Below are 56,566 nucleotides of genomic sequence, written 5' to 3'. Positions count from 1 at the left end.
GAGCACCGCCAGGCCCGACTCCAGGGAACGCCGCTCGCGCTGGATCTGCTGGCGCAGGGCGCGTTCGAGACGGTCCTGGTGGTTGATCGACTGGGCCAGGTCGGGCTGGCCGTTGTCCTGCACCTGGATCGCGGCGAAGCCGGCCTGGGCCACGCGGGCGCCGGCGCCCTGCTTGTCCTGCGCCTGCTCGCCGGCGGAGTCGAGGCTGGTGGCGCTCCAGAACTGCTTCTGGAACTGGCGGTCCTGGCGCTTCTGCCGGGCGAACTGCACGCCCTTGACCAGGGCCAGGCCCCAGGTGACCACGGAAAAGCCGACCAGCAGCCAGATGACGGCGCCTTCGACGGATTCGAGCGGGGTGGTTAACAGACTCATGACGGATGCTCCTTGTGACGCTGCAGATTCAGTTCAACTTGAAATCGATCGGTACGCTGACCCAGCCGTCCTCGGCCTTGTCGCCGCGCTTGGCGGGAACGAAGGACCAGCGCTTGACCGCTTTCACCGCGGCCTGGTCGAGGGCTTCGCGTCCGCTCGACTTCTGCACCTGGATCTCGCTCGGGCTGCCGCTGGCGAGGACATGCACCCGCAACAGCACGGTGCCCTCCCAGCCGCGGCGCATGGCCAGGGCGGGGTATTCCGGCGCCGGGTTGTGCAGGTAGCCGGCGTTCGCCGACGGCGGCGTCAGCGGCGCCGGGGCGGCGGCCGGCGCCGGCGGGGCGGGTGGCGCGGCGGGTTGCGGCGGCGCGGGCGGAGCCGGCTCGACGGCCTTCGGCGCCGGCTTGGGCCGGGGTTGCGGCTTGGGCTTGGGTTTCGGCTTGGGCACCGGCTTCGGCGGCGGCGGCTTCACCGCGTTCTCGTCGACCACCGGTGGTGGCGGTTCCTCGACCACCGGCGGCAACGGCTCGGGCGGCGGCGGTTCCACCACCGGCGGCGCCGGGGCGGTGAACTCGATGGTCATCGGCGGCACCTGTGGCGGCACCTCGGGCAGCGCCGGGGTTCTCTGCTGGCTCAGCCAATGGATCACCGCTCCGTGCAGGGTCAGGGCGAACAGGACCAGCAGGATCGTCTCGCGCCGGCTGAGCACCCGACCCTGTGCCGGGTTGTGGCGAACCAGGTGCAACGCCTGGCGAACCGGCCGACCGAGCGCCACCAGGTCGCCGCCGGGCGTCTCGCGCCAGGGCTGCGTGCGGGCATCGACGGGCTGGGGTGTTGCCATGAAAAGCTCCTTGCACTGACGAACTCGATGGCCGCTCAGGTCCGTGCTGGAGTCCTAGCGGCGCAGGGAGTTGCATGATTGGCAAGGAGGCTTAGCGCCTGAAGTAATTATTTTTGTTATGGAAATAACTTCTGGAGCTATGGGTTTCGCCCCTGTCGCCACAGGCCGCGTGGTTGGCGGGCTACAGCGATCCGACGAAAAACCCATGCCTTGCGGGCATGAAAAATATTCCTGAAAGGCTGGTGTTTTCGCCGTTGGAAGCGGCGGAGAACGCTGCGCGGACAACCCGCGAAAACGAAAAACCCCGGCCTGGGCCGGGGTTCTGGTGGACTCAGCGGGGAATCACTCCACCGCCTTGACCATGTCTTCGATGACTTTCTTGGCGTCGCCGAACACCATCATGGTCTTGTCCAGGTAGAACAGCTCGTTGTCCAGGCCGGCGTAGCCGCTGGCCATGGAGCGCTTGTTGACGATCACGGTCTTGGCCTTGTAGGCCTCGAGGATCGGCATGCCGGCGATGGGCGACTTCGGATCGTTCTTCGCCGCCGGGTTGACCACGTCGTTGGCACCGAGCACCAGGACCACGTCGGTCTGGCCGAACTCGGAGTTGATGTCCTCCATCTCGAACACCTGCTCGTAGGGCACCTCGGCCTCGGCCAGCAGCACGTTCATGTGCCCCGGCATGCGCCCGGCGACCGGGTGGATGGCGAACTTCACGGTGACCCCGCGATGGGTCAGCTTCTCCGCCAGTTCCATCAGCGCGTGCTGGGCACGGGCCACCGCCAGGCCGTAGCCGGGGACGATGATCACGCTGTCGGCGTTGGTCAGCAGGAACGAGGCATCGTCGGCCGAACCGGACTTCACCGGACGCTGCTCCTTGGAGCCCGCCGGGCCGCCGGCGTCGGCTTCGGCGCCGAAGCCGCCGAGGATGACGTTGAAGAACGAGCGGTTCATCGCCTTGCACATGATGTAGGAGAGGATCGCGCCCGAGGAGCCGACCAGCGAGCCGGCGATGATCAGCATCGAGTTGTTCAGCGAGAAGCCGATACCCGCCGCGGCCCAGCCGGAATAGGAGTTGAGCATCGACACCACCACCGGCATGTCGGCGCCGCCGATGGGGATGATGATCAGCACGCCGAGGACGAAGGCCAGCGCCAGCATCACGGCGAAGGCGGTGAGGTTGCCGGTGAACATGAACACCAGGCCCAGGCCGAGGGTTGCCAGGCCGAGCACCAGGTTCAGCAGGTGCTGCCCGGAGAACTGCACCGGGGTGCCCTGGAACAGGCGAAACTTGTACTTGCCGGAGAGCTTGCCGAAGGCGATCACCGAACCGGAGAAGGTGATGGCGCCGATGGCCGCGCCGAGGAACAGCTCCAGGCGGTTGCCGGTGGGAATGGTGTCGCCCAGGTGCGCGACGATCCCCAGCGACTGCGGCTCGACCACCGCGGCGATGGCGATGAACACCGCGGCCAGGCCGATCATGCTGTGCATGAAGGCGACCAGCTCGGGCATCTTGGTCATCTCGACGCGCTTGGCCATGATCGAGCCGGCGGTGCCGCCGACCAGCAGGCCGACGACGATGTAGCCGACGCCGGTGGTGGCGATCTCCGCGCCCAGCTTGAACACCAGGCCGACGGTGGTGGCCACGGCGATGGCCATGCCGACCATGCCGAAGAGGTTGCCGCGGCGCGAGGTGGTCGGGTGCGACAGGCCTTTCAGGGCCTGGATGAAGCAGACCGAGGCGATGAGGTACAGGAGGGTGACCAGGTTCATGCTCATCAGTGGCCCCCCGCCTTCGGCGCTTTCTTCTTGAACATTTCCAGCATGCGCCGGGTGACCAGGAAGCCACCGAACACATTGACCGCGGCCAGGGCCACGGCGAGGGTGCCCATGGCCTTGCCCAGCGGGGTCACGGTCAGGGCGGCGGCGAGCATGGCGCCGACGATGACGATCGCGGAAATCGCGTTGGTCACCGCCATCAGCGGGGTGTGCAAGGCAGGGGTGACGTTCCATACCACGTGGTAGCCGACGTACACGGCCAGCACGAAGATGATCAGGTTGTAGATCCCGTCAGAAATGATATCCATCGTTTTCACCGGTCTTCAGGGCGCAGGCGCGAGGCGTGCGCATTTATCGTTATCGAAGCTTCCCGACGCAGCGGCTCAGCCGTTCTTGCGCACCGCCTGGCCGTCGCGGCACATCAGGCAGGCGGCGACGATGTCGTCCTCGAGGTTCACGCTGAAGCCTTCGGCGTTCAGGGTGAGCTTGAGGAAATCGAGGATGTTGCGCGCGTATAGCGCCGAGGCGTCCGCCGGTACCAGCGCGGCCAGGTTGCTGTGGCCGACGATGGTCACGCCGTGCCGGACCACGACCTGGTCGGCCTCGGTCAGCGGGCAGTTGCCGCCCTGGGCGGCGGCCAGGTCGATGACCACCGAGCCCGGCTTCATCTCCGCCACGGTCGCCTCGTGCAGCAGCGTCGGCGCCTTGCGGCCGGGGATCAGCGCGGTGGTGATGACGATGTCCGACTGCTTGGCGCGCTCGTGCACGGCCTTGGCCTGGCGCTCCATCCACGAGGCCGGCATCGGCCGCGCGTAGCCGCCGACGCCTTCGGCGCACTCGCGCTCTTCGTCGGTCTCGTAGGGCACGTCGACGAACTTGGCGCCGAGCGACTCGATCTGCTCCTTCACCGCCGGACGCACGTCGGAAGCCTCGATCACCGCGCCCAGGCGCTTGGCCGTGGCGATCGCCTGCAGGCCGGCGACGCCGGCGCCGAGGATCAGCACGCGGGCGGCCTTCACGGTGCCGGCGGCGGTCATCAGCATCGGCATGAAGCGCGGGTAGTGGTTGGCGGCGAGCATCACCGCCTTGTAGCCGGCGATGTTGGCCTGCGAGGAGAGCACGTCCAGGCTCTGCGCCCGCGAGGTACGCGGCGCGGCCTCGAGGGCGAAGGCGGTGATGCCGCGCTCGGCCATGCGGGCGATGTTCTCGTTGTCGAAGGGGTTGAGCATGCCGACCAGCACGGCACCGCTTTTCATCTGGGCCAGCTCGGCGGCGCTGGGCGCGACCACCTTCAGCACCAGGTCGGCGCCGAAGGCCTCGGCGGCGCTGCCGATCGTCGCGCCGGCGGCTTCATAGGCACTGTCCGGCTGGCTGGCGCTGACGCCGGCGCCGCTCTGGACGATCACCTGGTGGCCTTGGCCGATCAGCTTCTTGACGGTTTCCGGGGTGGCGGAAACCCGCGTCTCACCGGCATGGGTCTCGAGGGGGACACCGATCTGCACTCACGAATCTCCTGCGTGATTGTCGAGTAGTCCGGGGCACTGCGGATGGCGCACCGGCTGCGGAGGTCTAGCTCACATACCGCGATTCGCGAACGAACCTTGGCGCGGCATTGTGCAATCGAGCCGAAAAGCCTTCAACAAGTTCTGAAGGCATACGACAGAGAAACTACAAGTCATAAATCGACCAACAATTCCCGCCCATCGCCGCCGGGCGCGTCCTGACTGGCGTGCAGCCTATCCGGGGAAGCCCGCGCGAGAATATGACATCCCTGCCGTGAATGACCGGCTATCAGGTCAAGCCGCTACGGCTTCGACGGGAAAATATCCTGCCAGCGCCGCGGAATGCCGGGGTAATTAATGTTTTTAATACGCTGTATCAGCAATCCCTGATGCCTGGCCAAAGTAGCAAAGCAAAACTTTGACTACAAAGTCAGAATCGCCTTTCCATGGGCGCTGCAGGCCAGCTCGTTAGACCAAAGGCGAATTGCCCTATGGGCAGGATAGACGCGGAGAAATGGCAGAACTGCGACAGCATGTCGCAGTTCTGCTAGCTATTCGCCGGAACGGAAGGGGCTCGCCAGAGCGGCGCGCAGCGACCTACGCCGGTCGGCAACGGAGGAGCCGGCGCACGCTGGGGGATGCCGGCTCAGAACGGACGGCTGCCCGCCAGGCTGATGCGCTTCAGGCGCCGCCGCTCGCTGGCCGGGAAGGCGTTGCGCGCATGCAGCACGGCCTGGTTGTCCCACCAGACGATGTCGCCCACCGACCAGGCGTGGCTGTAGCTCAGTTCCGGGCGCGCCAGATGTTCGCGCAGGCGACCGATCAGCGCCTGGCCCCGCGCGGGGTCGTAGCCGGGAATCTCCACCTCGGTGTGGGCGCTGAGGAACAGTACGCGCCGGCCGCTTTCCGGGTGGGTGCGTACCAGCGGGTGCTCGCTGCCCTGGATCGGTTCGATGTCCGGCGTGCGGTAGGTGGCGAAACCGCCGCCGTAGCCGCCCTCGCGCAGGCGGATGAAGGGGTTGTAGTTGATCAGGCGCAGGCCATCGATCTCGCGCCGGGTCGCCTCGTCGAGGCTCTCGTAGGCGCGCGCCAGGTTGGTGAAGCGCGTCTCGCCGCCACTGGACGGCACCTCCAGTGCGTAGAGGAACGAGCCGGAGGACGGCACCGGCGTCCATTGGTGGTCGATGTGTGCCGGCAGGGCGAAGTTGCCCAGTTCGCCGTCGCCGGTGTTGGCCACCTTGACGATGTCCGGCACCTTGCCGTCGCCACCCGAGGACAGCACCGGGATGTCCGCCGGCGGCTGGAACACCGAGCCGAACAGGGTGGCGAAGCGCAAGTACTGCTCATCGTCGAGGTGCTGCTGGCGGAACACCAGGATGTGGTGCTCGCGCAGCGCCTGCTTGAGCGCCAGGACCTGCTCCGGCGCCAGCGGCCGGCGCGCGTCGAGGCCACGGACTTCGGCGCCCAGCGGCGCCTCCAGGGGGGTGATGCGGAATGCCTCGGCGACCTCGGGTTCGGGTTGCCGGGCGGTGGCGGATTGGCTCATGTAAGGGGTCCTCGCGGGTTCGTTCTGCCTGTGGTCGCCCTCCCCGGCGAGGAGAGGGCCGGGTCCGTCATGCCTTCCGGATCGTCCGGCTGCGTTGCCCGTCGATGCCTACCGGCACGTCGCCGCCGAGGGTCACCCGGCGCACCACGCGCGGCTGGTCGCCGTAGTCGTCGATCGCGTAGTGCTGGGTCGCGCGGTTGTCCCAGATCGCCACGTCGCCGGCCTGCCAGCGCCAGCGCACGGTGTTCTCCAGGCGCGTGACGTGCCCCTGCAGCACCGCGAAGAGGTGCGCCGAGTCATGCTGCGAAAGACCCTTCAGGCGTTTCACGAAGTGGCCGAGGAGCAGCGTCCGCTCGCCGCTTTGCGGATGCACGCGGACCACCGGGTGCTCGGTCTCGTAGACGGTCGAGGTGAACACCTTGCGGTAGTTCTCCAACTGCTCCACCGAGGCGCTGGGCTTGACCCCGGCGTAGTCGTACTCGTTGCTGTGCACCGCCCAGAGCCGGTCGGCCAGCTCGCGCAGCTCCGCCGGCAGGTCGGCGTAGGCGCTCGCCGTGTTGGCCCAGACGGTGTCGCCGCCGGACTCCGGGGCCACCACGCTGCGCAGGATCGAGGCCTTCGGGTAGGCCTCGACGAAGGTCACGTCGGTATGCCAGGAGTTGGCCCGGCGGCCTTCGGCGCCATCCAGCTCGAGGAGGAAGCGGGTGCCTTCGCGGGACGGCACGGTGGGGTGGGCGACCGGTTCGCCGAGCAAGTGGGCGAAGGCCTCCTGGGTCTGGTCGTCGAGATGGCTCTGGTCCCGGAAGAAGATCACCTTGTGGCGTACCAGGGCGGCCTGGATCGCCTCGACGGTGGCGGCGTCCAGTTCGCCGGACAGGGTCACGCCGCGAATCTCCGCGCCGATCCGTCCGGCGACCGGCCGGATGTCGAGCCGTACCGGCGTGGCGAGGGCTTGTGCTGCATTGCTCATGTCATGTTCCTCATGCGTGGGGTACTGCGTGGGTGAAGGCTCAGAAGTCGTAGCGCAGCGATACGCCGAGCGTGCGCGGCTGTCCCACCGATGCGGTGTAGGAGCCGTTGATGCTGGCGAAGGCGCTCAGGTAGTAGTCCTTGTCGAAGGCGTTCTTCAGCCATACCGAGGTGTCCAGTTGGCCGTCGCCGAGATCGCTGCGCAGACCGGCGGCGAGGTTCACCAGGGCGTAGCCGTCGATCTTCGAAAGGTCGGAGTTGTCCAGCGTGCCCTCGGCGGCGGAGCGGTAGGCGTAGCTGGCGCTGACGTAGGGTTGGAAGCGGTCGTCGAGGCGCCACTGGTATTCGCCATTGAGATTGGCGATCCATTTCGAGGCGCCGACCACGCGCTGCCCGGTGAGGTCGCAACTGCTCGGCGCGCCGGGCCGGGTGCTGACTTCCGCAGGGCACGGGGCATCCTTGAACGACAGGTAGGTGACGTCGTTATAGGAGCCGTTGAAGTTCAGGGTCAGGCCGCGCAACGGCAGCGCGGTGGCCTCGAACTCCAGACCACGCGAGCGCACGCTGCCGGCGTTGGCCAGCACCTGCACCAACTGGGTCGAGCCCGGCGCCTGGTACAGGGTGGTGGCCTGGTAGCCGTGGATGCCGGTCCAGAACAGGTTGGCGTTGAGCAGCAGGCGCCGGTCGAAGAGCGTGCTCTTCAGGCCCAGCTCGGCGTCGTTGGCGCGCTCCGGTCCGACCAGCAGCGAATCGGCGCCGGCGCTCGGTGCGCTGCCCACCGCCAGGTTGACCCCGCCGGACTTCTCGCCGTGGGACAGGCTGGCGTAGCCGAGCAGGTCGTCGCTGAACTGGTAGCTGAGGCTGAGCAACGCCGAAGGGGCGAAGTTGTACTGGCTGAGATCGCCGGAATCGTAGGCGCCGAGCTGGCCGTTGCGCACCGCCGCGCCGACCCCGCCGACCGCCGCGCCGCCCAGCGGAGCGAAGCGCTCGACCTTGGCGTTCTTCTCCTCGTAGGTACCACGCAGGCCGGCGGTGAAGTCCAGGCGTTCGGTGAGGTGCCAGGTGCCCTGGGCGAACAGCGCGAAGCTGTCGGTCTCGATCTTGCCGTTGGCCTTCGAGTAGGTGTCGTTCAGCGCGCCGAGATTGGCGCCGAGCAGGTACAGGTCGGCCAACGGTCCGTAGGAGGTGAAGGTCTTGTTGCCGAGGTTCTGCCTGAACGCGTAGGCGCCCACCACGTAGTCGAAGGCACCGCCGGTGGGCGAGGCCAGGCGGATCTCCTGGGAGAACTGCCGGTCGTGCACTTCCACCCCGGTGTCGTTGATCGCCGAGACGTTCAGTTGCTCGTCGTTGGCCGGGGTGAAGTGCCAGTAGCGGTAGGCGCTGATGGAGGTCAGGCGGTAGCCGCCGGCGAGGTTCCAGTTGGCCTCCAGCGAGCTGCCGCCCTGGTGCACGCTGACGTGCTGGCGGCCGTTGATGTTGACCTTCCTGCGCTGCGGATCGCGCAACGGCGAAGCGCCGACCAGCGCGGCGCGCTGCCAGAAACGCTCGGCGCCGCCGTAGACCACCATGCTGCCGTTGCTCGAATCCTCCTCGTTGTAGTCGGCGATCCAGCGCAGGCTGAAGTCCTCGTTCGGCTCGAACAGCAATTGCCCGCGCGCGCCCTGGCGCTCGCCGCCGTTGAGATAGTTGTCGTCGTGGATGTTCTTGATGTAGCCGTCGTCGCGGGTGCGATAGGCCGAGAGGCGTCCGGCGAGGGTTTCGCCGAGCGGCCCGGAAACCGTGCCGCGGCCCTGGAAGTAGCCATCCTGCCCGCCGGAGACCTCGACGGTACGCTCGGCAGTGAAGGTCGGCGCGCGGGTGCTGATGTTCAGCACCCCGGCGGTGGTGTTCTTGCCGAACAGGGTGCCCTGCGGACCGCGCAGCAGCTCCAGTTGCTCGATGTCCAGCAGGTCGAACACGGCCATTCCCGGACGTCCCAGGTAGACGTTGTCGAGGTAGATCCCGGCGCTGCCTTCCAGGCCGTCGCTGGCGGGGTTGTTGCCGATGCCGCGCACGGCGACGCTCGACTGCCGCGCATGGATGTAGGCGACATTGACGCTGGGCAGCACCTGCTGCAGGTCCTGCACCCGGGAGATGCGCTGGGCCTCGAGAGTCTCGCCGCCGAGCACGGTGATCGGCGTCGGTACCTTCTGCGAATCCTCCTCGCGGCGACGCGCGGTGACAGTGACCTTACCCAGGGCCGTATCGGCCTTGTCCGGGACGCTGCTGGCCAGCGGCGGCGCTTCCTCGGCGGGCGCGGGAGCATCGGCGGCACTGGCCGGCAACGCACCGCCGAGGGCGAGCAGCAGGGCCAGGGCGTAGTCGGAGCCGCCGGGCGGCGTTCGGCGGAGCGGCAAGCGGTAGTGGTGCTTCATCGTGAATGTCCTCGGTTCCGGCGCAGCCGGACGCAGGCAGCAGGCGGCCATGCCGCGCAAGGCAGCGATCTGGCGAAAGGTTCGAAGGGGGCCGGCGGACGGCTCAGCCCCGGGCGACTGTCAGGGGCGACAGCCGCCGGCGACGCGGAAGGGCATTCGGAACGGCGGAGGTGGGGCGGCAAAGGCACGGTGGACCATGTTCAGCTCCTGGGGTCTATCTATGCTTATTACTAAATCGCATATTTTTCTAATTTGTTCTTTGTTGACGGAATAAGAGCTTGCATTTAAAACCAGCACATCCCGAACGGCAAATGCCTTTGTCCAATATTTCCAATGCCGGTAAAGCATCATGGATCTGCGCCAACTGCGTTACTTCATCGCCCTCGCCGAACACCGCAGTTTCGTCCGCGCGGCGGACGCCATGGGCATCACCCAGCCGGCCTTCAGCCGCAGCATCCAGGGCCTGGAGCAGGAGCTTGGCTGTCAGTTGGTGGACCGTGGCAGCAAGGACCTGCGCCCGACGCCGGAAGGCCAGGTGGTGCTGCAACACGCGCTGAGCCTGGTGCAGGGGTCGGCCAACCTGATCCACGAGATCGCCCAGTTGAACAAGCTGGATGCCGGCGAGCTGCGCTTCGGCAGCGGGCCGGCGCCGGCCCAGCAACTGGTGCCGGACGCGGTGGCCGACTTCATCAACCGCCACCCGCGGGTGCAGATCAGCCTGGACGTGGACAACTGGGAAAAGCTCAGCCGCGCCCTGCTCCGCGAAGAGATCGAATTCTTCGTCGCCGACATCCGCGACTTCGAGGCCGACCCGAACTTCCAGACGCGCCCGCTGACCCCGCGCCGCGGCCAGTTCTTCTGCCGTCCGCAACATCCGCTGCTGGGCAAGGACAGCCTGTCCACCAACGACCTGTTCAACTACCCGCTGGCCTCGACCCTGATTCCCCCGGGCATCCGCAAGCTGCTGGCGAACCTCAGCGGCAAGATCGACTTCGCCGCCAACATCCGCTGCGAGAACATGCACGCGCTGATCCGTATCGTCCGCCAGACCGACGCCATCGGCATCGCCAGCGACGAGACCCTGCGCCCCTACCTGCAGCGCGGCGAACTGCAACCGCTACAGTGGCGCAACCTGCCGCAGAACCTGGATAGCCTCAGCGCCCGCTGCGGCATCATCAGCCGCAGCGGCTACCGGCTTTCGGCAGCGGCGAAGGCGATGATCGAGACGCTGGTGGAACTGGACCAGGCGCAACACGCGGCGGCCTGAGCCGCCGCGCGCTTTCCCTTCCTCTACTGGAGTTTCGGCAACCCCAGCGCGCCGCGCAGCTCCTCGCGCACCGCGGCGAAGTCGGCGGCCACCGCCGGATCGGCCAGCAGGCTCGCCACCAGCGCCGCGGCGGCGGTCTGCCCGCCTTCCAGGTCGCTGGGGAAGTGCACGCCGGCCAGCACCCGGCTCTGCGCATGCTCCTCGGCGCGGGCGAAGAACGCATCGTGATGCTCCGGCACCAGCATGCTCAGCAGCGAGGCCTTGAAGTAGCTGTCCATGGTGTGGCCGCTGGGATAGGACTCCCCCTCCGGCGGCGGCAGCACCGGCTTCACCTTCGGTGTCACTTCGTAGGGACGCGGGCGGGCGAAGTGCTTCTTCGCCGGCATCAGCACCTCGACCAGGTTTTCCTGGGCGCGGTTGAAGAAGCTCCGGGTCAGCGGCAGGCGTTCCTTGTCGAACGAGGCGCCCAGCAGGTCGCCGGCGAAGGGGAAGACGTTGTCCTCCCACTGGTCGTGGGCGCGTACCCGGCGTACCTGTTCGGGCGTGCGCAGGCGTTGCGCCTCCAGCACCGCGCCGAGATCGGCGACGGCCGCAGCCGAGTCCGCCGCCGGCGGCGGCGGAAGGTAGTCGGCCAGGCGCGGTGGGTGGGCCAGCGGATAGGGCGCGGCGGCGGTCTCCCCGAGACAAGACAGCGGCGCGAGCAGCGAAAGGCAGAGCAAGAGCGAAGGGCATAGGGTCTTGTTGTTCATGAAGCGTATTCCCTGAGGCGAGGTTGCATCGGGAGCCGAGGCTCCCACCCACGGCCGTTGCGGATGACGGCCGACGCCACACTCTCCGTCGGTGACTTCCGAAATGCTTGACCCGGCCTGCCGTTGCACATGCCAGTCCCTGCCAATGGCAGGCCCCGTCAAAAGCCGAGGCAGGGAAACACAAGCGGCCTGCGGAGCGACTTCCGAGACTGCGCCCACCTGGCACTCAGGTGGGAGAAAACAATAAATGCAAAATCTCAGACGCGCTGTATTCGCCGGCCTGGTCGCCGGCACGCTTTCCGAAGGGGCGGCCGCGACGGCCGGGGATGGGGGCTTCGTCGAGGACAGCGAACTGCAGTTCCTCGCTCGCACCTACTACTTCAACCGCGACTACCGCGACAGCCCGAACAACGCCGGGCGCAACCGCTTCAAGCCCAGGAGCGAGCGCAACGGCTACCGCGAGGAAGCCACCCAGGGCCTGCGCCTCCAGTTCGCCTCCGGCTACACGCCGGGCAGCCTCGGCTTCGGCCTCGACGCCCATGCCATGCTCGGCCTGCAACTGGACAGCGGCGGCGGCCGCACCGGCACCGGCAACCTGCCGGTCGGCGCCGACGGCCATCCCGACCATCGCTACGGCAAGGTCGGTGGCGCCCTCAGGCTACGCCACGGCGAAACCCGCCTGAAGTACGGCCAGACCACCACCAGCGCGCCGGTGTTCGCCGCCAGCAGCAACCGCACGCTGGCCGGCATGGCCTACGGCCTGCTGCTGGAGGACCGCTCGTTCGACGGGCTGCTGCTCGAGGGTGGGCGCTTCACCGCCGCCTCCGGCCCCGGCGAATCCAAGGTCCGCGGCGACATCAGCACCGTCTACGGACGCCTCGGCGCCTATCCGGTGCGCCTCGACGCGGTCGGCTTCCTCGGCGGTCAATGGCAGGCCACGGAGCGGCTGCAACTGTCGCTCTACGCCTCGCGCTTCGACGACATCTGGCAGCAGGCCTATTTCGGCGCCAGCCATCGCCAGCCGCTGGGCGGGGAGCGCGCGCTGCGGGTCGACCTCGACGCCTACCGCACCCGCGACAGCGGCCAGAGCCGCTTCGGCCGCATCGACACCCTGGCCAGCTCCCTGGCCCTGGGCTACGAACAGGGGCCGCAGCGCATCACCCTGGCCTACCAGCGTGTCCATGGCGAGCAGCCGTTCGACTACATGGCCTTCGGCGACGGGCGCTCCAGCGCGTCCATGGTACTGGCCAACTCGGTGGGCTACTCCGACTTCAACGGACCGGGCGAGCGTTCCTGGCAATTACGCTATGACCTGGACCTCGGCGCGCTCGGCCTGCCTGGGCTCAGCCTGCATGCGCTGCATGCCCGCGGCCGTGCCGGGGCCAGCGCCAGCAGTGCCGCCGAGAGCATCTACGCCGGACTCTACGGGCGTGACGGGCGGCACCGGGAAAGCGACCTCGGCTTCGCCTATCGGGTCAAGGCGGGCCCCCTCGCCGGCCTCGCGCTGCGCGCCTCGCAGGCCTGGCACCGGGGCAACGCGAGCTATCTCGACGGCGACATCGACGAAACCCGGCTGGTCGTCGATTACTCCCGCTCGATCTGGTGACGCCCCGGGCCGCCCCGCGGGGCGGCCCGGATCGTCTTCACGCGCGCGGCAGCAACTGGATGAACAAAGGCGTGGAGAGCAGCACCAGCAGCGTGGTGATCAGCACCATGCCTGCCACTTCGTTCACCGGTCCGTCGTAACGCTTGGCCAACAGGTAGGTGAGCACCGCGGTCGGCATCCCGCACTGGATGGCGAAGGTGCCCGCCGCCACCGCCTCCATGCCCAGGCCGGCAGCGATCCCATAGCCGACCGCGAAACCGCCCCAGACCCGCACCAGAGACAGCAGCAACGGCCGCCAGGTCTCGTGCAGGCGCAGACCGGCCAGCGACAGGCCGAGCATCACCAGCATCAGCGGCACGGTAATCCCGCCCAGCAGGCGGGTCACATCGCGCAACGGCGGCGGCAGGCTCCAGCCCAGGGCGATCAGGCCCAGCGCCACGGCCAGGGCATAGATCATCGGGTTGCGCAGGATGCTCGCCGGGGTGATATCGCCCGAAGCGAACCAGACGCCGAGCGTCGCGTGGCCCACCTGGATCAGGGTGGAGAACGCCACCGCATACACCAGCGCCTCCTCGCCGAAGGCCAGGTAGGCGATGGGGATGCCCATGTTCCCGGAGTTCGGCAGCATGATCGACGGCAGGTAGCGCCGCACCGGCATCCGCAGCAGGCGCAGGGCGACCAGGCCCAGCAGGGCGAACGCCAGCACCGCCAGCGCGGTGGCGAGGAACACCCCGGCCACCATGCCAATGGACAGGCCGGGGCGGTCCAGCGACGACAGCAGCAGGCAGGGAAAGCCGACGTTGGCCACCAGGAACACCAGCGCGCGGGTATCCACCGGCCCGGCGGAACGGCTCCAGGCGAAACCGATCCCGGTGCAGATCAGGATCGGCAGCACCACCGCGACGAACTGTGCGATCACAACCCCACCTTGAAGCCCAGTTCCAGCTCCGCCCGCAGGCGGCCGTGGCCGTCGAAGTTGAGCCGGCGCATCTCGCGCAGTTCGTTGGCGCAGAAGGCAGTGCGCCCGTGCAACACCGCGGTGTTGTCGAGCACCAGGATTTCCCCCGGCTCGAGCTTGATCCGCAGTTGGCAGGCCGGATCCTCGAGCGCCGCCACCAGTTCGGCGAAGGCCTCCACCGCCACAGGATGCTCGACCACCTCGGCCGCCCCGTCGTTCTGCCGGAACTTGATGCCCAGCGCCTCGCCGTTCAGGCGGAACACCGGCTGGGTGCTGCTCTGGTGCTTGCGCACGATGGTCAGGGCGTCGCCGCGCAGCAGGCCGAGATGCTTGGTCGGCATGCGCCGGCGCAGGCGCTCGAAGGCCAGTCCGGCGCTGGCCAGCAGGGTCTCCCCGCCCTCCCGGGCGTTGCGCACGCATTGCAGGCTGCACAATTGCTCCGGGGTGTCGAGGAAAGCGCCGTCGGTGTGCAGCTTGTGCTCCAGCGGCGTGGAGCCGAGGTAGCCGCTGACATACCGCGCATTGCTGATCGGCACGATGCCGTCGGCGTCGGCGCGCGGGTGGGGGGCGGCGCGGCCGAACAACTCCTTGAGCGCGAGAAGTTCCTGCCTGTCTTCGCCCTGTTCGCTGCGCAACAGCAGGAAACCAAACTCGTTGAGGGTCCGGATGATCGCCGATTGTTCCTGGCGGGATAACTTCACCAGCGTTCTCACCGAAACTTTCACGCGTTCGAGATCGAGTGTCGCGTCGAACAATTTGCTATCGAGATTCATATGACCGCTCTCCTCCGAAAGAAAATCAGGAATGCCGCCGACGCGCAGGGCGAGGCCCGGCGCTGGCGCCGCGCTGTCGTAGTGATGGGCAGGCTAGATGCGGGACGCGGCGGTTCGCCGCGAGATACTTGGAGTTGTTTCCGGGGAGGGTCGGGAGAATTGTCGGAAGGGAAAACTGGAAGAATTGGCAGTGCCGATTTTGTATCTGAATATATGGGGCGATTAACGAACGAAATGATCGCGGAATAACCTGCGGATTACCCGCGTGAAACTTTCATGACGCGATATACGCAGAATCCCCGACCAACGGCTGGATACTTCGCTCGATCCAGTCATTGGTTGGGTCGGTGCAAGAATCTCGAAACATATTACAAATTGCTACGAAACGGCGCCGCCTCGGCCGTCCCCGGCTCGGCGTCACTCCGCCGCCTGCGCCACGGCCTTGGCCTTCGCCAGCTTGCCGGCCGCCTCCAGCAGTTCCGGCGCGGCCCACTGCTCGGCGCTGAATTCGCGACGGATCAGGCCGAAACGCTTGGCCGCCTGGATCGAAGCATCCAGCCGGCCAAGGAAATCGGCGTCCAGGCGCGGCGACAGGGCGTCGCCCAGCTTGCGGCCACGGTACTCGCTCTGCAGGATCACCACCGGGTAGCTGGCCTGCTTCGACACCAGTTCGATGTAGGCGTCGCGGTTCTCCTCGCGGGCCAGCCAGTCCTGGGCCTGCAACTGCACCTTGAGCAGCCGCTCGGTGATGTCCGGATGGGCATCGACGAAGGCTCCGGAGCCGACCAGCAGCGCCTGCAGGGTGCCGGCGCCGTTCAGGTCGCGGGTGCTCAGCGGAATTTCCGCGAGCCCGCGGTCGCGCAGGGCGAACAGTCCGGCCAGGCCCCAGGTGGCATCGATCTGCCTGGCTGCGAGGGCGGACAGGGCGGCGCTGAAATCGAGGTTGATCACCTTCAGGTCCTTCTCGCTGAGACCGACGCTGGCCAGGGCATTGTCGAACGACAACTGGCTGGCGGTGCCACGAAAGATGCCTACGCGCTTGCCCTTGAGATCCTCCAGGGTCTTGATCCCGGAGCCCGGCTGCACGCCGAGATAGTGGTTGACCCCTCGCGCGGTAGCGGCCAGCAGGCGGCTGTCCAGGCCTCCGGACTTGCCGATGATCGCCGCCAGGTCGCCGAGGTAGGCGAAGTCCACCTGGCCGTTGGCGAACGCTTCGTTGACCACCGGGCCGGCGCCCTTGAAGAAGCTCCATTTCACCGCGATGCCGTCGTTGGCGAACTCCTTCTCCAGCAACTGGCGGGTGTAGAGCACGTCGACCACGCCGCCGCCCGAGTGCGAACTGCCGGCGCTGACGTCCGGCACCGCGATGCGGATTTCCTTCGGCGGAGCGGCGCTCGCCAGCGGCACGTAGGCACCGAGCAGGCCGGCGAGCACAGGCGCGGCGAACAGACCGAGCAGGGAAGACGTAAGCGCTTTCATGGGGCGGCTCCTTGGAACGGGAAGAGAGGGATTCCCGCCGGGAGCGGGTGTGCGGCTAGCTATGCACAGCGGCGTCTCGAAAATAAATAATAAAAATTCATTTTTTTATAACCAAAAGCAGTATGACAGGCCGCACGGGCCTCTCCGCGTCATATGCAGCCAGAGCATGGAAAATATTCTCCAAATGCATTTGCCGCTGCCTGGTGCCTTTCTTTAAATGGCCCTTCTTAGCGAAAAAATGCATTGATTCGGCGATTTATATTCCCATGAAGAATATCGATAAAACCCTTTCGCCCGCCTGGAGCCGGCCCCTGCCGCGCCTGGCGCCGCCGCCCTCCGCGGCTTTCGCCCGGCGCCTGGGGGACGGCCTGCTGCCCTGGTTGCTGCCGCTCGGGCTGGCGCTGCTGTGGTGGGTCGCCAGCCATCGCCACTGGATGTCGGCCCAGGTGCTGCCAACTCCCGAGCTGGTCTGGCAGAGCGCCCGCGAGTTGCTCGCCGGCGAACTCTGGAGCGAATTGGCGATCAGCCTGCGGCGCCTGGCCTGGGGCCTGCTCGCCGGGGTCGCCAGCGGCGCCGCGCTAGGCGCCTGGCTAGGCTTCAGTCCGCGTGCCGAGCGCCTGGTCTTCCCCACCTTCAGCGCCCTCGCGCAAATCCCCACGCTGGCCTGGATCCCGCTGTTCATGCTGTTCTTCGGCATCGGCGAACTGCTCAAGCTGGTGGTGCTGGTGAAAGCGGTCGTGGTGCCGGTGACCATCCATACCCTGGTCGGCGTGCGCGACGCCCAGCCCAAGCTGCGCGAAGCCGCCGCAGTACTGCGCCTGCCGCCACGCCTGCTGGTCTGGCGGCTGATCCTGCCGGCGGCGCTGCCGGCCTTCCTCACCGGGCTGCGCCTGGCCCTGGCGCAGGGCTGGACCTCGCTGCTGGCGGTCGAGTTGCTGGCTTCCAGCGAGGGTATCGGCTACCTGATGGTGCAGGGCCGGCAACTGTTCATGCTCGACATCGTGTTCGTCTGCATCCTCATCATCGGCCTGGTCGGGGTGGGCATGGACCGCGCCATCCAGTGGCTCGACCGCCGCCTGCTGCACTGGCCGCAAGCCGCCACCGGCGAATTCCGCCGGCGCCCGCCGGGACGCGGCTGGCAGCGCCTGCAGGTGTGGCTGCCGCCGCTGGCGCTGCTGCTCCTGTGGCAGTCGGCGAGCAGCGCCGAATGGGTCGATCCGGCGATCCTCGCCAGCCCTCTGGAAGTGGCGCGGGCGACCTGGAGCGGAGCGCTCGACGGCAGCCTCCCAGGCGCCCTGTTCGACAGCCTGAAGCGCACGCTCGGCGGGCTCCTGCTGGGCGGCGGCCTGGGTTTCCTCGGCGGCCTGCTGCTCGGCCTGTGGCGCCCGGCGGAACGCTTCTTCGGCCCCACTTTCGCGGCACTGCGGCAGGTGGCGATCTTCGCCTGGGTACCGCTGCTCACCGCCTGGTTCGGCCTGGGCGAACCGGCCAAGCTGACGTTCGTCGCAATCGCCGCCTTCTTCCCGCTGCTGCTGGCCACCCAGCGCGGCATCGCCAGCCTGCCGCCGAGCCTCGGCGAGGCGGCCCGGGTGCTGCGCCTGGGTCCCTGGCGACGGCTGCTCCGGCTGGTCCTGCCGGGTGCCGCCCCGTCGGTGTTCGCCGGCCTGCGCCTGGCGCTGATCTACGCCTGGCTGGGAACCATCGGCGCCGAGTACTTCATGCCCTCCGACGGCGGCATCGGCAGCCTGATGATCGGCGCCCAGCAATTGTTCCGCATGAACCTGATCGGCGCCGGCATGCTCCTGGTCGGCCTCACCGGCGCCCTGCTCAATGCCCTCGGCCAACGCATCGAAGCGCGCGCCACGCGCTGGAGACACGCATGAACGCATTCACCGCGCCCGCCACGGGCACCCCGCTGGTCAGCTTCCGCCAGGTGCGCAAGCACTTCGCCGTGGACGGCCGGCGACTGGAAGCGATCCAGCAGTTCGACCTGGAGATCGGCGAGGGCGAGTTCATCGCCATCGTCGGCGCCAGTGGCTGCGGCAAGTCGACCCTGCTGCGCCTGCTGATCGGCCTGGACCGCGACTACGACGGCGAGATCCGCGTCGACGGCCGGCCAATCGCCGGCATCGGCGGCGAACGCGGCATCGTGTTCCAGGAGCACCGCCTGTTCCCCTGGCTGACGGTGCAGCAGAACGTCGCCCTCGGCCTGGTTAACGAAGCCCTTGGCGAAACCGACAAGGCGGCGCGGATCGACGAATACATCCGCCTGGTCGGCCTGCACGGCTTCGAGCGTGCCTACCCGCACCAGTTGTCCGGCGGCATGGCCCAGCGCGTGGCGATCGCCCGTGGCCTGGTGGCCAGCCCGCGCCTGCTGCTGCTCGACGAGCCGTTCAGCGCCCTCGATGCACTGACCCGCCAGCAGTTGCAGGAAGAGTTGCTGGCGATCCGCCGGCGTACCCGTATCACCACCCTGCTGGTCACCCACGACGTCGAGGAGGCGCTCTACCTGGCCGACCGGGTGGTGGTGATGGAGCCGCGTCCGGGGCGGATCAGGCGGGTGGTCGAGGTGGGCCTGGCGCATCCGCGCGAGCGCGGTGGCTTCGACTTCCTGCGCCAGCGCGAAGCGCTGCTGCACGAACTGACCGCCGACGGCGAGTACGTCGCGCCGCCGCCGCGACGGGTGGAAAACCTGCCCTTCGAATTCCTCGCTTGCTGAAAAGCCCCTTGCCCTGGCCCTTTCCCCCTGCGGGAAGGGCGGGGGCGAGGGCCCCACCTTCTCCTCCCATCCAGACGAGACCCGCGCATGAGCAAACGCCCCAACTTCCTGGTGATCGTCGCCGACGACCTGGGCTTCTCCGATATCGGCGCCTTCGGCGGCGAGATCGCCACGCCGAACCTCGACGCCCTGGCCATCGCCGGCCTGCGCCTGACCGACTTCCACACCGCCTCGACCTGCTCGCCGACCCGCTCGATGCTGCTCACCGGCACCGACCACCACATCGCCGGGATCGGCACCATGGCCGAGGCGCTGACCCCGGAACTGGAAGGCAAGCCGGGTTACGAAGGGCATCTCAACGAGCGCGTGGTGGCGCTGCCGGAGCTGCTCCGCGAGGCCGGCTACCAGACCCTCATGGCCGGCAAGTGGCACCTCGGTCTGAAGCCGGAACAGACGCCCCATGCACGCGGTTTCGAGCGTTCCTTCTCGCTGCTGCCGGGCGCCGCCAACCACTATGGTTTCGAGCCGCCCTACGACGAAAGCACTCCGCGCATCCTCAAGGGTACGCCAGCGCTCTACGTGGAAGACGAGCGCTACCTCGACACGCTGCCGGAGGGCTTCTATTCCTCCGACGCCTTCGGCGACAAGCTGCTGCAATACCTCAAGGAGCGCGACCAGAGCCGGCCGTTCTTCGCCTACCTGCCGTTCTCCGCGCCGCACTGGCCGCTGCAAGCGCCGCGGGAGATCGTCGAGAAGTACCGCGGTCGCTACGACGCCGGTCCAGAAGCGCTGCGCCAGGAACGCCTGGCCCGGCTCAAGGAGCTGGGCCTGGTGGAAGCGGACGTCGAAGCCCATCCGGTGCTCGCCCTGACCCGCGAGTGGGAGGCCCTGGAGGACGAGGAACGGGCTAAGTCGGCGCGGGCGATGGAGGTCTATGCGGCGATGGTCGAGCGCATGGACTGGAACATCGGCAGGGTTGTGAACTACCTGCGCCGGCAGGGCGAGCTGGACAACACCGTCGTCCTGTTCATGTCCGACAACGGCGCCGAAGGCGCCCTGCTGGAGGCGTTCCCGAAATTCGGCCCGGACCTGCTGGGCTTTCTCGACCGGCACTACGACAACAGCCTGGAAAACATCGGCCGCGCCAATTCCTACGTCTGGTATGGCCCGCGCTGGGCCCAGGCGGCCACCGCACCATCGCGCCTGTACAAGGCGTTCACAACCCAGGGCGGGATTCGCGTGCCAGCGCTGGTGCGCTACCCGCGGCTAAGCCGGCAGGGTGCGATCAGCCATGCCTTCGCCACGGTGATGGACGTCACCCCGACCCTCCTCGACCTCGCCGGTGTCCGCCACCCAGGCAAGCGCTGGCGCGGCCGCGAGATCGCCGAGCCGCGCGGCAGGTCTTGGCTGGGTTGGCTTTCCGGCGAGACCGAGGCGGCCCACGACGAGAACACCGTGACCGGCTGGGAGCTGTTCGGCATGCGTGCGATCCGCCAGGGCGACTGGAAGGCGGTGTACCTGCCGGCCCCGGTGGGCCCGGCCACCTGGCAGCTCTACGACCTGGCCCGCGACCCGGGCGAGATCCACGACCTCGCTGACAGCCAGCCGGGCAAGCTGGCGGAGCTGATCGAGCATTGGAAGCGATACGTCAGCGAGACCGGTGTCGTAGAGGGGGCTTCGCCTTTCCTGGTGCGATAAGCGGAACCTCTCCCCTCGCCCTCTCCCTTCAGGAGGGAACGTCTGGCCAGAAGGTCGGGGAGAGGGGCTACTTCGCCGGGTGGAACGAGGCGACCCGGGTCAGGCCGAGAAACCGCCATCGATGGTCAGGCTGGCCCCGGTGATGTAGGCCGCTTCCGGCCCGGCCAGGTAGGCGACGAAGCTGGCGATTTCCTCGCTGCGGGCGTAGCGCGGCAGCGCCATCAGGCCCTTGAGGACCTCGGCGAAGTCGCCGTCGTCCGGGTTCATGTCGGTATCCACCGGACCCGGCTGCACGTTGTTCACCGTGATCCCGCGCGGGCCGAGGTCGCGGGCCAGGCCCTTGGTCAGGCCGACCAGCGCCGACTTGCTCATCGCGTAGGTGGCGCCGCCGGCGAACGGCATGCGTTCGGCATTGGTGCTGCCGATGCTGATCACCCGCCCGCCGTCGCCCATGTGCTTGACCGCCGCCTGGGTGGCGACGAAGACGCTGCGCACGTTGATCGCCAGGGTCCGCTCGAAGTCGGCCAGCGGCAGCTCTTCCACCGAACCGAGGGCGAGGACGGCGGCATTGTTGACCAGGATGTCGATGCGTCCGAAGCGAGCCGCCGCTTCGTCGACGGCGGCGACGAGCGCCGCCGCGTCGGCGCTATCGGCATGCAGGGCCAGGATGCTGGCTCCGGCGCCTTCGAGTTCGGCCGCCAGGGCCCGGGACTTGTCCGCCGAGCTGACGTAGGTGAAGGCGACGCTGGCGCCTTCGGCGGCCAGCCGACGAACGATGGCGGCGCCGATGCCGCGGGAACCGCCCTGGACGAAGGCGACTTTGCCGGCGAGGGATGCAGAGGATACGGACATGGAAATCTCCATCGGAGTGGATAGACAGGCCCCGAGTTTCCGTCGTCCATTGCAGACCTGGTAGCGGGTAATCGCTATATTCAGCCGATACCAATGGTTTATGCGGGCCCTTTCCCATGGAAACCCTCAGCAACATCCAGTGCTTCGTCCGCAGCGCCGAGGCCGGTAGCTTCGCCGAGGCCGCCAGGCGCCTGGGCCTGACGCCGGCCGGGGTGGGCAAGAACGTCGCCCGCCTGGAAAGCAACCTCGGCGTGCGCCTGTTCCAGCGCAGCACCCGGCGCCTGACCCTGACCGAAGCCGGGGAGCGTTTCCTGCAAGAGGTCGGCGGCAGCCTGGAGGGTATCCAGACCGCTCTCGCCAACGTCTCCAGCGTCGGCAACCAACCCAGCGGCACGTTGAAGGTCAGCATGGGGCTGGCCTTCGGCCGCGACTACATCCTGCCGCTGCTCGGCGAGTTCCTCGAACGCTATCCCGACATCGTGCCCGACTGGCATTTCGACAATCGCCAGGTCGACCTCATCGGCGAAGGCTTCGACGCCGCCATCGGCGGTGGTTTCGAACTGCCGCCCGGGGTGGTGGCGCGCAACCTGACGCCGGGCCACCTGATCCTCCTCGCCTCGCCCGCCTACCTCCGCGACAAGCCGCCAATCCGCCATCCAGGCGACCTGGGCGGCTTCGACGGGATCCGCATCCGCTCGCCGCAGACCGGCCGCGTGCGCTCCTGGCCGCTGCGCCGGCGCAACGGCGAGGAGGCGCCGATCGAGCTGCGCGAACGCATGACCATGAGCGACCCGGAAGCCACCTGCGAGGTCGCCGCCATGGGCCTGGGCATCACCCTGGTATGCATGCAGCACGCCTATGCCTACCTGGAGTCCGGCGCCCTGGTGCGGGTCCTGCCGGACTGGTACGTCGACGCCGGCAACACCAGCCTCTACTACGCGGCGAACAAGCTGCTACCGGCCAAGACCCGGGTCTTCGTCGACTTCGTCGTCGACTACTTCCGCCGCCAGGACCTGGCCCGGCGCTTCTCCGCCTTCCCAACCGGCTAGCGCCAGCCATCCGTCGCCTCGGCAAACGGGAAAAGGCCCTGGCACCGGCCTCGCCGGAAAAACGGCAGTTTGACATTACCGATTGGGACTCTAGTTTTAGAAAACGCCGCCGACGAGCTTGGAAGGCGTCTTCCGCACGGTCCCGAGGGACCGCCTGGAAGCCCTGCTCCGATCCGGCACATGGAGTGCAGCATGCGCGAGTCCCTCGGTGTTTCGTTACCATCCCGGCCCCTGCTGCTGAAGCTGGGCCTGCTTTCCCTACCCTGGGCGTTGTGCGCCGGGCTGCATGCCGTCGGCCTCGGCGTCTGGCTGGTCCTGGCGCTCGGTTGGTTCGCCAGCCTGGCCATGCTCGTCCTCCTCCTGCGCGCCCCTCGGCAAGCGGTAGCGAATGCCAACCCGCAGGCGGATGCCGCTTCGCCGGCCTGGAGCGCGGCGCAACGGGCGCTCGCCGACGAAACCGCGCAACTGGACGGTCACGCCCGGCAGATCGACGAACTGCTGCATTCGGCGATCCGCCAGCTCAGCGACAGCTTCCACGGCCTCGCCGAACGCATCGATACCCAGCGCGGCCTGTCCCATTCGCTGATCGAGCGCTACGACGGGCGCGGCCAGGTCGACGAAGGCATCAACTTCCAGGACTTCGTCAGGACCACCCAGCAGACCCTCAGCCTGTTCGTCGAGGCTACCCTGGAAACCAGCCGGACCTCGCAGCAACTGGTGGAACGCATGGACCAGGTGCGGCTGAAGATCACCGAGATCCTGCAGTCGACCCAGGACATGGACGCCATCGCCAAGCAGACCAACCTGCTCGCCCTCAACGCCGCCATCGAGGCCGCCCGAGCCGGCGAGAGCGGCCGCGGCTTCGCCGTGGTCGCCGATGAAGTGCGCGCGCTGTCGACCCGCTCCACGGAGTTTTCCGCCGCCATCCGCAAGCACGTCGACGTGGTCCACCACGAGATCCAGGACGCCGAGAGCGCGATCTCGCAACTGGCCGACAAGGACATGTCCTTCGCCCTCGATTCCAAGCACAAGATCCAGGGCATGCTCGATGACCTGGAGGCGATGAACCGGCACACCCTGAAGGTCATCCACGAACTGGACCGGCTCTCGCTGGAAGTCGGCCAGGGCGTCGACGCGGCGGTCACCGCCCTGCAATTCCAGGACATGGGCAGCCAGTTGCTCGGCCAGATGCGCAAGCACCATGCGCGTCTTGGCGCCTTCGCCCTCGGCCTCGGCGCGCTGGAGGCGCGGCCGCGCCAGGAATGGCCCGAACGGGTCGCACGGGAGGTCGAGGAACTGCGCCGGCCCTTGCCCAGCCCGGTGAGCCAGAACAGCGTCAACGTGGGCGAAGTGGAATTGTTCTGAGGGGTATCGATAGCCAATCCGTCTAACCGGATAACTATCCGACGAGAAACCGGCGCCAATAATTGAAATCCACCGGACATTGTCTTTACTGGAACTAGCAAAGGGCCATCAGAGCCCTCCGTCACAGCCACCTGGCACACACCACCTTCGCCGCCGAGCTTGGCGCTGCGGTAGGGACACCGTGAGGACGCAAGACCATGGGCAAACCGATTCTGATCGTCGACGACTCGGCGTCTATCCGCCAGATGCTGAGCTTCACCCTGAAGTCCGCCGGCTACGAGGTGGACGAGGCCGCGGACGGCAAGGAAGGCCTCGGCAAGGCCCAGAGCAAGAGCTACAGCCTGGTGTTCACCGACCAGAACATGCCGAACATGGACGGCCTGTCGCTGATCCGCAGCCTGCGTAACCTGGCCGGCTACCGCAGCGTGCCGATCCTCATGCTGACCACCGAATCGAGCGACGCGATGAAGCAGCAGGGACGCAGCGCCGGCGCCACCGGCTGGCTGGTGAAGCCGTTCGACCCGCCGAAACTGCTCGAAGTGACGCGCAAGGTCCTGCCCTGATTCCCGTTCCCCCGCGGGGGAGGTCCCATGCCCCAGGATATGAGCCAGTTTCTCCAGGTGTTCTTCGAGGAAACCGAGGAACACCTGGCCACCCTCGAACTCCTCCTGATCGGTCTCGACCTGGACCGGCCGGACAGCGAGACGCTGCACGGCATCTTCCGCGCCGCGCATTCGATCAAGGGTTCCAGCGGAATGTTCGGTTTCGACGACATCACCGCCGTCACCCACGAACTGGAGACCCTGCTCGACCGCATCCGCTGTGGCCAGATGCACCTGCGGCCGGACATGATCAGTTCCTTCCTCGAAGCCCGCGACGTGTTGCAGCGCCTGCTCGACGCCCATCGCAGCGGCAGTCCCGACCCCGGGGTGCCGTTGCTGGAGACGGTCGAGCGGCTGCGCGGCTGGCTGCGGGTGCCGGAACAGGAAGCGGCGGAGGAAGGCTTCGGCCTGTTCGACGACGCGCCCGCCAGGGAAACCGCGGACGACGATGCCTTCGGCTTCTTCGACGAAGGCCCGGGCGCTCCGGAACGAGCGGCCGCGCCGGAAGCGTTCGGGCTCTTCGACGAGGCGCCCGGCGCACCGGCCGCGAGCGAAGCGTTCGGCCTCTTCGATGAGGCACCGGGTTCCCCACCGGCGGAGGAACGCGCCTTCGGCCTGTTCGACGGCGCCCCCGGCAGCCCCGCCGCGCCCAGTGCGCCCGCGCAAGCCGTCGCCGCGCCGGCCAGGGGCGCAGTCGCGCCCGTGCGTGGCGACGGCGAGTCCGGCTCGATCCGGGTCAGCGTGGAAAAGATCGACAGCCTGATCAACCTGGTCGGCGAACTGGTGATCACCCAGGCCATGCTCGGCCAGCTCGGCGAGCAGCTCGACCCGAGCCGCCACGAGCGCCTGCAGCACGCCCTGGCCCAGCTCGAACACAACACCCGCGACCTGCAGGAGTCGGTGATGTCGATCCGCATGCTGCCGATCAACTTCATCTTCAGCCGCTTCCCCAGGCTGGTGCGCGACACCGCCACGCGCCTGGGCAAGCAGGTCGAGCTGCACCTGCACGGCGAGCACACCGAACTGGACAAGAGCGTGATCGAGAAACTCAGCGATCCGCTCACCCACATCGTCCGCAACAGCATCGACCACGGCATCGAAACGCCCGCCGAACGCCTCGCCGCCGGCAAGCCGGCGAGCGGCACGGTGAAGCTCGCCGCCAGCCACCAGGGCGGCAGCGTGGTGGTGGAGGTTTCCGACGACGGTCGCGGCCTGTCGCGTCCGCGTATCCTCGCCAAGGCCCGCGAGCGCAACCTGCCGGTGCATGACGGGATGAGCGACGCCGAGGTCTGGCAACTGGTGTTCATGCCCGGCTTCTCCACCGCCGAGACGGTCACCGAGCTGTCCGGACGCGGCGTCGGCATGGACGTGGTGAAGCGCAACATCGGTGCCATGGGCGGGCGCATCGACATCGACTCGGCGCCCGGCATGGGCACTCGCATCGGCATCCGCCTGCCGCTGACCCTGGCGATCCTCGACGGCCTGATCGTCGCCGTCGAAGCGGTCAACTACGTGATTCCGCTGACCTACATCGTCGAGTCGCTGCAGGCGCGCAGCGACGACGTGCGCGGCCTCGGCGGCGAAGACAACGCGATGATCCGCGTACGCGGCGAGTACCTGCCGCTGTTCAGCCTGCACGAGCTGTTGCGCATCGGCGGCGAAGCGCCGGCGCCGGAGCAGGGCATCGTGGTGATCCTCGAGTCCGAGGGGCGCAGCTTCGCCCTGCAGGTGGACGAACTGGTCGGCCAGCAGCAGGTGGTGATCAAGAGCCTGGAACAGAATTTCCGCCGCGTGGAGGGTATCGCCGGCGCCACCATCATGGGCGACGGCAGCGTCGCCCTGATTCTCGACGTCGATGCGCTGCCACGCCTGGCGGCGCGGGAGGACACCGCCGATGAACGGCACTGAGGCAAGCCAGGCGAACGGCCCGGCGCAGGAATACCTGACCTTCACCCTGGGCCGCGAGGAGTACGCCATCGACATCCTCCGCGTGCAGGAGATCCGCGGCTACGACCAGGTCACCGCGATCGCCAACGCGCCGCCCTTCATCAAGGGCGTGATCAACCTGCGCGGGGCGATCGTGCCGATCGTCGACCTGCGCATCAAGTTCCACCTCGCCGAGGTCACCTACGACCCGTTCACCGTGGTGATCATCCTCAACATCGGCCGGCGCATCGTCGGCGTGGTGGTGGACTCGGTATCCGACGTGATCGCACTGGGCGGCGACGCGATCAGGCCGCCGCCGGAGTTCGGCGCCAGCTTCGACACCGAATACCTGCTCGGCCTGGCCACCGCGGGCGAGCGCATGTTGATCCTGGTGGACATCGAGAGACTGATGACCAGCCGCGAAATGGCGCTGGTCGACGAAGCCGCGGCCTGAGCGGCGCCAACGAGGGATAGGCAGGGGATATCGAAATGGGTCTGTTCAATGCACATGCGGTGGCGCAGCAACGCGCCGACCGGATCGCCACGCTCCTCCAGTCGTTCGCCGACGGCCAACTCGACACCGCCGTCGGCGAGGCCCCGGCGCCCGGCTACGAGCGTCTCTACGACAGCCTGCGGGCGCTGCAGCGGCAACTGCGCGAACAACGCGCCGAACTCCAGCAGGTGGAAAGCCTGGAGGCGGGGCTGGCGGAGATGAGCCGCCAGCACGAAGCCGGCTGGATCGACCAGACGATTCCCGCCGAACGCCTGGAAGGTCGCGCGGCGCGCATCGCCAAGGGCGTCAACGAACTGGTGGCCGCGCACATCGCGGTGAAGATGAAGGTGGTCAGCGTGGTCACCGCCTACGGCCAGGGCAACTTCGAGCCGCTGATGGACCGCCTGCCGGGCAAGAAGGCGCAGATCACCGAAGCCATCGACGGCGTTCGCGAACGCCTGCGCGGGGCCGCCGAGGCGACCTCGGCGCAACTGGCCACGGCGGCCTACAACGCGCGGATCAAGAGCGCGCTGGACAACGTCTCGGCCAACGTGATGATCGCCGACAACGACCTCAACATCATCTACATGAACCGCACCGTCAGCGAGATGCTCGGTCGCGCCGAAGCGGATATCCGCAAGCAGTTGCCGAACTTCGACGCCGGCCGCCTGATGGGCGCCAACATCGACGTGTTCCACAAGAATCCGGCGCACCAGCGGCACCTGCTGGCCAACCTCACCGGCGTGCACAAGGCCGAGCTCAACCTCGGCGGCCGGCGCTTCTCCCTCGATGTGGTGCCAGTGTTCAACGACGCCAACGAACGCCTCGGCTCCGCCGTGCAATGGACCGACCGCACCGAGGAACACCGCGCCGAGCAGGAAGTCTCGCAACTGGTGCAGGCGGCGGCCGCCGGCGACTTCAGCAAGCGCGTCGAGGAGGCCGGCAAGGAAGGCTTCTTCCTCAGGCTGGCGAAGGACCTGAACAGCCTGGTGGATACCGCCGACCGCGGCTTGCGCGACGTCTCGCGGATGCTCGGGGCGCTGGCCCAGGGCGACCTCACCCAGCGCATCGAGGCCGACTACCAGGGCACCTTCGGCCAGCTCAAGGATTTCTCCAACGACACCGCACAAAGCCTGTCGCGGATGCTCGGGCAGATTCGCGAGGCCGCCGACACCATCAACACCGCCGCCAGCGAGATCGCCAGCGGCAACGCCGAACTGTCGGCGCGCACCGAGCAGCAGGCGTCGAGCCTGGAGGAAACCGCCTCGAGCATGGAAGAACTGACCAGCACGGTGAAGCTCAACGCCGAGAATGCCCGCCAGGCCAACTCGCTGGCGGCCAATGCCTCGGAAGTGGCGACCCAGGGCGGCACCGTGGTGCAGAAGGTGGTCAGCACCATGTCCTCGATCAACGAGTCGGCGCGCAAGATCGCCGACATCATCGGGGTGATCGACGGCATCGCCTTCCAGACCAACATCCTCGCCCTCAACGCCGCGGTCGAGGCAGCCCGCGCCGGCGAGCAGGGCCGCGGCTTCGCGGTGGTCGCCGGGGAAGTGCGCACCCTCGCCCAGCGCTCCGCCGCCGCGGCCAAGGAGATCAAGACGCTGATCTCCGACTCGGTGGACAAGGTGGAGAACGGCAACACCCTGGTGGCCCAGGCCGGACAGACCATGAGCGACATCGTGGTGGCGATCCGCCGGGTCACCGACATCATGTCGGAGATCGCCGCCGCCTCCGCCGAGCAGAGCACCGGCATCGAAGAGGTGAACAGCGCGGTCTCGCAGATGGACGACATGACCCAGCAGAACGCCGCGCTGGTGGAGGAAGCCGCGGCCGCGGCCGAGGCCATGCAGGAGCAGGCGGGCCTGCTCAACCAGTCGGTGGCGGTGTTCAGGCTGGACACTCCGCCGAGCGTGGTCCAGCTCGCCAGCGCGCGGCCGTCCGCGCCACGCCCCAGCGCGCCGGCGCCGCTGGCCCGCAGCGGCATGGCGCGGGCCAGCAAGGCGCGCAAGGAAGACGGCTGGGAAGAGTTCTGAGACCACGCCGCGCCTCCGCCAGGCGGAGGGCGGCAAGCCCTTAGGGTCGACCAGGGAAACCCGACGCCAATGCCCACCTCCACGCCTTCGCCGGTGTTCGGCAACCAGGAGTTCCACTACACCCGCGAGGACTTCCAGCAAGTACGCGAGCGGCTCTACCGACTGACCGGCATCAGCCTGGCCGAGAGCAAGGCGCAACTGGTCTATAGCCGCCTCTCGCGGCGCCTGCGCCTGCTGCGGCTCGGGAGCTTCGCCGAATATTTCACCCACCTCGACCGCGAGCCGGGCGAGCAGCAGTTGTTCGTCAACGCGCTGACCACCAACCTCACCGCATTCTTCCGCGAACGCCACCACTTCCCCCTGCTCGCCGACCTCGCCCGCCGCCAGTTGCAGCGGCATCGCCCGCTGCGCATCTGGTCGGCGGCGGCGAGTACCGGCGAGGAACCCTATTCGATCGCCATCACCCTGGTGGAGGCGCTGGGCAGCTTCGATCCGCCGGTGAAGATCGTCGCCTCGGACATCGATACCGGGGTGCTCGACTGCGCCCGCCAGGGCGTCTATCCGCTGGAGCGCCTGGAGCAGATGCCGGCGCCGCTGAAGAAACGCTTCTTCCTCCGCGGCACCGGGCCCAACGCCGGCAAGGCGCGGGTGGTGGAGGAACTGCGGCAACTGGTGGAGTTCCGCCAGATCAACCTGCTGGAGGCAGACTGGTCGATCGCCGGGGAACTCGACGCGATCTTCTGCCGCAACGTGATGATCTACTTCGACAAGCCGACCCAGACCCGCCTGCTGGAACGCATGGTGGCCCTGCTGCGGCCGGAGGGCCTGTTCTTCGCCGGGCATTCGGAGAACTTCGTCCACGCCAGCCACCTGGTGCGCTCCGTCGGCCAGACCGTCTACAGCCCGGCCTGATCGCGATGAATCTCCAGGCCCGGGAAGGCGCGCCGCTGAACCGCTACTACGATCCGTACTTCGCCTGCGATGCGGTGAAGCTTTTGCCCGGCGAATACTTCGCCAGCGGCGAAGACCTGGTGATCGTCACCGTGCTCGGCTCCTGCGTCTCGGTGTGCCTGCGCGACCCGCTCAACGGCATCGCCGGGATGAACCACTTCATGCTCCCCGAGCGCGGCCTCGGCGGCGACCCGGCCTCGCCGTCGGCGCGCTACGGCAGCCACGCCATGGAACTGCTGATCAACCGCATGCTGGCCCTCGGCGCCAGCCGCGAGCGCCTGCAGGCCAAGGTCTTCGGCGGCGGCTCGGTACTGCGCCAGATCAGCGCCGCCATCGGCCAGCGCAACGTCGAGTTCACCCTCGACTACCTGGCCACCGAGCGTATCCCGCTGCTCGCCAGCGACGTGCTGGAGGCCTTCCCGCGCAAGATCTACTTCTTCCCGCGCAGTGGCCGGGTCCTGGTGAAGTCCCTGGTGGAGCTGAAGAACGACACCGTGCTGCAGCGTGAACGCGACTACCGCCGCCGTATCGACCGCAACGCGGACGGCGGCCCCATCGACCTGTTCTGACTCTCCGGGAGAGCCCGCCATGCCCATCAGTGTCCTGGTCGTCGACGATTCCGCCCTGATCCGCAGCCTGCTCAAGGAGATCATCCAGGCCGACCCGGAGCTGCGCCTGGTCGGCTGCGCGCCGGACGCCTTCGTCGCCCGCGACCTGATCAAGCAGCACGCGCCGGACGTGATCAGCCTCGACGTGGAAATGCCGCGAATGGACGGCCTGACCTTCCTCGACAAGCTGATGAAGGCGCGGCCGACCCCGGTGCTGATGATCTCCTCGCTCACCGAGCGCGGTTCCGAAGCCACCCTGCGCGCGCTGGAACTGGGCGCGGTGGACTTCATCGCCAAGCCCCGGCTGGGCATCGCCGAAGGCATGCAGGCCTATGCCGAGGAAATCCGCGCCAAGCTCAAGACCGTCGCCCGCGCCCGCCTGCGCCGCCGTGCGGCGGACGCGCCGGCGCCGCCGGAAAGCACGGCGCCGCTGCTCAGCACCGAGAAGATCATCGCCCTCGGCGCCTCCACCGGCGGCACCGAGGCGCTCAAGGAAGTGCTGCTCGGCCTGCCGGCGCACAGTCCCGGGGTGGTCATCACCCAGCACATGCCTCCCGGCTTCACCCGCAGCTTCGCCGAGCGCCTGGATCGCCTGACCCGGCTCAGCGTCAGCGAAGCGCGCGACGGCGACCGCATACTGCCCGGCCACGCCCTGGTCGCGCCGGGCGACCACCACATGGAGGTGCAGCGCTCCGGCGCCAACTACGTGGTGCGTTTGAACCGCCAGGCGCAGGTCAACGGCCACCGCCCGGCAGTGGACGTGATGTTCGAGTCGCTGGCTCGCTGCGCCGGGCGCAACCTGCTCGCCGGGCTGCTCACCGGCATGGGCAAGGACGGCGCGCGCGGGCTCCTGGCGATCCGCCAGGCCGGCGGCTACACCCTGGCCCAGGACGAGGCTACCTGCGTGGTCTACGGCATGCCCCGCGAAGCGGTGGAACTGGGCGCCGCGGAAGACGTGCTGCCGCTCGAACGGATCGCCGCCGCGCTGCTCCAGCAAGCCGCCCGGCGCGGCAGCGGCAACCGCCTCTGAGCGGGATCCTGGCCGGCCCGCTGCGCTTTTTCGCCGCCCCCCGCAACCTCCCCCGCCGAGATCCCGCCGACGACAGGCCCGAACCACGGGCCTTTGCCTGCTCGCCATCATTGTGGCGTCAAATTAATGGCGAAATAAAACCAAATTACGTTGCCTGAAATAATGCACATCTGCACAATTGGCCCTTTCGCCAAAAGTTCGACACACGCTTTCGATCCATGATTTCGGCCGCGGGCCGGGCGAGAAACTGATAGGGATAGCCATGGCGGCGAACTGGGGGTTGCGCGGCAAATCGGTGGTGGCGCTGTTGCTGGCCTGTGCCCTGGCACTGGTCCCGGCGGTGCTGCTGGGCTGGCGCGCGATGGACGACATCCGTACGCACTTCGGCCTGGCCTACGCGAAGAACTTCACCCTGCTGCACCGGCAGAAGATCCTCGCCCCGGTCTCCCGCGAACTGGCGTTGTCGCGCCGTTTCGCCGAATCGGTGGTGACCCGCGACTGGCTGCTGAAGGAAGACGACCCGGCGCGCCGCGCGCTGTTCTTCCGCGAGGCCGAGGGCTACCGCGGCGACTTCCGCGACCACGCCTACTTCATCATCGCCAGCGGCTCCCACCACTACTACTTCAACGACGGCCGCCAACCCTACAGCGAACGGCCGCGCTACACCCTGGAGGCCGGCGACCCGGAAGACGCCTGGTACTTCAATACCCTGCGCAACAGCGCCGCCTACAACATCAACGTCAATGTCGACAGCAAGCTGAACCTGACCAAGGTCTGGTTCAACCTGGTGATCCGCGACCAGGGCCGGCCCATCGGCCTGGCCGGCAGCGGCCTGGACCTGAGCGGCTTCCTCGACGACTTCATCATCGCCCGCGAGCCGGGCGTGACGCCGATGATCGTCGGCGACGACGGCGCCATCCAGGCCCACCCGGACCGCCGCCTGATCGCCTACAGCTCCGCCGCCGGCGGCGCCAGCGAACGCCACCGGGTGTTCGACCTGCTCGACCAGCCGGAACAGCGCGACGCCCTGCGCGAGGCCATGCGCCTGGCCCGCGCCAAGGCCGGCTCGGTGCACTGCCTGTGGGCCGGCCTCGACGGCCGCCAGCAACTCTTCGCCGTGGCCTACATTCCCCAACTGCGCTGGTACGTGCTCACCGCCGTCGACCTGCACGCCGCCCAGGTCCTCGACAACCGCTGGCTTTGGCCGCTGGCGGGCACGTTCCTGCTGTTGCTGGTGGCCCTGCTGCTGGGCTTCGCCTATGCCGTCGAGCGCCTGCTGTTGCGCCCCCTGCGCAGCCTCAAGCGCTCGGCCAAGGCGATCGCCGCCGGGCGCTACGACACGCCGCTGCCGCTGGCGCGCCAGGACGAGATCGGCTCGCTGTCGAAGGCCTTCGCCAGCATGGCCGACCAGGTCCGCCGGCACACCGCCGAGCTGGAAGACAAGGTCCAGGAGCGCACCCAGGCGCTGGAGGAAGCCAACCGCGAGATGGCCGCCGCGCAGAAGAAGATCGGCGACAGCCTCGACTATGCCAGCCTGATCCAGCGCGCGATCCTCCCCGACCGCCAGCTCAGCGCCACCCTCGGCGAGCATCACTTCATCCTGTGGAAACCGCGCGACGTGGTCGGCGGCGACTTCTACGTGTACCGCGAGCAGGCCGACGGCTACCTGATCGGCGTGGTCGACTGCGCCGGTCACGGCGTGCCCGGCGCGCTGATGACCATGCTCGCCCGCGCCGCCATCGACCACGCCATCGAGGCGGTGGGCAGCCGCGACCCGGCGGCGATCCTCGGCGAGACCGACCAGGCGATGCGCAGCATGCTCAGCCAGGAGCAGATCCCCCAGGCGCTGGCCACCAACATGGATGCCGGGCTGGTCTGGGTCGACCGCCGGCGCCGCCAGCTGGCCTTCGCCGGGGCGAAGATCTCGCTGTACGCCAGCGACGGCGAGGAGGTCCAGGAACTAAAGGGCGCGCGCCGGGCGATCGGCGACAAGCGCCGTGGCGACTACCGCAACATCGAGGTACCGCTGGCGCCGGGCTGGACCTTCTACCTGAGCACCGACGGTTTCCTCGACCAGGCCGGCGGCGAACACGGCTTCGGCTTCGGCAGCCGGCGCTTCGCCGACATGCTCCGCGACCACGCGCGGCAGCCGCTCCCCGAGCAGGCCGAGGCCTTCGTGGCGACGCTCGCCGAGTACCAGGGCGAGCACCCGCAACGCGACGACATCACCATCCTGTCCTTCCGATTCGACTAGGGGCACCCATGGAAACGCTAGACCTGCTGGCCATGCGTGAAAGCTACACTCGCCAACGCATCCTGCTCTGCTTCAACGGACCGATCTCGCGCAGCCTGATCGAGGAGATAGGCCACGCGCTGCGCAACTACCTGCACGCCGAACAGGCCAAGCCGAGCGAAGCGATGGACGTCTTCGCGGTGTACATCGAGATGACCCAGAACATCCGCCACTACGCCAATCTCAAGGGCTACGGCGAACACGAGGCGGCGGCCACGGTAGCCATCGCCCGCAACGAGGACGGCCACTACGTGGTGTCCGCCGGCAACCTGGTGGAACGCGACGACGGCCAGAGCCTGGTGCGCAGCATCCAGGCCATCGCCAACCTCGACAAGGCCGCCCTCAAGGCCGCCTACAAGGAGCAGCTACGCCGCCCGCGCGACAGCGGCTGCGCCAGCGGAGCCGGTCTCGGCCTGCTGGACATCGCCCGCAAGTCCAGCGAACCACTGGCCGCATCGCTGAAGGAACAGCCCGACGGGCGCGCCTTCTTCAGCCTGCGCGCCGTGATCTGACCCCGTGTTTTAGGAAGAACACCATCATGAGTGACCTGCACATACCCGGCACCCAGTCCACGCCCGCCATCCAGGGCGACTGGCAGGCCGGACGCCTGTCCATGCAAGGCGATTCCTACCCGGAAAACTCCTATGAACTGTTCGGCCAGGTGATCGACTGGGTCGAGCGCTTCCTCGCCGACGGGCAGCGGCCGCTGGAACTGGACCTGCGCCTGCTGTACCTGAACACCAGTTCGATCAAGGCCATGATGGACATCCTCGACCTGCTCGAAGAGGCCCACCAGGGCGGTCGCCCGGTCAGCCTGCGCTGGCACTACGACCGGCGCAACGAACGGGTCGCCGAGCTGGCCGAGGAGTTCCGCGAGGACTGCAGCTTCCCCTTCGCCATCCAGGCCCACGACGAGTAGCCGACGATGAGCCGCGAACGCGAACTGGACGCCTGGATCGACGGCCTGCTGGCCGATCCGCAGTTCCACGGGCATCCGCTGCACCAGGCGCTGGCCCGCCTGCGCCAGCAATCGCTGGAGCAACTGGTGCGGCTGGAGCGCATCGCCCGGATCTCCGACGGTTTCCAGTCGATGGCGCGGGAGCAGAACCTGTCGCTGTCCGAGCGCTACCACAAGCAGCTGCGGCGCCTGGAAAAGGTGGCGCGGATCTCCGACCGCTACCAGCAGATGATGCGCGACCTCAACCTGGCGCTGAAGGAAGCCTCGATCCGCGACCCGCTGACCGGCCTGCCCAACCGACGCATGCTGCTGGAGCGCCTCAGGGAGGAGAACGAACGCTCCCAGCGCCACGGCCAGAGCTACGTGCTGGCAATGCTCGATGTGGACTTCTTCAAGCAGGTCAACGATACCTGGGGCCACGACAGCGGTGACCGGGTGCTGGTGGAAATCGCCCGGGCCATGGAGTCCGAGCTACGCGAATACGACCTCTGCGGCCGCTGGGGCGGCGAGGAATTCCTCCTGCTGCTGCCACAGACCCGCCTGCAGGACGCCGGCCCGGTACTCGAGCGGGTGCGCGACAGCGTACGGACCCTGGCGGTACGCGTCGGCACCGAGGCGCTGAGCGTCACCGCCAGCGTCGGCGTTACCGAACACCGCATCGGCGAAACCTATTCGCAGACCGTCAATCGCGCCGACGCCGCACTGCTCGACGCCAAGCGCAGCGGCCGCGACAAATGCGTGTTCGCCGCGCTCCCGCCGCTTCCTGCCCCTTCCCGCCCGGCTCCAGCGCGCTGAGCCTCCTCAGGCGTCCAGCCGCTGCAGCCGCACCTGGCCTCGGCTGAGGTCCACCAGCAGCGCCTGAAGCGCCTCGAAGCGCGCCACCGGCAACTCCAGGGTCAGGACGACGCCGTCGGCGCCGTAGTCTTCGGCCGCCACGCTGGCGCCCAGCGCCAGGCTGCGCGCCTTGAGCAGCGCGTGGTCGGCGAAGGCACAGGCGAAGCGCACCCGACAGCGCTCGACCAGCTCGCTGCGCGGCGCCTGCTGCAGGCACTTGGCCGCGCCGCCGCCATAGGCGCGGGCGAGGCCGCCGGTGCCGAGCTTGATGCCACCGAACCAGCGGCTGACCAGCACCGCCACGCAGTCCATGTCCTGTCCCTCGATGGCCGCCAGGATCGGCCGCCCGGCGCTGCCGCCGGGTTCGCCGTCGTCGCTGAAGCGGTACTGCGCGCCGCACTTCCAGGCCCAGCAGTTGTGTCCGGCGGAAGCGTCGCGGTGGGCGGCGATGAACGCCTGCGCCTCGTCCTCGTCGGCCACCGGCGCGGCGATGGTGTGGAAGCGGCTCTTGCGGATTTCCTCGCGGTATTCGGCGAGGCCTTGCAGGGTGCTCGGCATCGCGTTCAGGCCGCCGGCGGGGTCAGTCCGCAGCCCTTGAGGATGATCCGCACCAGGTTGTCGGCGGCGGCGGCGAAGTCCTGCCTGGACATGCGCTTGCGGCCGGTGACCAGGCCGATCTGGCTGGCGAAGTCGGCGTAGTGCTGGGTGCTGCCCCAGAGCAGGAAGATCAGGTGCACGGGATCCACCGGGTCCATCCGGCCGGCGGCGATCCAGGCCTCGAATACCGCGGCGCGGCCGCGGAACCAGCTGCGGTAGTCCTGGTTGAAATGCGCGGTGAGGCACTCGCCGCCGCTGATGATCTCCATGGCGAAGATCCGCGAGGCCAGCGGGTAGCGGCGGGAGAACTCCATCTTGGCGCGGATGTAGCGGGCCAGCGCCTCGGCCGGATCGTCGTCGACGCCGAGGGTGTTGAAGGTACTGTCCCAGAGTTCGAGGATGTTGCTCAGCACCGCCGTGTAGAGGCCCAGCTTGTTGCCGAAGTAGTAGTGCAGGTTGGCCTTGGGCAGGCCGACGTTCTGCGCGATGGTGTTCATGCTGGTGCCCTTGAAGCCGTGGCGGGCGAACTCCTCCTCGGCCGCGGCGAGGATCGCCTCCTCGTTCTTCTGGCGGATGCGCCCGGCCGGCTTGTCGCGGGCGGCCGGGTCGTGGGCGGGCACTGTCAGGGTCATGCGCAGGTTTCCATCGGCGTGATCCCCGCGTTGATACCCCAGCCCGGCCGCGGGACACAAGCCAGGCGCGGAAAAATTTGCAAACGCCCGTATCAACCCAGCGGCTTGCGCCAGCGCGCCAGGGCGCCGCCCTTCGCGCTGGCCTGCGCCGCTTCGGCAACGCGCTCCTCGGGCAGCAGCAGGTTGAGCAGGATGGCGGTGATGCCGCCGCTGGTGATCGCCGAGTCGAACAGGGTCTTCACCACCGCCGGCATCTGGTCGAGCAGGGTCGGCTGCGCGGCCACGCCGAGGCCGACGCCGAACGAGGCGGCGATGATCAGCACGCTGCGGCGGTCCATTGCGGTCTGGCCGAGAATGCGGATGCCGGCGGCGGCGACGCTGCCGAACATCACCAGGGTGGCGCCACCGAGCACCGGCTTGGGGATCTGCTGGAGGATCGCGCCGACCCAGGGGAACAGGCCGAGCGCCAGCAACACGCCGCCGATATAGATCCCGACGTGCCGGCTGGCCACCCCAGTGAGCTGGATCACCCCGTTGTTCTGCGCGAAGGTGGTGTTCGGGAAGGCGCTGAAGGTGGCTGCCAGCAGGCAACTGACGCCGTCGCCGAGCACCCCGCCGCGCAACCGCTGCAGGTACGCCGGTCCCTCCAGGGGCTGCCGCGAGAGCATGCAGTTGGCGGTCAGATCGCCGACTGTCTCGATGCTGCTGATCAGGTAGATCAGCGCCACCGGCAGGAAGGCCATCCAGTCGAAGGCGAAGCCGAAGCGGAACGGCTGCGGCAGGCTGACCAGCGGCAGCTCGGGCAACGCCCGCGGAACGAACAGGCCGGTCGCCCAGGCCGCCAGGGTACCCAGCGCCAGGCCGATGACGATGGCGGCCAGGCGCAGCCAGGGCAGGCGCGAGCGGTTCAGCAGGACGATGCTCAGCAGCACCAGCGCGCCCAGCGCGAGATTGGCCGGTGCGCCGAAGTCCGTGGCCCCGGCTCCGCCGCCGAGGTCGGTGATGCCGACCTTGATCAGGCTGACGCCGATCAGGGTGATGACGATGCCGGTGACCAGCGGCGTGATCACCCGGCGAAGATGGCCGAGGAAACGACTGAGGACGATCTGCACGAAGGCGCCGAAGAAGCACACGCCGAAGATCATCGCGAGGATCTCCTCGGGACCGCCGCCGCGCTGCTTCACCAGCATCCCGGCGGCCAGCACGGCGCCGAGGAAGGCGAAGCTGGTGCCTTGCAGGCAGATCATCCCGGCGCCGATGCCGAACGGCCGGCGCGCCTGGATCAGGGTGCCGGCGCCGGAAACCATCAGCGCCATGCTGATCAGGTACGGCAGGTGCTCGCCGAGGCCGAGCAGCGAGCCGATCACCAGCGGCGGAGTGACGATGCCGACGAAGCTGGCCAGCACGTGCTGTAGCGCGGCAAGGAAGGCGGGAAGCGGGCGCGGCCGGTCGTCGAGGCCGTAGATGAGGTCGTTGGGGCGTTGGTCTTCGCTATGCATCGGGCCGTCTCAAGTGGCGCTCCTCGGACAGGAGGAGGTTGCACGGCTTCTGCAAAAAGCTGTCCAGGTGATCAGCTTATTCCTGCCGCTCAGGCTGCAGGGCGCGCCCGGCGTGGGTCGAGCGAACAACGGGAGGCAAACGCAAGGACGACGAAGGCGACCGTCGCGCACCGTGCCGATGCACGGCGCGCAATGACGGGGCGCGCTGGCGGGGCCCGGCCGGTAGCCCCGCGCGACGGACTCAGAAGTGGTACTTGACCAGGAAGCTGGCGGTGTTCTGGTCGGTGGTGAAGTACTGCGAGTCCTTCACACCGTACTTGTCGGACCAGTAGTCGTACTCCAGGCCCACGTACAGGTGCTTAGGCTCGTAGCCGAGGGCCTTGCCCAGGTCGTACTTGACCTGTGGGTTGAAGTGCAGGTTGGCGTGATAGTCGCTCTGGTTGCGGCGGCTGGTGCTGGCGCTCTTGTTGTTGATCACCCAGTCCATGTAGCCGTCGATGAGGATGTCGGAGTTGCCCACCGGAATGGTGTAGGACCACACCGGGGTGATCTGCCAGGCGCCGGCGCGCACGCGGTTGCCGTCGGGCTTGCGGTAGTAGAAGTTGAGCTGGAAGTAGTCGAAGCCGGGGATCGCCAGGTCGAAGCCCGGGCCGAGCAGGTAGGCCTCGGTGTCGCCTTCGCCGAACTCGTAGGTGCCGGCCAGCAGCACGTCCTTCACCGGGCCGAAGGAGAGGTCCGCTCCGGTGAGCTTGCCGAAGCTCAGGCGCGGAGTGATCTCGCCGTAGTAGGTGTTCTTGCCGTTGCTGGCGTCTTCCTTGCCGTTGTAGTTGATCTGGTCGAAGAAGATGAACAGGTCGCCCCAGGTCCAGCCGCTGGCATGTTCCAGGGTGAAGGTCTGCTGGATCGGCGGGTTGATCTTGAAGTTCTTGCCGTAGAGGTAGGTCAGGCTCTCGTTGTGCCAGAGCAGCGGCCCCGAGTCGGTCTCGTGGGTCGGCGTCATGTCATGGTCTTCGGCGACAGCCTGGCCTGCGGCCAGTAGCCCCCCGGCTAGCATCACGGTGGCGAGTGTGCGGCTCATTGAAACGCTCCTGGAGTGAATAGCTTTTCTTCTAGTGGGCGAACCTGTCCGAGCGGTCAGGCCTCGCCATGGATAGCAAGAACGAAGCCAAGACGGCGCGGGCGCTTCGCCGGGTTTCCTGCGGCGAAGGGAACGCCTGTTTTTTCAGTGTTTTGGACAAAGGCGGCGAAATGCCTCCAACCTCTCTACGACGGCAAAAACCTGACCCCAAGGACAGTTTTTGCCTTGCACTGGTGCGTGGTCGGGAGAGGCGTGCTCGACTTTGGGTTGGCAGCGCGAAGAAAACTGGATACACAAAAACGATTTGTGACAAAAAGAATCAGCAGACTTTTGTACACAAAACAGTGCGTGGTCTTTCTACACATTACCGCCCCGGCGTTCGGGCGAGAAGCGGCGCGGATGATGCCAGAGACGGCGGGCGGAATTCATCCCCGAATGGGGTTTTTCGTCGGGTTTCAGGACGCCCGGACGTAAATTCGCCAGGGCCTGGGAGACTCCGGTGGCATGACATCCAGAAGGCGCTCTCGATGTTGCGTAGCGGAGCGCGCTCGAGTACGGGTCGCCTGGCAGCCTATGCCTGCCGGGTCTTCTTGCTTCGTCATCCGCAGGGTGGATACGCCTTGGGCATTATACGCCGGACAGGTCTCCCCGCCTCACCCACATGGGTCCCCTCACCACACCGCGATCTGCGAATCGGTGCGCGGCTCGGTGCCGCCACAGAGCACGCCGCTGGCCGGGTCGCGCAGGACGATCTGGCCGCGCCCGTAGCTGGTCGAGTCGTAGGCGATCTCCACCTGGTGCCCACGCTGCGCCAGCTCCGCCGCCAGCGCGCGCGGCGCGGCATGTTCGATGCCGACGCGCAGCCCGCCCAGCCACTGCCAGCGCGGCGCGTCGAGGGCAGCCTGGGGGTTGAGGCCGAAGTCCACCAGGTTCATCACCATCTGCACGTGGCCCTGCGGCTGCATATAGGCGCCCATCACGCCGAACGGGCCGAGCGGCACGCCGTCCTTGCTGAGGAAACCGGGAATGATGGTGTGGAAGGTCTGCTTGCCCGGCTCCAGGCAATTCACGTGGTCCGGATCGAGGCTGAACTCGGCGCCGCGGTTCTGCAAGGCGATGCCGGTGCCGGGCACCACCACGCCGGAGCCGAAGCCGTGGTAGTTGCTCTGGATGAACGAGACCAGGTTGCCCTCCTCGTCGCCACAGGCCAGGTACACCGTGCCGCCCGGCCTCGGCTGGCCGGGGCTGGGATCGAGCGCGCGCTCGCCGATCAGCGCACGGCGGCTGGCGGCGTAGTCCTCGTGCAGCAGTTCCTCGACCGAGACCCGCATCGACTGCGGCTGGCTGATGTAGTGCAGCCCGTCGACGTACGCCAGCTTCATCGCCTCCAGTTGGCGATGCCAGGTCCGCGCGCAGTCGCGCTCGCCGAATTCGAAGCCCTTGAGGATGTTCAGGGTCATCAGGGCGATCAGGCCCTGGCCGCTCGGCGGAATCTCCCAGACGTCATAGCCACGGTAGTTCAGCGAGATCGGTTCGACCCACTTCGCCTGGTAGCCGGCCAGGTCCTCCGCGCGCAGGTAGCCGCCGCTGCGCTCGGCGTGGCCGACGATGGCCCTGGCCAGCTCGCCGCGATAGAAGCTTTCGCACTGGCTGCGCGCCAGCTCGTCCAGGGTGTCGGCCTGGCCCGGCTGGCGGAACACCTCGCCGGCGCGCGGCGCCCGGCCGTCGATGAGGAACTCGTCGAACCAGGCCCGCAGCTCGGGCCGCTGCGGCAACGCCGCGCGGAACTTGTCCAGGCCGCTCTGCCACAGGCGGGCGATCACCGGCGAGACCGGAAAGCCATCGCGAGCCAGCTCGATCGCCGGCCGCAGCAGTTGTTCGAACGGCAATTTGCCGAAGCGCCGCGACAGTTCGCCCCAGGCCGCCGGACAGCCCGGCACGGTGACCGGCGTCCAGCCGTACAGCGGCATCCGCTCGTGGCCGGCGGCGCGCACCCGCTCGCGATCGAGCAGGCCCGGCGCGCGCCCGCTGGCGTCCAGGCCGTGCAGGCGTCCGCGGGTCCAGACCAGGGCGAAGGCATCGCCGCCAATCCCGCAGCCGGTCGGCTCGACCACCGTCAGCGCGGCGGCGGTGGCGATCGCCGCGTCGATGGCATTGCCGCCACGGCGCAATATCTCCAGCCCGACCTGCGCCGCCTGCGGCTGCGAGGTGGCGACCATGCCGCGGCGGGCATGGACCGGCGAACGTTGCGAGGCGTAGGGAAGCGCGTGGGCGGAGAAGTCGAGCATCGGCGTGGGCTCCGGGAAACTTGAGGCGGCAGGTTAGCCCTGCCAGACTCTGCCGACTAGCGACACGACGCCAAGTCATGACGATGAACGGACAGCCTGCGGAACTGCACCGCCCGATTCCCACCCTCGCCCGCCTGCCACGGCCGGTCTACGCGCGCGCCGAAAGCCTGCGCGCCGGCTCCTGGACCTCGCGCCACCGGCACGCCTGGGTACAGCTTTCCTACGCCATCAGCGGCGTGCTCGGCGTACATACCGCCGAGGGCAGCTTCTTCGCCCCGCCGCAGCGGGCGATCTGGATTCCGGCGCAGCTGGAACACGAGGTGGTCACCTCCACCCGCGCCGAGATGCGCAGCCTGTACATCCGTGGCGACGCCTGCGCCTGGGCGCCGACGCGTTGCCGGGTGCTGGAGGTGACGCCGCTGGCGCGCGAGCTGATCAAGAGTTTCTGCGAGTTGCCGGTGGACTACCCGGAGGGCGACAGCGCCGAATCGCGGCTGGTGCAGGTGCTGCTGGACCAGTTGCGGCTGCTGCCGGAGGTCGCCTTCTCCCTGCCGATGCCGCGCGAGCCGCGCCTGCTGCGGCTGTGCCAGGCACTGATCGACGAACCGACCCAGAGCCTGACCATGGGCGACTGGGCGCAGCGCCTGGGCACCTCGGAAAAGACCCTGTCGCGCCTGTTCCAGCGCGAGACCGGGATGAACTACCGGCTCTGGCGCCAACGCCAGCGCCTGCTCGCCTCGCTCAACGCGCTGGAGGCCGGCGACAGCGTCACCGGCGCCGCCCTGGACAGCGGCTACGACTCGACCTCGGCCTACATCGCCGCCTTCAAGGGACTCTTCGGCTTCACTCCCGGCGAACTGTTCCGCCAGCGCTGAGCCCGGCGAAGGGCCCAGCGCGCGGGGCTCAGAACACGTCGATGGGATAGTCGACGATCACCCGGTATTCGTCGATGTCGTTGTCCACCGCGCTGTAGCCGCCGGTGCCGCGGTGGGTGGCCCAGCGCAGGCGCAGCGAGAGGTCCTTGGCCGGACCGCCCTGAACCACGTACTGCAGGTCGAGGTCGCGTTCCCAGTGCTTGGCGTTCTTGCCGTCGGCGCTGTACCAGCCGCCGTAGCCGGGGCTGTCCGGATCGACCCGGGTCAGGTCCAGCTTGCCGCGCGAGTACGAGGCCGAGGCGCTCAGGCCGGGTAGGCCGAGGGCGACGAAGTCGTAGTCGTATTGCAGCTTCCAGGACTTCTCGTTGGGACCGTTGAAGTCGGAATACTGCTGCGAGTTGTCGAGGAAGATGCTGTCGCCCTGGTTGATGTAGTCGAACGGCGTGTTGCCGTTGACCTTCTGCAGCACCGCGGTGACGGTGTGCTGCCTGTAGCCGACCGCGAAATGCAGGCTGTAGGTGTTGTTGTCGATCCGGCCGAGCAACGAGTCGCCGCTGTCGACGGTCTTGTAGTAGTGCGCGCCGGGGTTCAGCGACCAGTTGTCGTCGATCTCGTAGGTGTAGTCGACGTCGGCGTAGTACTGCTTCCAGACGTTCTGCAGTTCGGCGGCGTACAGGCTGCTGGTGAAGCCCTCGATGCCGCCCCAGGTGCCGCCCAGCCAGCTGAGATGATGGCTGTCGCGGTCGCCCGGCAGTTCGCCGTAGTACGAGCCGAGGCGACGGTGGCCACTCTGGTTGTAGTACTTGGTGAAACTGACCTGGCCAGCCGTGAGGGTCAGGTCCTCGAAACTGTTGTTGGTCAGGCTCACACCGCGGAAGGTCTGCGGCAGCATGCGCGACTCGCCGCCGGCGACCACCGGGTTGCTGAGGAACTGGTCGCCCAGCTTCAGCTCGGTGTCGAAGGCGCGGATCTTCAACGCCGCCCCGCCACTGGAGAACTCATCGGGCGCCTTGCCGGATTCGTAGCCTTCCTTGCTCGGCGCGGTGATCGGCAGGATGCTGGTGCCGCCGGTACCGCCGCCGCCGTCGAGCTTCAGCCCGAGCATGCCGTAGGCGTCGACGCCGAAGCCGACCACGCCGGGCGTGTAGCCGGACTGAAAGGTGGCGATGAAGCCTTGCGCCCATTCCTTGCTGTCGTGCCCGGAAGCGTGCCGGCGGTCATGGTTGAAGTAGTAGTTGCGGGTCAGCAATTGGAGGCTGGAGCCTTCGATGAAGCCTTCTTTGGCTTCCCCCTCATCGGCCCAGGCGGCGGACGCGGTGCACAGCGCCAGCGCCATCGGCGTCAAGGCGAACAGATTCCTCATTGCGGTTGCTCCTTCTTACAGCGTGGTGAAATCCGGCAAGGCCGGAAAGCGTGTTGTGGTGTCGTTCCCGGCGACGCTTCTGCTGGCGTCGCGCGGGCGATCGCTCCCATGGGGCGCCCAGCCGGGCGCAACCCGAAAAAAAAGGCCGCTGGTATCAGCGGCCTTGAGAAGACGTCGAATAGGAGCAATCAAAGTTCGGCGTCGGGAAGTCTTGCCAGTGTATTTCCGGACACTGGAAACCGGCTGGAACGCAGTCGGACTCTTCTATTGAAAGTCTCTTCGACTCATCGGGCTTTAGGCTTTCCACGTCCCGCTCTTGCATGGCGAGATCGATGAAGACAGAACGAATATCGTCGACAGCCAGCGACAATTATCCATTGAGCTGGCGCGATTATATTTTTTTGCCTCTATCGGAAAAACCCGATATCCAACGAAAGTCTTTTACATATTCTGCAAGAATTGTCCGAACGGTCAGGAAGGCAAAAAAAACGCCGCATATCATATGCGGCGCAAGGACAGGGTACCCAGGCTCACGCTTCCCGAGTACCCGGGGGAAGCCATGGCGCGGCTGGCGCCATGCGCTAGATCAGGAGTCGCTGCGGGCCCCGGCCTGCGCGGCGGAGGCGGAAAGTTCCTGCTGGTGCTCGATGGCCTGCTGGTTGGCGTCGACCATGCGGTTGGTCATCAGCGAGGACTCTTCGGCGAAACCGGCCTGGGAAAATGCGAGGGAAAACAAACTGAGTATGGCGGCAGCAAGGATCTGGCGATTCATGGCGGGTCTCCGATGACACCCTGTTCACTTGGGACAGGCGCCATATTAGTTAACCGCCATGCTCGGAAAAATAGCCAAACAGACGAGAGAGTATTACCTCAATAACAACAATCCTTCACTGTGCCCAGTAACTTGAACTTTGCATGGTAGTTTCGTCGCGGGCGAATGCCTGGGGAAGTTCCTGTTGCAACAGATCGACCCAGGTGCGGATCTTCGCGTCCAGGTAACGCCGCGAGGGATACAGCGCATAGATGGTCCGCTGGTGCATGGCATGGCCGGGCAACACCCGTAGCAGCTCGCCGTTGCGCAGCGCCGCGGCCGCCACGTAGCTGGGCAGCAGGGCGATGCCGAGGTCGGCCTTGGCCGCCTGGGCCATGACCTCGGCGACATTGACCATGAAGGTGTTCTGCGGGCTGACGGTGCGCTCGCCCTGCTCGTCGGCGAAAATCCAGCCCTCCGGGTAGGCCGGGTCCTGCAGGCGCAGGCAGACGTGGCGCTCCAGGTCGTCCACCGAGCGTGGCACGCCGTGCTGCTGCAGGTAGCCGGGACTGGCGCAGAGCACGCTGTGGATGCTGCCCAGGCGCTGGGCGACGAACTCCGAGTCGGGCAACTGGCGCTCGCCGGTGATCAGCACGTCCTGGCCTTCCTCGAGCATGTCCGGGTTGCGCTGGGACAGGGTCAGCTCGATCACCACGTCGGGGAACAGTGCGCCGTAGCGGGCGATCATCGGCACCAGGTGATGCTGGCCCATGCCCATCAGCGACTGCACGCGCAAGCGGCCGCAGGGGCGGATGTGCGCGCCGGCGGCTTCGGCCTCGGCGACCTCGATGTCCTCGAGGATCCCGCGGCACCGTTCCAGGTAACGCTCGCCGGCTTCGGTCAGGGCCAGGCGCCGGGTGGTGCGGTGCAGCAGGCGCGTCTGCAGGTGCGCCTCCAGGTCGGAGATCAGCCGCGATACCTGCGCGGTGGACAGGTCCAGGGCCTGGGCGGCGGAAGTGAAGCTGCCGCTGTCCACCACCCTGGCGAACACGCGCATGCCTTGCAATGTGTCCACTATTACCTCGGTTGCAAAACAGATTCGTAAATTGGTCGGATTTTCCCTGACGCCGGGCTGCCTATACTGGCCGCCGTCGCCGTAGCAACGCCGGGCATACCCTGCCCGGCGTCGGGGCGGATGGCCCACCCGCCGTCCGCTCTCCTTCCCCCCGCACAGACTCTGCTACGGCGGCGCCCCCTTCCCCTTACGCCGCGCTCAGCGTCCCGGTTCCGGAATCCGGTACCAGGCGACGTACAGCGCCGGCAGGAAGATCAGCGTGAGCAGCGTGGCGGCGACGATGCCGCCGATCATCGCATAGGCCATCGGCCCCCAGAACACTTCGCGGGCGATGGGGATCATCCCCAGGCTGGCCGCCGCCGCCGTCAGCAGGATCGGCCGGGTGCGGTGGTGGGTGGCTTCCAGCACGGCTTCCCAGGGCGTCTTGCCGTCTTTCTCGAAGGCATCGATCTGGGTCACCAGGATCACCGAGTTGCGGATGATGATGCCGATCAGCGCGAGAATCCCGAGGATCGCCACGAAGCCCATCGGCGTGCCGGTCGGCAGCAACGCCGCGACCACCCCGATCAGCCCCAGCGGCGCGACGCTGGCCACCAGGAACAGCTTCTGCACGCTCTGCAACTGGATCATCAGGAAGGTCGCCATGAGGAACAGCATCAGCGGCACCACCTTGGCGATCGGGCCCTCGGCCTTGCCGCTCTCCTCCACCGTGCCGCCCACTTCGATCCGGTAGTTCGCCGGCAGGCCGTCGGCGAAGCGCTTGACCTCCGGCGCCAGCCGGGCGACCAGGTCGGTGGGCTGGATCTCGCCGCGCAGCGACGCCTTCACCGTGATCGTCGGCTTGCGGTCGCGGCGCCACACCAGCGGCTGCTCCAGCTCGTAGCTGACCTTGGCGAACGCCTTGAGCGGGATCGAGGTGCCGCTGGGCGTGACGATCTGCAGGCTCTCCAGGGTCTCCAGCGAGCCGCGCTCGCTATCCTCGGCGCGGCCGATGACGTTCACCAGGTAGATGTCGTCGCGCACCTGGGTCACCGCGCTGCCGGTCACCACGCTGTTCATGATCTGCGCCACGTCCTCGGAGGAAAGCCCGAGCTGGCGCGCCTTGTCCTGGGCGATGTCGATCTTGAGCATCTTCCCGGGCTCGTTCCAGTCGTAGACGATATCGCCGATGTTCGGGTTGCCGTCGAGCACGCCGGCCAGGCCCATGGCGTACTCGCGGACCTTGTCGATCTGCGGTCCGCTGACCCGGTACTGGATCGGCCGTCCCACCGGCGGCCCCATCTCCAGCGGCTGCACGTAGGTGCTGATGCCGACGTAGTCCTTGCGCAAGCGATCGCGCAGGCGTGCGGCGACGCGCTCGCGGGCCTCTAGGTCCTTGGTGACGATCACCAGTTGGCCATAGAAGTTGTTCTGCAACTGCTGGTCCAGCGGCAGGTAGAAGCGGATCGCGCCTTCGCCGACGTAGGCGCTCCAGTGGTCGATGTCCTCGTCGTCCTTCAGCGTCGCTTCCAGGCGGTCCATCACCGCCCTGGTCTCGTGGATGCTGCTGTTCTGCGGCAGGTTGAGGTCGACCAGCAGTTCCGGACGGTCGGAAGACGGGAAGAACTGGTGCTGGACGAACTTCATCAGGAACAGCGACACGCCGAACAGCAGCGCGGTGAGGAAGATGGTCGTCCAGCGCCGGCGCATCGCCAGGTGCAGCAGGCTGTCGAAACGCTCGGCGATGCGGCCCTTCTTCTGCTCCGACTTGTGCTTGAGAGTCTTCGGCAGGATGTGCACGGCGATCACCGGGGCGAACAGCACCGCGACGATCCACGACAGCAGCAGCGCCACGGCGATCACTGCGAACAGGGTGAAGGTGTACTCGCCAGCGGAGCTGGCGTTGAGCCCGATGGGTACGAAGCCGGCCACCGTCACCAGGGTCCCGGTGAGCATCGGGAAGGCCGTCGAGGTGTAGGCGTAGGTCGCCGAGTCGTGTAGCGAGTCGCCCAGTTCGAGGCGCGTGATCATCATCTCCACGGTGATCATGGCATCGTCCACCAGCAGGCCGAGGGCGATGATCAGCGCGCCGAGGGAAACCCGCTGCATGGTGATGTCGGTGTATTCCATGAACACGAAGACCATCGCCAGCACCAGCGGGATCGAGCAGGCCACCACCAGCCCGGCGCGCAGGCCGAGGCTGACGAAGCTGACGATGAGGACGATCACCACCGCCTCGAACAGCGCCCGGGTGAAACCGCCGACCGCCTTCTTCACCACCTGGGCCTGGTTCGACACCTGGTGCACGCCGACGCCAACCGGCAGTTCGCCGGTGATCTCCTGCATGCGCGCATTGAGCGCCTCGCCGAACTCGAGGATATTGCCGCCCTCCTTCATCGCCACCGCCAGGCCGATGGCCGGCTCGCCCTTGTAGCGGAACAGCGAGGTCGGCGGGTCGACGAAATCGCGGCTGATGCTGGCCAGGTCGGACAGCCGGTAGAAACGATCGTTGACCCGCAGGTTGACCGCCTGCAGGTCCTTTTCCGAACGGAAGTTGCCGGAGGTGCGCACCGAGATGCGCTCGGGGCCGGCCTCGACCACGCCCGACGGGGTCACCGCGTTCTGCGCCTGCAGGCTCTGCACGACCTGGCGCTGGTCGAGACCGAGGGCGGCCAGCTTGCGGGTAGAGAAGTTGAGGTAGATGACCTCGTTCTGCGCACCGATCATCTGCACCTTGCCCAGGTCTTTCACCGAGCGGATGTCCAGGCGCACCTTCTCCACGTAGTCGCGCAGCTGGCGGAAGTCCAGGCCGTCGGCGGTGAAGGCGTAGACGCTGCCGAACACGTCGCCGAACTCGTCGTTGAAACCCGGTCCCTGGATGCCCTGGGGGAATTCGCCCTGGATGTCGGATATCTTCTTGCGCACCTGGTACCAGATATCCGGGATGTCGCCGGCCTTGGTGGTGTCCTTGAGGTAGACGAAGACCGTCGATTCGCCGGGTCGCGTGTAGCTCTTCACGTAATCCAGCGAGTCCAGCTCCTCGAGCTTCTTCTCGATGCGGTCGGTGACCTGCTCCAGGGTGTCGTCCACCGTGGCGCCCGGCCAGCGGGTCTGGATGACCATGGTCTTGATGGCGAACGAGGGATCCTCCTCGCGCCCCAGGTTGAGGTAGGAGAACACGCCCATCACCAGCGATACCGCCATCAGGTACCAGACCAGGGACTGGTGGCGCAGGGCCCAGTCCGACAGGTTGAAACCGCCCTTCATCGCGCATCCTCGTCGAGTTTGATCTTCTGGCCGGGCTTGAGGCTGTTGACTCCGGCGCGGACCACCCGGTCGCCGTCGGCCAGGCCCTGTCCGATCACCACCTGGCGTTCGTCGCGGCTGAGCACCTGTACCTCGCGCAGGGCCACGCTGGACTGTTTCCCATCGACGACCCAGACCTGGGTCTTGCCGTCGCGCTCCAGCAGCACGCTGGCCGGCAGCACGCTGCGCACGCTACCGGCGCTGCTCAGCTGGACCTGGATGGTCGAACCGAGGCGAAACGCCTCCGGCGTCTGCGCCAGGCTCAGGCGCACGCGACGGGTGCGGGTCGAGGCGTCGGCCTGCGGACCCAGCTCGCGGATGCTGCCGGTGGTCCTGGCCTGCGGGTCGAGCTGGGCGCTGACCAGGAAGCGCGCGTCGGCCGGCAGGCTCTCGGCGACCTCGGTGGGCAGGTCGAAGACCGCCTCGCGCACTTCGGGCCGGGCCAGGGTGACCACCGCCTGGCCGGCGCTGACCACTTGCCCGGCCTCGGCGTGCCAGGTGGTGATGACGCCGTCGAAATCGGTCACCAGGCGCGTGTAGGAAAGCTGGTCCCTGGCCTGCTGCACCGCCGCTTTGGCCTGGTCGAAGCTGGCCTGGCTGGTCTTCAGGCGGGTCCGCGCATCGTCCAGGCGCGCCTGGGCGGTGACGCTGCGGGCGAACAGTTCTTCCTGGCGCCGGGCATTGGCCTGGGCGTCGATCAACTGTGCCTCGGCGCTGGCCAGGTCGCCCTGGCTGGCGCGCAACTGGTTCTGCTGGTCGGTGGGGTCGAGGGTCGCCAGCAGCGCGCCCTTGCCGACGAAGTCACCGACGTCGAACAGGCGCGAGGCGATCCGTCCGTTGGTGCGGAAGCCGAGCACGCTCTCGTAGCGCGCCTGGATGCTCCCGGCGAAGCGACCGAGGTCGTCGTTCTTCAGGGTCTTCACGGTCACCGTCAGCACCGGCCGCGGCGGTGCCGGCTGCGGCTCGTCGCCGCAGCCGGAGAGGAGCAGGGCGAAGCCGAACAGGCCGGCGAGGGAAAACGGCTTCATGGCTGGCCTCCGCCCACGGCGTCGCGGCTGGCGGTGCTCTGGGTCGGCTGCGGCGGCTGGGCCACCTCGACCACCTGGCCCGGATGGAGCAGTTGACCGCCCACCGTGACCACCGTCTGGCCCGCCTCCAGGCCACCGTCGATGACCACCTTCTCGCTGGCGTAGCGTGCCACCCGCACCGGTTGCAGACGCGCCTTGCCTTGCTGGTCGAGCAACCAGACCGCCGGCTGCTCGCCGACCTTGGACAGCGCCGACCAGGGCAGCACCACGCTGTGCTCGGCCGGCGCGGCGACGCTGGCGTTGACCACGCTGCCGAGGCTCATTTCCGCCGGCACCGAGTCGAGGCCGACCTTGACCTTCAGCGTACCGCTGCGCTCGTCCACCGTCGGGGTGATCTCGCGGACCTTGCCGCTGGCGGTGACTTCCGGCTTGCCGAGCAGGCTGACGGTGATCCGCTGGCCGTCGACATCGTGACTGAACAACGACTCGTAGACGTTGAACACCGCGTCGCGCTCGCCGTCGCGGGCCAGGGTGAAGATCGGCACGGTGGCCTGCACCACCTGGCCGACCTCGGCCTGGCGGGCGGTGATGACCCCGGCGTCGGAGGCACGCAGCTCGGTATAGGAAAGCAGGTCGCGAGCGTTGGCCAACTGCGCCTGGGCGGCCTTCAGCGAACTCTGCGCGCTGCGCACCGAGGCCAGCGCCTGGTCGTACTCGCTCTGGCTGGTGTAGCCCTTGGGCAGCAGCGCCTTCTGCCGCTGGTAGTTGAGGTCGGCGAGCTTCGACTGCGCCTGCTGCGCAGCGACCGCCGCCTGGGCGTTCTCCACGTTGCTGCGCTGGTCCTGCGGGTCGAGCCGCGCCAGCACCTGGCCAGCCGCGACGTGGTCGCCGACATCGACCAGGCGCTCGACGATCTTGCCGCCGACACGGAACGACTGGTCGGCCTGTACCCGTGCCTGGATGTCGCCGGTGATCGAGGTGGCCGAGGCGAACTCGGCCATCTTCACCGTCTGCGCCAGCACACGGACGTGTTCCTCGGCGGGCGGCTCGGCGCCGCAACCGACAAGCAGGCCGGCGCACAGGATGGCGGGCAGCGCCATCCGCGACCAGCGACCTTTGGAATGAAAAGCGCCTCTGGCGTCTGACATGCCTTCCCCTTCGCGATCCATACAGATACCGGCCGATCCGGCCGGAAACTCCCAGAATTGGCAGGGATTCTAGCCGCGTCCCCAAGGATTGCGACTATCAGATGGAAGCGGGGGTTCCTTTTCCAAACTTGTGGAGGGGATCGCCTCCGGCGTCAGGTGAACAGGCGCGCGCTCAGCTCGCGGCTGGCCTCCAGCAGCAACGGCAGGAAACGGCTTTCCAGTTCGGCGCGGGAGACCCGCCCGGCATGGGTGCCGACGTTCAGCGCGGCGAGCACATGGCCGGCGGAGTCGCGTACCGGCACCGCCAGCGAGCGCAGGCCGACTTCCAGCTCCTGGTCGACGATGCACCAGCCCTGGCGACGAATCTCCACCAGGCACGGCAGCAGGGTCTCGGGGGTATACAGGGTACGGCTGGTCTTGGCCTGCATCTCCACTCCGCCGAAGTAGGCGTGCAGCGCGTCGTCGTCCAGCGCGGCGAGGAGGATGCGGCCCATCGAGGTGCAATAGGCGGGCAGCCGGCTGCCGACGTTGAGGTCCACCGAAATCAGCCGCTGGGGAGTGGCCGAACGGGCGATGTAGAGCACGTCGTCGCCCTCCAGGGTGGCCATCGAACAGGCTTCGTGGAGCTGTTCGCTGAGGCGGTCGAGGATCGGCTGCGCAGTGATCGCCAGCGGCGTCGACGACAGGTAGGCGTGGCCGAGGGTGAGCACCTTCGGCAACAGCGAGTAGGTGCGCCCGTCGGTGGTGGCGTAGCCAAGCTGCATCAGCGTGTGCAGGCAGCGACGCACGGCGGCGCGGGGTATCTCGGTGCGGTGGCTGATCTGGGCGATGGTCAGGTGCCGCTTGCGCTCCTGGAACGCATGGATCACCGCCAGGCCACGGGCCAGCGAGGTCATGAAGTTGGGATCGCCGGTGAAGGCCTCGATGCGCTTGGCCGGCGAAAGGACGGTCGGCGGCGCCAGGGTGGCGGGGTGTTCCGGGAGTTCGCTCATGGACGTTCGGGCTCGGGTCACGGAAAGGCTCGCCGATTATCGGACACTCGTTCGATCATCGCAATTGACCGGAGCGCCTCCGACTGTAGTACTGTCGGGGCTACCCATCGCCCTCCGGGAGTAATGTCAGGTACCCATCGGCGGGTTCTGGGTACGCCCTTGCCGCTCCGGCAAGGGCGCCCTTCCTTCCCGCGCGATCGATGCGCCTAGAAGTCAAAGAACACCGTCTCGTTGTCGCCCTGGATGCGGATGTCGAAACGGTAGGCGAGCTGTCCGTCCACTTCGCAGCGCCGCGCGAGCAGGGTGTCGCGACGCGGCGCCTGCTCGATCAGGTTGAGCACCGGACAGGCGGCGTTGGCCTCGGTCTCGTCATCGAAGTACAGCCGGGTCTGCAAGTGGATGTTGATGCCGCGGGCGAACAGCGAGACGTTGATGTGCGGCGCCATCGGCACGCCCTGGGCGTTACGCACCACCCCCGGCTTGACCGTGTGCAGGGTCCACTCGCCGGCATCGAAGGTGGTGGCGGTGCGGCCGAAGCTGTTGAACGGTCGCTCCGGATCGTAGCGCTCCTGGTAGCGGCCTTCGCTGTCGGCCTGCCAGAACTCCAGGAACGAGTCGCGCACCAGGTGGCCGTTGCCGTCGTAGACGTGGCCGAGCAGGAGGATGTGCTGGCCCGGCGCGTCTTCGCGGGCCATGCGGTTCCAGATCTCCAGGTCACGGGTCGGGTTGCCGGCGGCGGCCAGCGCCAGGCCGATGTGGACATAGGGACCGGCGGTCTGGGAAGGGGTTTCCCGCAGCAGTTCGTGGCTCATGGTCGGCTCCTCAGGCGTTCTCGAAGAAGGTCTTGCGCTGCCCGCGCAGGACGATGTCGAAGCGGTAGGCCAGGCAATCCATCGGGTTGGCCATGCTCATGTCGAGCCGGCCGATCAGGCTCTGCGCCGCCTCCGGGTCGGCAAGGGTGCGGATGATCGGGCACTTGGGGATCAGCGGGTCGCCCTCGAAGTACATCTGGGTGACCAGCCGCGCGGCGATCGCCGGGCCGCTGACAGACACGTGGATGTGCGCCGGGCGCCAGTCGTTGGGGCCGTTGCGCCAGGGATAGGGCCCGGGCTTGATGGTGCGGAAGTAATAGTGGCCCTCGCTGTCGGTGAGGGTCCGGCCGACGCCGCCGAAGTTCGGGTCGAGCGGCGCCAGGTAGCGGTCGTTCTTGTGCCGGTAGCGCCCGCCGGCGTTGGCCTGCCACATCTCCACCAGGGTGTGCGGGACCGGCTTGCCGTACTGGTCGAAGACCCGGCCGAACATGATGATGCGCTCGCCCTGGGGCAGGCCGCCGTGGTCGAAGTTGAGCAGCAGGTCGTTGTCGTGGCGGCCGAGCCTGAGGTGGGAGAAGTCCGGCCCGCTGGTTTCCGAGAGCGATTGCGGGATGCTCACCAGCGCCTGGCTCGGCGAGCGCGGCACGGAGGTCTTGTAGTCGGGGGTCAAGGCTTTGGGGTGCCAGTTTCGGTCACGGATGACGAAACGACGGCTTTCGGCGTCGTGCATGTCGGGCTCCTGTTATTCGCGTTATCGGTCGCCAGGCTTGTGGATTCAGGCATGGAAAACGAAGTCTTGCGCAGGAGGCGGGACGGGGACAGTGAATTATCCGGCCCCATACATAACCATTTGGTTATGCTTTATCAGTGCAACTCGGCGGCCACCTCGCGCAACACCGCGCTGAACCATTGCGCCCCCAGCGGCAACGGCAAGGCCGCGTTGTGGCACAGCCCGACCGAACCGCCCGGTTCGCGGATACCCAGGTCCAGCTCGGCCAGCTCGCCGTTGCCGACGTCCAGGCGCACGGCATCGCGCGGCGCCACCCAGATCGCCTCGCTGCGCAACACATAGCTGCGGCTGAGGGTCGGCGAGAGGGTTTCCAGGCGCTGTCCGGCGAGCGCGATGCCCCACTGCACGAACAGGCTGTCGGCGTGGCGGCGGATGGTGGTGCCGGCCAGCGGCAGCACCAGTGGGAATTCGGCCAGCCGCTGCAGGTCGCCGAGGGGCGCGGCGAGCAAGGGGTGGCCGGGACGCACCACCAGCATCATCGACTCGCTGTACAGGTGCTCGAAGGTCAGGCCCTGGATGTCCGGGCTATCGGTCATCCGCCCGACCACCAGGTCCAGCTCGCCGACCTTCAGTTGCGCCAGCAGGTAGGCGCTGGGTCCGGTGGCGACGCTGACCACCAGCGCACCGTGGCGCCGGTGCAGGCGCCGGATCACCTCGGGCACCACCAGGCTCTCCACCGTCGACAGCACGCCGACCCGCACCGTCTCGACCTGCGCCTCGTGGCCGCGCAGGGTGTTCACCCCGTCGCGCAGGGCCTGCACGCAGGGGCCGGCATAGCGCAGGAAGGTCACGCCCGCCTCGGTCAGCTCGGCGCCGGCCTTGCTCCGTTCGAACAGGCGCGCGCCGAGGATTTCCTCCAGTTCCTTGAGGGTCTTGGAGATCGCCGGCTGCGACACCGCCACGGCATCCGCCGCCTTGGCGAAGCTGCGCTGGCGGGCGACTTCGAGGAAGCAGGCGAGGTGGCGGAACTTGATGCGGTTGTCGAGGTTCATGGGGCGGCCGTGGCGGCGAGTGGTGCGGGCATGGTACCCAACGGGCGGGTTGGGAACGAGGTGTGGCGTGCGGCGAGGTCGTGCCAGGCGGTTCTCCGCCTTCCTTTCCCCAAAGGGAGAAGGCACTGGATGGCGGAACGACTCACGCGCCGGGCAATCCCTTCCCTGGGGGAAGAAGGAACCGGATGGAGCATGGTCGGGCAGCATCGCGCCGACCCTTCGCCCTTCAGGGGGGCCTCCACGTCCAGGAGGACGCCGGGGAACCCCACCTGGAGCGAGCGCCGACTCAGAACTCCACCGTCGTCGACACCTGGAACTGCCGGGGCTCGCCCATCGCCACGTACAGTCGATTGGCACTGGACGGGTAGTAGGTGCGGTCGAACAGGTTCTTCACGTTGAGCTGGAACTTCACGCCGTGCCCGCCGAAGCGGGTGTCGTAGCTGGCGAAGGCATCGGCCACGGTGTAGGACGGCAGGTCGAAGGAATTGGCCGGGTCGCCCGGGCGCTTGCCGACGTAGCGCGCGCCGCCGCCCAGGCGCAGGCGGTCGCCGCCGAAGAGCTGGCCGAGTTCGTAGACCGCCGACAGCGACGCGGTGTTGCGCGCCACGTTCTGCAGGCGCTTGCCCTCCAGGGTCGGGTCCTCGGTGACTTCCGCGGCGAGCCAGGCGTAGCTGCCGATCAGGCTCCAGCGTTCGCTGAGCTGGCCGGTGAGGTCCAGCTCCAGGCCGCGCGAGCGGACCCGGCCGGCGGCGCGCACGCTGCTGTTGCCGGCACCGTCGAGTTCGTTGACCAGCACGTTCTTCTTGCGAATGTCGAACAGCGCCAGGGTGCCGCTGAGACGCCCCGGCACATCCAGCTTGGCGCCCAGCTCCCAGGAGGTCGCCTCCTCCGGCAGGATCGCCGAATCGATGGTCTCGCCGGTGCTCAGCGGGGCGATGGTCGAGTTCGGCTTGAACGAGCGCGTGTAGCTGCCGTACAGCGAAACCTCGTCGCTCAGGCGGTAGACCAGGCCGCCGCGCGGCACCCATTTCTGCCCGTTGATATCGGTGTTGGCGTTGAACGGCCGGCCGCGCCCGGCGAGCTGGTCGTAGATCTGGTAGCGCGCGCCGCCGACCAGGATCCAGCGTTCGTCCAGGTGGATCGAGTCCTGGAAGTACAGCGAGTCGCTGCGCAGCTTGTCGGTCTGGTCGCTGTCGCCGGCGACCACCCGGGTCGACGGCACCACCTGGCCATAGACCGGGTCGAGGTAGTCGAAGCGGCTGGTCTTGCTGTCGCGCAGCAGGTCGGCGCGGAAGATCTTGCGCTTCTCGTGGTCCATGCCGAATTGCAGGTCATGTTGCATCCCGGCCAGTTGCAGCGTTCCGCTCAGGCCGAGGGTGGCGAAGCTGTCGCTGCTGACCGCGCCGTGGGTGCCGTCCATGCGCCGGGTCAGGGTGCCGTCGGCATTCACGGCCATCACCCGGGCCTGGTTGTCGTCGTAGGTCTCGCGACTGTAGCCGTAGCCGAAGTGGGCCTTCCAGGTGTCGTCGAGCTGCCGTTCGAGATCCAGGCGGGTCAGCTCGGAACGGCCCTCGGTGATGTTGAAGGGCTCGTCCAGGCGCCGGCTGCGCGGGATGTCCAGCGGGCGGTTGGTACGCGGGTCGATGGCCGTGCCACGGTCGAACGGCGTGGTGAACTCGCGGTGCTCGTAGC

48 protein-coding genes (2 of these 48 only partly in view) are annotated in these 56,566 nt (G+C 67.7%); 19 read left to right on the top strand and 29 right to left on the bottom strand.

Features of this window, described 5'->3' with window-relative positions:
• From ACTJJX_RS16515 to ACTJJX_RS16480, 8 genes are all read right to left on the bottom strand, one after another.
• Nucleotides 1-372 carry the 5' portion of a MotA/TolQ/ExbB proton channel family protein gene (locus ACTJJX_RS16515; protein ID WP_003123822.1) on the bottom strand. Its footprint begins 348 nt before the window's first position, so only the first 372 of its 720 coding nucleotides appear in the window; the start codon lies at nt 370-372; its stop codon lies beyond the left edge, outside the window.
• Between the two features lie 28 nt (nt 373-400).
• Nucleotides 401-1,213: an energy transducer TonB gene (locus ACTJJX_RS16510; protein ID WP_003117234.1), complete on the bottom strand. Its 813-nt coding sequence runs from the start codon at nt 1,211-1,213 to the stop codon at nt 401-403.
• 342 nt (nt 1,214-1,555) lie between these two features.
• Nucleotides 1,556-2,992 carry an NAD(P)(+) transhydrogenase (Re/Si-specific) subunit beta gene (locus ACTJJX_RS16505; RefSeq protein ID WP_003083975.1) on the bottom strand — a complete coding sequence of 479 codons (1,437 nt, stop codon included), beginning with the start codon at nt 2,990-2,992 and terminating at the stop codon, nt 1,556-1,558.
• Nucleotides 2,992-3,300 (bottom strand): NAD(P) transhydrogenase subunit alpha, encoded by a 309-nt coding sequence (locus ACTJJX_RS16500; protein WP_003083974.1) that lies wholly within the window; start codon nt 3,298-3,300, stop codon nt 2,992-2,994. Before ACTJJX_RS16500 ends, ACTJJX_RS16505 begins: the two co-directional genes overlap by 1 nt.
• Nucleotides 3,301-3,375: 75 nt before the next feature.
• Nucleotides 3,376-4,494, bottom strand: coding sequence for a Re/Si-specific NAD(P)(+) transhydrogenase subunit alpha (locus ACTJJX_RS16495; RefSeq protein WP_003112662.1), 1,119 nt, complete (start codon nt 4,492-4,494; stop codon nt 3,376-3,378).
• A gap of 646 nt (nt 4,495-5,140) precedes the next feature.
• Nucleotides 5,141-6,040 carry a TauD/TfdA dioxygenase family protein gene (locus ACTJJX_RS16490; RefSeq protein WP_003112661.1) on the bottom strand — a complete coding sequence of 300 codons (900 nt, stop codon included), beginning with the start codon at nt 6,038-6,040 and terminating at the stop codon, nt 5,141-5,143.
• A 67-nt stretch (nt 6,041-6,107) separates the two neighbouring features.
• On the bottom strand, nt 6,108-7,010 hold the full coding sequence (locus tag ACTJJX_RS16485) for a TauD/TfdA dioxygenase family protein (RefSeq protein WP_003112660.1): 903 nt from the start codon (nt 7,008-7,010) through the stop codon (nt 6,108-6,110).
• Between the two features lie 40 nt (nt 7,011-7,050).
• Complete coding sequence (locus ACTJJX_RS16480; protein ID WP_003158508.1) at nt 7,051-9,423, bottom strand: TonB-dependent receptor; 2,373 nt, start codon at nt 9,421-9,423, stop codon at nt 7,051-7,053.
• A gap of 349 nt (nt 9,424-9,772) precedes the next feature.
• Here ACTJJX_RS16480 and ACTJJX_RS16475 point away from each other — a divergent pair, with 349 nt between their 5' ends.
• Nucleotides 9,773-10,690 (top strand): LysR family transcriptional regulator, encoded by a 918-nt coding sequence (locus tag ACTJJX_RS16475; RefSeq protein ID WP_003083964.1) that lies wholly within the window; start codon nt 9,773-9,775, stop codon nt 10,688-10,690.
• 23 nt (nt 10,691-10,713) lie between these two features.
• On the opposite strand, the gene ACTJJX_RS16470 is transcribed toward ACTJJX_RS16475, so the two are convergent.
• Complete coding sequence (locus ACTJJX_RS16470; RefSeq protein WP_003083962.1) at nt 10,714-11,439, bottom strand: acid phosphatase; 726 nt, start codon at nt 11,437-11,439, stop codon at nt 10,714-10,716.
• Nucleotides 11,440-11,686: 247 nt separating this feature from the next.
• Here ACTJJX_RS16470 and ACTJJX_RS16465 point away from each other — a divergent pair, with 247 nt between their 5' ends.
• Complete coding sequence (locus tag ACTJJX_RS16465) at nt 11,687-13,045, top strand: OprD family porin (RefSeq protein WP_003142446.1); 1,359 nt, start codon at nt 11,687-11,689, stop codon at nt 13,043-13,045.
• Nucleotides 13,046-13,082: 37 nt separating this feature from the next.
• Here the strand turns inward: ACTJJX_RS16465 and ACTJJX_RS16460 are convergent, their stop codons facing one another.
• The 3 genes from ACTJJX_RS16460 to ACTJJX_RS16450 all read right to left on the bottom strand — a co-directional run bounded on the left by ACTJJX_RS16460 (nt 13,083) and on the right by ACTJJX_RS16450 (nt 16,255).
• Entirely contained in the window at nt 13,083-13,964 is an 882-nt protein-coding gene (locus ACTJJX_RS16460) for an AEC family transporter (RefSeq protein WP_003107192.1), read from the bottom strand.
• The gene (locus ACTJJX_RS16455) at nt 13,961-14,776 is read right to left on the bottom strand and encodes a TauD/TfdA family dioxygenase (protein ID WP_003107194.1); all 816 of its coding nucleotides are present in this window, start codon (nt 14,774-14,776) and stop codon (nt 13,961-13,963) included. Before ACTJJX_RS16455 ends, ACTJJX_RS16460 begins: the two co-directional genes overlap by 4 nt.
• A 417-nt stretch (nt 14,777-15,193) precedes the next feature.
• A complete protein-coding gene (locus ACTJJX_RS16450) occupies nt 15,194-16,255 on the bottom strand; it encodes an ABC transporter substrate-binding protein (protein WP_003112655.1) in 1,062 nt (353 codons plus the stop codon).
• A gap of 266 nt (nt 16,256-16,521) precedes the next feature.
• On the opposite strand from ACTJJX_RS16450, the gene ACTJJX_RS16445 reads away from it, so the two are divergent.
• The 3 genes from ACTJJX_RS16445 to atsA all read left to right on the top strand — a co-directional run bounded on the left by ACTJJX_RS16445 (nt 16,522) and on the right by atsA (nt 20,672).
• The gene (locus tag ACTJJX_RS16445) at nt 16,522-18,138 is read left to right on the top strand and encodes an ABC transporter permease (protein ID WP_016852326.1); all 1,617 of its coding nucleotides are present in this window, start codon (nt 16,522-16,524) and stop codon (nt 18,136-18,138) included.
• A complete protein-coding gene (locus tag ACTJJX_RS16440; protein WP_003117229.1) occupies nt 18,135-18,974 on the top strand; it encodes an ABC transporter ATP-binding protein in 840 nt (279 codons plus the stop codon). The genes ACTJJX_RS16445 and ACTJJX_RS16440 overlap by 4 nt, the downstream gene beginning before the upstream one ends.
• An 87-nt stretch (nt 18,975-19,061) precedes the next feature.
• Entirely contained in the window at nt 19,062-20,672 is a 1,611-nt protein-coding gene (gene atsA, locus ACTJJX_RS16435) for an arylsulfatase AtsA (RefSeq protein WP_016561484.1), read from the top strand.
• A 99-nt stretch (nt 20,673-20,771) separates the two neighbouring features.
• Here the strand turns inward: atsA and ACTJJX_RS16430 are convergent, their stop codons facing one another.
• Nucleotides 20,772-21,524: a 3-oxoacyl-ACP reductase family protein gene (locus ACTJJX_RS16430; protein ID WP_016561483.1), complete on the bottom strand. Its 753-nt coding sequence runs from the start codon at nt 21,522-21,524 to the stop codon at nt 20,772-20,774.
• Between the two features lie 116 nt (nt 21,525-21,640).
• Between ACTJJX_RS16430 and ACTJJX_RS16425 the strand changes: the two genes are divergently transcribed.
• The 13 genes from ACTJJX_RS16425 (at nt 21,641) to siaD (ending at nt 35,630) form a co-directional block, all read left to right on the top strand.
• On the top strand, nt 21,641-22,573 hold the full coding sequence (locus ACTJJX_RS16425) for a LysR family transcriptional regulator (RefSeq protein ID WP_003083951.1): 933 nt from the start codon (nt 21,641-21,643) through the stop codon (nt 22,571-22,573).
• Nucleotides 22,574-22,753: 180 nt separating this feature from the next.
• Nucleotides 22,754-23,938, top strand: coding sequence for a trichloroethylene chemotactic transducer CttP (gene cttP, locus ACTJJX_RS16420; RefSeq protein ID WP_009875676.1), 1,185 nt, complete (start codon nt 22,754-22,756; stop codon nt 23,936-23,938).
• 197 nt (nt 23,939-24,135) lie between these two features.
• Nucleotides 24,136-24,501 carry a response regulator gene (locus ACTJJX_RS16415; protein ID WP_003083943.1) on the top strand — a complete coding sequence of 122 codons (366 nt, stop codon included), beginning with the start codon at nt 24,136-24,138 and terminating at the stop codon, nt 24,499-24,501.
• A gap of 27 nt (nt 24,502-24,528) precedes the next feature.
• The gene (locus ACTJJX_RS16410) at nt 24,529-26,448 is read left to right on the top strand and encodes a chemotaxis protein CheA (RefSeq protein ID WP_012613457.1); all 1,920 of its coding nucleotides are present in this window, start codon (nt 24,529-24,531) and stop codon (nt 26,446-26,448) included.
• The gene (locus tag ACTJJX_RS16405; protein WP_003083938.1) at nt 26,435-26,920 is read left to right on the top strand and encodes a chemotaxis protein CheW; all 486 of its coding nucleotides are present in this window, start codon (nt 26,435-26,437) and stop codon (nt 26,918-26,920) included. Before ACTJJX_RS16410 ends, ACTJJX_RS16405 begins: the two co-directional genes overlap by 14 nt.
• Before the next feature lie 35 nt (nt 26,921-26,955).
• The gene (gene aer2 / locus ACTJJX_RS16400; RefSeq protein ID WP_003112650.1) at nt 26,956-28,995 is read left to right on the top strand and encodes an aerotaxis transducer Aer2; all 2,040 of its coding nucleotides are present in this window, start codon (nt 26,956-26,958) and stop codon (nt 28,993-28,995) included.
• A gap of 69 nt (nt 28,996-29,064) precedes the next feature.
• Nucleotides 29,065-29,907, top strand: a complete 843-nt coding sequence (locus ACTJJX_RS16395; protein ID WP_003102222.1) for a CheR family methyltransferase — start codon at nt 29,065-29,067, stop codon at nt 29,905-29,907.
• A gap of 5 nt (nt 29,908-29,912) precedes the next feature.
• On the top strand, nt 29,913-30,515 hold the full coding sequence (cheD, locus tag ACTJJX_RS16390; RefSeq protein ID WP_016852325.1) for a chemoreceptor glutamine deamidase CheD: 603 nt from the start codon (nt 29,913-29,915) through the stop codon (nt 30,513-30,515).
• A 19-nt stretch (nt 30,516-30,534) separates the two neighbouring features.
• Complete coding sequence (locus tag ACTJJX_RS16385; protein WP_016852324.1) at nt 30,535-31,584, top strand: protein-glutamate methylesterase/protein-glutamine glutaminase; 1,050 nt, start codon at nt 30,535-30,537, stop codon at nt 31,582-31,584.
• A 262-nt stretch (nt 31,585-31,846) separates the two neighbouring features.
• Nucleotides 31,847-33,838 carry a biofilm regulation protein phosphatase SiaA gene (siaA, locus tag ACTJJX_RS16380; RefSeq protein ID WP_003112649.1) on the top strand — a complete coding sequence of 664 codons (1,992 nt, stop codon included), beginning with the start codon at nt 31,847-31,849 and terminating at the stop codon, nt 33,836-33,838.
• A gap of 8 nt (nt 33,839-33,846) precedes the next feature.
• The gene (gene siaB, locus ACTJJX_RS16375; RefSeq protein ID WP_003083916.1) at nt 33,847-34,389 is read left to right on the top strand and encodes a biofilm formation regulator kinase SiaB; all 543 of its coding nucleotides are present in this window, start codon (nt 33,847-33,849) and stop codon (nt 34,387-34,389) included.
• 26 nt (nt 34,390-34,415) lie between these two features.
• A complete protein-coding gene (siaC, locus tag ACTJJX_RS16370; protein ID WP_003083913.1) occupies nt 34,416-34,796 on the top strand; it encodes a biofilm formation regulator SiaD modulator protein SiaC in 381 nt (126 codons plus the stop codon).
• Nucleotides 34,797-34,802: 6 nt separating this feature from the next.
• Complete coding sequence (gene siaD / locus ACTJJX_RS16365; protein WP_003083910.1) at nt 34,803-35,630, top strand: biofilm formation regulator diguanylate cyclase SiaD; 828 nt, start codon at nt 34,803-34,805, stop codon at nt 35,628-35,630.
• 6 nt (nt 35,631-35,636) lie between these two features.
• Here siaD and ACTJJX_RS16360 read toward each other — a convergent pair whose 3' ends face one another.
• The 5 genes from ACTJJX_RS16360 to ACTJJX_RS16340 all read right to left on the bottom strand — a co-directional run bounded on the left by ACTJJX_RS16360 (nt 35,637) and on the right by ACTJJX_RS16340 (nt 41,763).
• A complete protein-coding gene (locus tag ACTJJX_RS16360) occupies nt 35,637-36,227 on the bottom strand; it encodes an IMPACT family protein (RefSeq protein WP_003117224.1) in 591 nt (196 codons plus the stop codon).
• A gap of 5 nt (nt 36,228-36,232) precedes the next feature.
• Nucleotides 36,233-36,898: a TetR/AcrR family transcriptional regulator gene (locus ACTJJX_RS16355; RefSeq protein WP_003083903.1), complete on the bottom strand. Its 666-nt coding sequence runs from the start codon at nt 36,896-36,898 to the stop codon at nt 36,233-36,235.
• A gap of 92 nt (nt 36,899-36,990) precedes the next feature.
• Nucleotides 36,991-38,397 (bottom strand): uracil-xanthine permease family protein, encoded by a 1,407-nt coding sequence (locus ACTJJX_RS16350; protein ID WP_003102211.1) that lies wholly within the window; start codon nt 38,395-38,397, stop codon nt 36,991-36,993.
• A gap of 241 nt (nt 38,398-38,638) precedes the next feature.
• Nucleotides 38,639-39,475: an outer membrane protein OmpK gene (locus tag ACTJJX_RS16345; RefSeq protein ID WP_003102209.1), complete on the bottom strand. Its 837-nt coding sequence runs from the start codon at nt 39,473-39,475 to the stop codon at nt 38,639-38,641.
• A gap of 671 nt (nt 39,476-40,146) precedes the next feature.
• Nucleotides 40,147-41,763: a gamma-glutamyltransferase family protein gene (locus ACTJJX_RS16340; protein ID WP_003102206.1), complete on the bottom strand. Its 1,617-nt coding sequence runs from the start codon at nt 41,761-41,763 to the stop codon at nt 40,147-40,149.
• A gap of 77 nt (nt 41,764-41,840) precedes the next feature.
• Here ACTJJX_RS16340 and ACTJJX_RS16335 point away from each other — a divergent pair, with 77 nt between their 5' ends.
• Complete coding sequence (locus tag ACTJJX_RS16335; protein WP_003083886.1) at nt 41,841-42,638, top strand: AraC family transcriptional regulator; 798 nt, start codon at nt 41,841-41,843, stop codon at nt 42,636-42,638.
• Between the two features lie 28 nt (nt 42,639-42,666).
• Here ACTJJX_RS16335 and ACTJJX_RS16330 read toward each other — a convergent pair whose 3' ends face one another.
• The 11 genes from ACTJJX_RS16330 to ACTJJX_RS16280 all read right to left on the bottom strand — a co-directional run.
• A complete protein-coding gene (locus ACTJJX_RS16330) occupies nt 42,667-44,001 on the bottom strand; it encodes an OprD family porin (RefSeq protein WP_003102204.1) in 1,335 nt (444 codons plus the stop codon).
• Between the two features lie 586 nt (nt 44,002-44,587).
• Complete coding sequence (locus ACTJJX_RS16325) at nt 44,588-44,773, bottom strand: hypothetical protein (protein WP_003083879.1); 186 nt, start codon at nt 44,771-44,773, stop codon at nt 44,588-44,590.
• 115 nt (nt 44,774-44,888) lie between these two features.
• A complete protein-coding gene (locus tag ACTJJX_RS16320) occupies nt 44,889-45,827 on the bottom strand; it encodes a LysR family transcriptional regulator (RefSeq protein WP_003121631.1) in 939 nt (312 codons plus the stop codon).
• A 198-nt stretch (nt 45,828-46,025) separates the two neighbouring features.
• A complete protein-coding gene (triC, locus tag ACTJJX_RS16315) occupies nt 46,026-49,073 on the bottom strand; it encodes a triclosan efflux RND transporter permease subunit TriC (RefSeq protein ID WP_003102199.1) in 3,048 nt (1,015 codons plus the stop codon).
• A complete protein-coding gene (triB, locus tag ACTJJX_RS16310; protein WP_003161029.1) occupies nt 49,070-50,140 on the bottom strand; it encodes a triclosan efflux RND transporter adaptor protein TriB in 1,071 nt (356 codons plus the stop codon). The genes triC and triB overlap by 4 nt, the downstream gene beginning before the upstream one ends.
• Nucleotides 50,137-51,288: a triclosan efflux RND transporter adaptor protein TriA gene (gene triA / locus ACTJJX_RS16305; protein ID WP_003118583.1), complete on the bottom strand. Its 1,152-nt coding sequence runs from the start codon at nt 51,286-51,288 to the stop codon at nt 50,137-50,139. Before triA ends, triB begins: the two co-directional genes overlap by 4 nt.
• A 152-nt stretch (nt 51,289-51,440) precedes the next feature.
• Nucleotides 51,441-52,280 carry an IclR family transcriptional regulator domain-containing protein gene (locus ACTJJX_RS16300; RefSeq protein WP_003083866.1) on the bottom strand — a complete coding sequence of 280 codons (840 nt, stop codon included), beginning with the start codon at nt 52,278-52,280 and terminating at the stop codon, nt 51,441-51,443.
• Nucleotides 52,281-52,486: 206 nt separating this feature from the next.
• Nucleotides 52,487-53,092 (bottom strand): protocatechuate 3,4-dioxygenase subunit alpha, encoded by a 606-nt coding sequence (pcaG, locus tag ACTJJX_RS16295; RefSeq protein ID WP_003102189.1) that lies wholly within the window; start codon nt 53,090-53,092, stop codon nt 52,487-52,489.
• Between the two features lie 10 nt (nt 53,093-53,102).
• Nucleotides 53,103-53,822, bottom strand: coding sequence for a protocatechuate 3,4-dioxygenase subunit beta (pcaH, locus tag ACTJJX_RS16290; protein WP_003102187.1), 720 nt, complete (start codon nt 53,820-53,822; stop codon nt 53,103-53,105).
• A 134-nt stretch (nt 53,823-53,956) separates the two neighbouring features.
• A complete protein-coding gene (pcaQ, locus tag ACTJJX_RS16285) occupies nt 53,957-54,874 on the bottom strand; it encodes a pca operon transcription factor PcaQ (protein WP_003102186.1) in 918 nt (305 codons plus the stop codon).
• Between the two features lie 286 nt (nt 54,875-55,160).
• Nucleotides 55,161-56,566, bottom strand: partial view of a TonB-dependent siderophore receptor gene (locus tag ACTJJX_RS16280; RefSeq protein ID WP_010793575.1) — the 3' portion only. It continues 982 nt past the right edge of the window; the window shows 1,406 of its 2,388 coding nt (coding positions 983-2,388); the start codon falls outside the window, past its right edge — the gene reads right to left on this strand; its stop codon occupies nt 55,161-55,163.

It is taken from the genome of Pseudomonas sp. 22490 (assembly GCF_052044465.1).
Classification (GTDB): domain Bacteria; phylum Pseudomonadota; class Gammaproteobacteria; order Pseudomonadales; family Pseudomonadaceae; genus Pseudomonas; species Pseudomonas aeruginosa.
This window is presented reverse-complemented; position numbering and strand designations above follow the sequence as displayed.

Excerpts from the sequence above, each read along its gene's own strand:
- ACTJJX_RS16510 (WP_003117234.1), bottom strand. The coding sequence starts at position 1,213 with ATGGCAACACCCCAGCCCGTCGATGCCCGCACGCAGCCCTGGCGCGAG.
- ACTJJX_RS16505 (WP_003083975.1), bottom strand. The coding sequence starts at position 2,992 with ATGAGCATGAACCTGGTCACCCTCCTGTACCTCATCGCCTCGGTCTGC.
- ACTJJX_RS16500 (WP_003083974.1), bottom strand. The coding sequence starts at position 3,300 with ATGGATATCATTTCTGACGGGATCTACAACCTGATCATCTTCGTGCTG.
- ACTJJX_RS16490 (WP_003112661.1), bottom strand. The coding sequence starts at position 6,040 with ATGAGCCAATCCGCCACCGCCCGGCAACCCGAACCCGAGGTCGCCGAG.
- ACTJJX_RS16485 (WP_003112660.1), bottom strand. The coding sequence starts at position 7,010 with ATGAGCAATGCAGCACAAGCCCTCGCCACGCCGGTACGGCTCGACATC.
- ACTJJX_RS16480 (WP_003158508.1), bottom strand. The coding sequence starts at position 9,423 with ATGAAGCACCACTACCGCTTGCCGCTCCGCCGAACGCCGCCCGGCGGC.
- ACTJJX_RS16475 (WP_003083964.1), top strand. The coding sequence starts at position 9,773 with ATGGATCTGCGCCAACTGCGTTACTTCATCGCCCTCGCCGAACACCGC.
- ACTJJX_RS16470 (WP_003083962.1), bottom strand. The coding sequence starts at position 11,439 with ATGAACAACAAGACCCTATGCCCTTCGCTCTTGCTCTGCCTTTCGCTG.
- ACTJJX_RS16465 (WP_003142446.1), top strand. The coding sequence starts at position 11,687 with ATGCAAAATCTCAGACGCGCTGTATTCGCCGGCCTGGTCGCCGGCACG.
- ACTJJX_RS16455 (WP_003107194.1), bottom strand. The coding sequence starts at position 14,776 with ATGAATCTCGATAGCAAATTGTTCGACGCGACACTCGATCTCGAACGC.
- ACTJJX_RS16450 (WP_003112655.1), bottom strand. The coding sequence starts at position 16,255 with ATGAAAGCGCTTACGTCTTCCCTGCTCGGTCTGTTCGCCGCGCCTGTG.
- ACTJJX_RS16445 (WP_016852326.1), top strand. The coding sequence starts at position 16,522 with ATGAAGAATATCGATAAAACCCTTTCGCCCGCCTGGAGCCGGCCCCTG.
- ACTJJX_RS16440 (WP_003117229.1), top strand. The coding sequence starts at position 18,135 with ATGAACGCATTCACCGCGCCCGCCACGGGCACCCCGCTGGTCAGCTTC.
- atsA (WP_016561484.1), top strand. The coding sequence starts at position 19,062 with ATGAGCAAACGCCCCAACTTCCTGGTGATCGTCGCCGACGACCTGGGC.
- ACTJJX_RS16430 (WP_016561483.1), bottom strand. The coding sequence starts at position 21,524 with ATGTCCGTATCCTCTGCATCCCTCGCCGGCAAAGTCGCCTTCGTCCAG.
- ACTJJX_RS16425 (WP_003083951.1), top strand. The coding sequence starts at position 21,641 with ATGGAAACCCTCAGCAACATCCAGTGCTTCGTCCGCAGCGCCGAGGCC.
- cttP (WP_009875676.1), top strand. The coding sequence starts at position 22,754 with ATGGAGTGCAGCATGCGCGAGTCCCTCGGTGTTTCGTTACCATCCCGG.
- ACTJJX_RS16415 (WP_003083943.1), top strand. The coding sequence starts at position 24,136 with ATGGGCAAACCGATTCTGATCGTCGACGACTCGGCGTCTATCCGCCAG.
- ACTJJX_RS16410 (WP_012613457.1), top strand. The coding sequence starts at position 24,529 with ATGCCCCAGGATATGAGCCAGTTTCTCCAGGTGTTCTTCGAGGAAACC.
- ACTJJX_RS16405 (WP_003083938.1), top strand. The coding sequence starts at position 26,435 with ATGAACGGCACTGAGGCAAGCCAGGCGAACGGCCCGGCGCAGGAATAC.
- aer2 (WP_003112650.1), top strand. The coding sequence starts at position 26,956 with ATGGGTCTGTTCAATGCACATGCGGTGGCGCAGCAACGCGCCGACCGG.
- ACTJJX_RS16395 (WP_003102222.1), top strand. The coding sequence starts at position 29,065 with ATGCCCACCTCCACGCCTTCGCCGGTGTTCGGCAACCAGGAGTTCCAC.
- cheD (WP_016852325.1), top strand. The coding sequence starts at position 29,913 with ATGAATCTCCAGGCCCGGGAAGGCGCGCCGCTGAACCGCTACTACGAT.
- ACTJJX_RS16385 (WP_016852324.1), top strand. The coding sequence starts at position 30,535 with ATGCCCATCAGTGTCCTGGTCGTCGACGATTCCGCCCTGATCCGCAGC.
- siaA (WP_003112649.1), top strand. The coding sequence starts at position 31,847 with ATGGCGGCGAACTGGGGGTTGCGCGGCAAATCGGTGGTGGCGCTGTTG.
- siaB (WP_003083916.1), top strand. The coding sequence starts at position 33,847 with ATGGAAACGCTAGACCTGCTGGCCATGCGTGAAAGCTACACTCGCCAA.
- siaC (WP_003083913.1), top strand. The coding sequence starts at position 34,416 with ATGAGTGACCTGCACATACCCGGCACCCAGTCCACGCCCGCCATCCAG.
- siaD (WP_003083910.1), top strand. The coding sequence starts at position 34,803 with ATGAGCCGCGAACGCGAACTGGACGCCTGGATCGACGGCCTGCTGGCC.
- ACTJJX_RS16360 (WP_003117224.1), bottom strand. The coding sequence starts at position 36,227 with ATGCCGAGCACCCTGCAAGGCCTCGCCGAATACCGCGAGGAAATCCGC.
- ACTJJX_RS16355 (WP_003083903.1), bottom strand. The coding sequence starts at position 36,898 with ATGACCCTGACAGTGCCCGCCCACGACCCGGCCGCCCGCGACAAGCCG.
- ACTJJX_RS16350 (WP_003102211.1), bottom strand. The coding sequence starts at position 38,397 with ATGCATAGCGAAGACCAACGCCCCAACGACCTCATCTACGGCCTCGAC.
- ACTJJX_RS16345 (WP_003102209.1), bottom strand. The coding sequence starts at position 39,475 with ATGAGCCGCACACTCGCCACCGTGATGCTAGCCGGGGGGCTACTGGCC.
- ACTJJX_RS16340 (WP_003102206.1), bottom strand. The coding sequence starts at position 41,763 with ATGCTCGACTTCTCCGCCCACGCGCTTCCCTACGCCTCGCAACGTTCG.
- ACTJJX_RS16335 (WP_003083886.1), top strand. The coding sequence starts at position 41,841 with ATGACGATGAACGGACAGCCTGCGGAACTGCACCGCCCGATTCCCACC.
- ACTJJX_RS16330 (WP_003102204.1), bottom strand. The coding sequence starts at position 44,001 with ATGAGGAATCTGTTCGCCTTGACGCCGATGGCGCTGGCGCTGTGCACC.
- ACTJJX_RS16325 (WP_003083879.1), bottom strand. The coding sequence starts at position 44,773 with ATGAATCGCCAGATCCTTGCTGCCGCCATACTCAGTTTGTTTTCCCTC.
- triC (WP_003102199.1), bottom strand. The coding sequence starts at position 49,073 with ATGAAGGGCGGTTTCAACCTGTCGGACTGGGCCCTGCGCCACCAGTCC.
- triB (WP_003161029.1), bottom strand. The coding sequence starts at position 50,140 with ATGAAGCCGTTTTCCCTCGCCGGCCTGTTCGGCTTCGCCCTGCTCCTC.
- triA (WP_003118583.1), bottom strand. The coding sequence starts at position 51,288 with ATGTCAGACGCCAGAGGCGCTTTTCATTCCAAAGGTCGCTGGTCGCGG.
- ACTJJX_RS16300 (WP_003083866.1), bottom strand. The coding sequence starts at position 52,280 with ATGAGCGAACTCCCGGAACACCCCGCCACCCTGGCGCCGCCGACCGTC.
- pcaG (WP_003102189.1), bottom strand. The coding sequence starts at position 53,092 with ATGAGCCACGAACTGCTGCGGGAAACCCCTTCCCAGACCGCCGGTCCC.
- pcaH (WP_003102187.1), bottom strand. The coding sequence starts at position 53,822 with ATGCACGACGCCGAAAGCCGTCGTTTCGTCATCCGTGACCGAAACTGG.
- pcaQ (WP_003102186.1), bottom strand. The coding sequence starts at position 54,874 with ATGAACCTCGACAACCGCATCAAGTTCCGCCACCTCGCCTGCTTCCTC.